This window comes from Bradyrhizobium sp. C-145 (genome assembly GCF_023375135.1).
Classification (GTDB): Bacteria; Pseudomonadota; Alphaproteobacteria; order Rhizobiales; family Xanthobacteraceae; genus Bradyrhizobium; species Bradyrhizobium zhanjiangense.
In genome coordinates this window covers 2,886,602-2,941,148 of the sequence record NZ_CP088150.1, presented here as the reverse complement: position 1 = coordinate 2,941,148, position 54,547 = coordinate 2,886,602, and the positions used below count along the sequence as shown (strand labels likewise).

Sequence of the window (54,547 nt, the reverse complement as noted above, 5' to 3'; positions counted from 1 at the left end):
CTTCGCCTCGCTTGCGTCCATCAAGCGATCTTCTTTCATGATCGCCGAGATTTTCTTTTCGTCCTGACCCGATCGCTTGGCATAGGTCGCGGTAATCGAGGTATCGAGGCGCGCAAGGTCATCGGCCATCGCTTGCATGTCGTGCGCGTTGCCCATGGCAAAGCCGCTCGCGCCGTGGATCAGCATGAACGAATTTTCGGGCATGACGATTTTGTCGGCCGCCATGGCGATGATTGAGGCCGCCGACGCGGCGATGCCGTCGATCGTCGCGACGAATTCCGCCGGGTGGTTCCTGATCTGGTTGTGGATCGCGATGCCATCGAAAGCGTCGCCGCCGGGCGAGTTAATCCGCAGATTGACGGTCTCGACATCGCCCATCGATTTCAACTCGTCGTCGAAATTCTTGGCCGACATCGCGTCGTCATTCCAGAACGACTTGCCGATCTCGTCATAGATCAGGATTTCGCCGGTCTTGTCGTCTACCTTCCGCATCGAAAACCAACGGCGCATGATCATCTCCTATGCTGCTTCGGCGTCGTCATTGCCGGACAAGTCTTGATTGGCGTCCGCCTGCTCTTGCGGATCGGGCGCGTTCGGATCGATCGGCTGCGTCGCGGATGCGCCATGGATCGGGAAGTCGAGACCCAGCCGCTTTTCGCGCTCATGATCGGCCGCGATCCGCTCGTCGGTCTCCTCGGGGTCGTAGCCCTCGGCCTCGATGACATCGCTGCGCGATTTGAAACCGCTGTCGACGGCGAGCTTTTCGGCTTGGCGGTCCTTGAGCGGGTCGACCCACTCAAAGCGCGGCGCGATCCATTTCGCGCGCGAGAGTTGGCGCTGCTGATCGGCGAAGCCCGGGAGCGCGATCGTGCCGGCGAGCGCCGCGTCATTCATCCAACGCTGCCAGACCGGCCGGCAAAACTGAAAAACCATGACGTTGTGCTGCAATTGCTCTAGCCGGCGCCGATATTCGACGATGACGCCGCGCAGCGACGAGTAGGACGCGCGCCGGGTATCGCCCGTGCCGAGCATGTAAGGCACGCCCATCGCGGAAAAGACCGCGAGTTGGTTGCGATACTGGAAAGCCTCGTAGGAGCCGCCAACATCGGCCGGCTCGGAGAATTTGATATCCTCGCCCGGCAACAGCGCTTGCATGGTGCCGGGTTCGAGCGGTGCGATCCCGACGGTGCTGCTGGTCGAGTTCTCCGGGTCGGTGACGTCGGGCAGAATATCCTCGGGTGCCGAGGACGTGATGAAACCGGCGAACATCGCCGCCAGCTTTTTGCGGTCAAGCTCGGCGTCATCGTATTGATCGAGGAAATAAAGCTTCACCATCGCTGGCGTCACCAGCGGGACGCCGCGCACCTGACCCGGGCGCGTCGCGCGGAAAATGTGGAGCACCTGATTTGCCGGCACCCGGACTTGTTCGGTCGTAAACCCCTCGGGCTCGATCGGGCTATCGCCAGGATGCTGGATATAGAACCAATATGCGGCGCGGCGCCCGACAAGATCGAATTCCACGCCGTTCATGATGTAGTTGCCGTTCGGCGCGAACCGATTGTCCCAATAGGGCAACATCTCGCTTTCGAGCACCTGCAATTGCAGCGGCGTCGAAAGTCCGTCCTCGGGCCGGCGCGGCCGAAAACGGACAAAACACTCGCCGGCCTCGAATAGCGCGCGGGCGATCAGCGATTGCATGCCGTAAAAATCGACAAGGCCGTCTGCGTCGCACTCGTCGGTCCAATCGAGCCACGCCTGCATCACCTCCTCGCGCGTCTCGATTTGCTCGATCAGCGAGGACGGTTTGATGCCGGCGCCGACCAGATTGCCGGCGAAGTTTTCCACAGCGGCGGTCGCGTGCGGATTGTTACGCAGCACGTCGCGGGCGCGGGCGCGCAATAGCTCGCCCTGCCATGACATGATGACGTTGCTGGTGACGAGCGCCGGCCGCCATGGCGCCAGCCGCCGGACATAGCGCGCCGCATCAAAGCCGGTTTGCCGCACAGCCGGCGCCACGGTCGCCGGGTCGGCCGTCGTCTGGTTGCGGATCGACTGCGCCCGGACCCGGACGCGCGGCTTGATCGCGGCGGCGGTGGTCGCCAACGGCTACAGCCCTTTGTCCGGCGGCGTGACCATGCGGAACGTGCGCCGTTGCGTGGTCCCGGTCAGGCTCGCGCTCGCGCTCGAAAAAATCTCGCGCAACTCGGACAGCGAGCGGAATTCGACCGACTTGTCGCCATAGGAGACGCGCTGCGCGCCGGATGCGAGCGCGTTCACGATGTCCTGTAGCTGCTGCGTCGTATAGACCGGATCGGCCATGGCTTTCTCCTACAGATAACCGGAGCGCACGACGCGGCGCGTGATGCGCGGATATCGCGTCATCATCGCGGGCGGCGGTGCCGGCGGCTCCTTTGGGGTGACTTCCGCGCGCCCCTCTTCCGGCTTCGCCCTGGCCGGCAGCGGCACGCGCTGCATGTTCATCAAATAGCTCGACGCCGCGGCCATGGCCTCACAATCGAGGAAATGGTTCGCCTTCGTGCGCCGTATCCATTCCGGGCGGCCGGTTGGCGACTTGATCCGGGCCTCGGACACGATCTGGTGGCAATAATCGTCATCGACGCCGCGCGGCAGATGCCATGCGCCGGCCTGCTCGTCTGGCCACCGCAACCGCTCGTGCACCCACGATTTCCAATGGTCGGTATCGAGCCGCGCGAGATCGAGACCATATTTCGCCGCCTTGCCGGCGCGGTTGATCTCGATTTTTGATATGACCAGCGGCACCCGCAGCGGCGCGCTCGACCCCTTTGTCGGCCGCACGCGCTTGGGAAATCGCCGGCAGAATTCGTAAACGCGATTGAGCGGCAATGTGTCCGTTTTGCCGGGTCGGAAACCGCTATCGACGAACGTCAAGCTGATCGGCATGCCATCGATCGGCGTCGAGATCAATTCCGCGAGTTGGTCCCAGATCTCGGGCTCGCTGGTATCGCCGCGCAGATATCCCCAATCGATCAGCCAGGACGTGGCGCGCGGGCCCCATCCCCGGACCACATAGGGAATAGAATGCTTTTGCACATCCGCCGCGATCGAGATGCGCAGCACGCCGTCCGGGAGCTCGCCGCGCTGATAATCCGAGCACCGGCTTTTCTCCTTGATCTCGGACCATTCCGGCACCTCGCCGCCGCCGGGCGAGTACAATTCGCCAAAGCCGCCGTTGATCGCGGCTTGGATTTCGCCGTCGTCACCGATCGCGACCGCTTCAAGATAGGTCCGGATGCGCTCGCCGAACGTAACGAAGGGCGACGCGAGACCGGAGACCCACCAGCTCATCGCCATGGTATCGGCGGGCTCGCCTTTGATGGTCCCCGTCCGGTCGATGGTTTGACCTGGCGCCACGTAGCGCCCGCACTCGTTCATTTCGGCCTTGTGCCGATCCTCGATCACGCCGCCGCAATGCGGGCATTCGAGATAGACCGCACGCGCCGCCGCCATCGGCGTGCTATTCGGCGGCCAGCGCATCAAATTGAAGCGCGGGATGAAATAATCCCCGCAATGCGGACACGGCCAGCACCAGTGATGCCGGGTGCCTTGCTGCCAGAGTTGCCAAATCGGGCTTTCGATATCTTCCGACACGGCAACGTCCCAAAAGACCAGCTTGCTTTTTTGGTCCTCGACCGCTGCGACCTGTCCCTTTTTCGGCGTTGACGTGACCACGCAAACGAAGTCGGCATAGGTATCGCCGCGCCGCTCGACCAGACCGAGCGGGCCGCCTTGCTGGTTCACGTTCGTGACCATCTCGTCATATTCATCGATCAGCGCGAGCACCGCCGGATCTGACTTGAGCGCGGTCGATGATCCCGAATGCGCGAGGCGGAACGGCACGCCGCCGACCATCTTGCGCGTTTTCGTCATCCGCTTGCCGCGCGCCAGCTTCGCGGTCAGCGTCGGCGATTGATCGAGCAACGCCAGGACGCGTGGCTCGAACTGCTCGGTCAGGAATTGCTTGTTCGGACCGACGTACAGGATCGGCCCCGGCCGCTGGTCGAGCCGCTGGCCGGCGCAATCGAGCATCAATTCCGACTTGCCGGTCTGCGCGCCGAAAACGAGCACCGCGCGGCGATACTTGCCGCTGGCGATCATCCGCTCGGGCTCGACGACGTAAGGCGTAAGCGTTGGATCACGCGGCCCGGGGACCGCGGCCGTCTGCGGATATATCCTGTTCTCCGCTGCCCATAGATCGGGCGGCGTTGGACGCGACGGCCTCGCTAGCAGCGCGAGCTTCTGCCACAGCGCGTCCCCTTTCGGCGGCAATATCTGCCACCCTTTCGAGGATGTCATTTACAGCGGTCTCGATTGTTTTCCGGAATTGCAAATCGCGCGTGACGCGCGCCGGCAGGCCGGCGGTCTCTGCGCGGAACAACCCGATCATCTCCTCGACGATCGCCATGGCCTCGTCGATCTCGATCACGCGACCTTCGCGGACTGCGTTGCGCAATTCGATCTCGCGCGCTCGCGCATCGCGGACCCGGCTATCGGCTGCGCTCTTTTGCGCGCGCCGGTCGCTGTCATTGCGAAAGCGGATATAGCCTTGCACGACATCGACCAGAAAAAACTGGTCGCGCCCTTGCTTCTCTATCCAGCCTTCCTTTGACAGCTGCCGGATGCGCTCCGGGCTGACCATGAGGAGCCGCGCGGCAAGGGCCGACGCGATCAGTTGGCCGCGCCCGGCGGCGCCCGTATCGGGCGCCGGGGGCGCATTTTGGCCGCTCGCCCGGTCCGATCCCCCGGCCGGATTCTCGCCCACCAGTGGCGCCCCTAGCGCCGTGGGCGCGCCTTTAACCATTTGATCTTCCGACATTATTTCCCTCGGGGACCCGGCCAAAAGGATCTTCCAACCACCGACCAGTGGCCTAGTTCTGAGCCTTGCCCCGGGGCTTTGGCCCAATCCGGGCCGGCGCCGCCCGGGGCAAACAAAGAAAGGCGTTTGGGCAAATGACGAAGCTAACCCGGGCCGATTTGGCTCACTTCACCGGCACCGGCGAATGGTATCGCCACGGGCTCAACCGGCGCATGCTCTACACCGACGGCGTGCAGTATCTCGCCCAAAAGGGCGGCGCGTATTGGCTCCTCGATAAGATCGCCTGCCTGCAACTCGAACCGAAAATTCGGACCGAGGAATTTCAGGTCTGGCGGTTGCACGTGATGGCTGACCGCACCGCGCGCCTCGTCTGCGATGACGGCAACGACAATGGCGCGGTCCTCTATTCCGAGGCCATCGAGTTCACCGATTTCCCTCTCGATCAAATCACCATTTGGGTCGAGGGCAATGTCATCCTGCTGCCAACGGAGCACTGACGCTTTCGCTGGAGATTCGGTCGATGACATTCGACGCGATCGAGACCCGCGCGATCGAGGCGATCCGCCACGCGGACCACTTCACCGCATCGCTGTTCCTCGGGCGCGGTCAATACCGCGTCGAGCGGCGGCCCACCGTTCTTGCGGCGATGCAAGCCGCCCGCGAGATCGAGCAAGACCCGGCGGCGCATACCCGCCGCGCGCTTATTTACGCCATCGCGGTCGACGGTCACGCCACGCTGCTGACCGCTGCGCTAATTGCAAAACTACTTTCTCTCAAATCCTAGGATAAACCGATTGGCCGCTCAGGCGCGCGTTTTCCAACACCGGGCAAACCATACCCGCGGATTGGCACGATGGACGAAGGGCTACTGTCCTAATTGGGACACTCAAAAACTTCGATTAGGACGGAACGATTCATCTTCAGGGTCCTTGGTCCTCAGCAATCGGCGACACGATCCCCGAAGTGATACGATCCCCGAAAGCTAAAGCCCCGACCGGTCAACATTTTGCCCAATGCCCGGCGAAAGGTTTGAAGCGGCCTCAGATGCTCTCGCACTGAGGCCGTTTCGTTGGGCGCTCGCGAAGAGGAATGACGGAACGCAACGCCGCCACGCGTTGAAACGTTCGCTGGCGGCGCTGGGCCTATACCCCGAGAGGGACTAACAAAATCCCGGATATAGGTTGGTCTGGATACGCCACGTAAAGTTCACTAGCGGAGGGGAACTGGAAGGGGCGCAGGCAGCCATTTTTATGTTGGAGCGCGCAGTCCTGGCGAAGTCAGCCAGTTATTGACCTCAACGGCAGCATCTATTTGGCGTGCCTTCCGCAAAAGCTCGTCGCGACGGATGCTAAGGGGCATATCTTCGGCTTGTTTGCGCAAGTTAATTGCCTCTTGCGCTAAACGGTATTCAAATGTCGATGATTGTTCGGCGCGTCGTCGAACCAGCATAGTGGTGCTCCCTGTGGTTTAGGCGGGAGCGCAACTGGCGTTCTCATCACCGATAGAAGCCATGGGCCGGGCGGTGGTGATCTTTATATAGGGACTTGGTGGCGCTCAAACTAGGCCACTGTCAAACAAGGGACGCTCCCCAATTCAACTTAGGACACTGGGCGGAACGGTCGTGGGTCACGAGGTAAGGCTCGAAACGTGCATATGATTGCTGCTTCTCCTCCAAAACCCGACCGCGCTGATCATTCGGCTGCACTACAGCCACAAGACGGTCAGCAACGCTTTCCTTGCGCTCGGCGGCCGGCTTGAAGGTGCGGCAAGATAGCGATGGCTATTGCGGCGGAGGGGGCGCATGCTGCTCTCCGGGCAGCGCCGGCGCCGGCGCTTTTGCGAAAGGCAGGCGCGCATGTCCTTGCGTTCCCGACGTGAAGTCCTCACCTTCAAACATCCGTTCCGGATCAAGGGAATCAATCGCTTGTTGCCAGCCGGCGCCTATGAGGTCGTCACCGATGAGGAGGCGATCGAGGGGCTTTCGTTCGCGGCGTTCCGCCGCGTCGCAACCATGATCAAGGTGCCGGCGGAGGGCTCGCGCGGGTTGACGATGGAGGTGGTATCGATTCGCCCGGTCGATTTGTCGGACGCGCAGCGCATCGACGCGAGCACATCGGATGGCTGACGAACCACTCGACCTCGACAGCCACCGCGCGGCATCGCGGCGCAGAGAGCGACCGACATCCGCCGCGCGCTGGCGGAAGTCGAGACCCATGCGCGGGAGCTGCGCGAACGGCCGACCGAGATCGAAGATCACCTGCTGGCATTTCCCGCCGGATCGTGGCCGGAGGCGGCCGCCAGGCGTGCTACGTCCTGAAGCTGTATGCCGCAGTCTTGAGGCTCACCTCGGAGGCAAGCGCCTTGATGTCGGACAGGTCTGCCGCGAACACGCCGTCGACCAGCACCAGCTTGTGGGCGCCTTCGATCCAGGACTGGCGGCGGAAGACACAAGGCCTCGCTCGGGGCTGCAATCGCGGCGCCGCGTCTAAGGAGTAGGTCACATGACGCTCACGCACGGACGCTTTATCAGTTACGAATACGACAGGATGGTGGTCCTGTTCTCGATGCTCGACGGCAATAAGGAGATCCCATGCGCAATCTCCACTTCCGCCATGGATGAGCTGGATGGTGTAGTGCACGCCAGAGCTGGCCAGCGTGAGGAGCAATTCATGCGGTTACTCGAGCGCATCGAGGCGTGCGCCGCCGGCAAATATCAGGCCACCGAGTTCGAAGGCGCGCCGCCCGGAATTGTCCTGCGCAGCATCGATTTCCGAAAGCTACGATAAGACCGCGCGGCTCGCCGCGCGGCACATGGGGAAATGCTGCTGTCGGGGTTAGTGACCGTTCTATGCATCTACTTCGCATCCCAGCGGACGCGAAAGTTTCTGAGCTTCGGACTAGCTATAAGGTGGTTCAAGGCCTATCTTATTACTATCACCGATCGTGAAAAGGCTTCGGTGACTGAGAGACCGTACCGTGCTCCCGCCGCCCAACAGGAGGGAGCCCATGAGTTCGTTCATCTATCCATTGCATTTTCAACGAAGGTTCGAGCGCCGCTGGGCTTCTAGAATGGTGAGCGAGCCACGTCGCTCTCCATCACGAGGGACCGATACCTGCAGCTGCGGACAACTTGTCACTGCCCCGGTCAGTTCAACCTATTTGCCCACAGGGGTTGTCAACGAATGGCGGTGTTCCGCTTGCGGCAAGAATTGGAAAACGATTGCTGATCCCGGCGTTGGCTCAGCGAAGGCAGTTCAATGAGCCATTGGCCAGCTTTGTGCTCGGTAGTTGCAGCGCGGCGGTGACCGGAGCCGTCCCATAAAGGGGCTCCGACACAACGGCGAAAGAAGGCAGCGATTCGTACTTGTCGACCTGAAGTAAGGAGACTCTTGTGATAAGCAACATATTCAACAGCAAGGGTATTCACGTCGGCATTATAGTGGGTCGAGAAATTTTCGACCGTAGTGGTACGAAGCTGTATGACCTCAAAGGGATCAACATCTACCGGCGGTCCGGAGAGTTGATTGGTCATCTAAATGACGCGAGCGGTTCGGACAAGCGGCTCGATAAAGCGACGGACCGCTTGTTTACGTAGTCTCCCCCAGACGCTGTGGATGCACGAGCGCATCACGCCGAATGTCGGTAAGGCTCAGAACGAGCACATGATTTCTGCTTCTCCTCCGATATGTCGGCGCTCAAACAGGAGCGTGGTGGTCGCCGCTGCCGCGCCGCTGTGCCGAGGGGGCCTCGGCCATCGCCTGCTTACCACGCGCAAGACCGCGATACATGCCTGCGCCGCGCCGCTCGATCTCCGCATATGGGATTTCTTTGCAGGCGAGCCGCGACCGCGCGGCCGGATTAAGAAAATAGATATAGCGCATCTGGTAGCCGTCGAGCGGCTCGCCCTGGCCCGACCATGAACCACCGGTCTTGGCGAAATGCGCCGCGCGGTTCTTGCCGGTCACTTGCGTCATCTTGTGCGTGACGGAGCCGTCGGGCAGTCGCAGCAAGCTTTTGTTCAGCTTGATCCCTGTGAGCACAAATCCGGCCGCGCGATAGATCGTCCCATCGCCGCACTGACATCCATCGGCGAACGAGATCACCCACTCGATGTGCGGATAATGCTTCCGGATCATCCGCAGCGCGATCGAGAGCGCGCGGCTTTCGGAATTGCGCGGCAGTGCCTCAGAGAACGCCAGCCTGTTCAATTCGAGAAAGCCGTTCCATGCGGTATCTCGCACAAGCCCGAGAATATTGCTCTTGTCCATCGACGGGCCGAACGTCATCGCGCCTTCAAGCCGGCCGTTCAAAAAGACGCCGAGCGCGAGGAAAGCATTGTTGACGGTCTTGTGGCTGTAGTGCAGCCGAATGATCAGTGCGTCGGCGTCCTTCTTCGCGATCGGCGCGACGCGGATTTCTTTAGCCTGTCCCATCGGTAGTCACTGAGTTCATAGCGAGGCTCCCACGGCAATACCATCCAACCGGCAATGGCCCCTCGCGGAGGTGCCAATGCTCTGAATTCGCTTCAGCTTTTGGGGCATGGCGGATATTGCCGGACTTGCGGCTGGCTCGACCCGGTCGAGAATGCCCCGGAAAGGACATCTGCTGTCAGGCTTGCCTGGCAGTAACAGCGAACATTGATTCAAAATTGGTAGTATTGCCTTCATCGTCGGAGGTAATTCTATGGACATCTGGTGGCTTTTGTTCGCCGTGGGGTTCGTGGCACAGCTGGTCGACGGCGCGCTTGGTATGGCCTACGGCGTACTGACGAACACCGCGCTGTTGGCTATAGGCTTGCCGCCGGCACATGCCAGCGCGCTGGTTCATACCGCTGAAGTCGTCACCACGAGCGCATCGGCGGCTTCGCACATCTATCATCGCAATGTGGATTGGCGGATGGTGGCGCGCTTGGGCGTGGCAGGAGTGTTGGGCGCGATTTTAGGCGCCTGGGTTCTATCGAACATCGAAGTCACAGCCGCGCGCCGCTTTGTCTACGCCTATTTGCTTATCATGGGACTCTATATTCTCTGGAAATCGCGCCGGATCGAGCCGATACCACGAACCCCTGCCGGCTGGACTCCAGTGCTCGGATTTGGCGCAGGGTTTCTCGATGCGACTGGCGGCGGCGGGTGGGGACCGATTACAACAACAACGCTCGTGGGGTCAGGGCACGCGCCGCGCTACTCCGTAGGCTCGGTCAATACAGCTGAGTTCTTCGTTACCGTTTCGGCGGCAACCACTTTTTTCACGGAAATTGGTGCCGTGCCTCTGGAACACCTCATTCCACTCGTGCTTGGCGGCGTGCTCGCGGCTCCGTTCGGAGGCTGGTTTGTGAAGCATATACCAGCTCGGGGTCTGATGATGGCCGTAGGCGTGCTGATCGTGATGCTCTCTCTAGTGCAGCTTTTCCGCGCGCTCCGGTCCACTTAGTGCGCTTTTCGTCTGGGGGAGTAGCGACATTGTTCGGACAGGCAGCTAAGCCATCGCGTCATTTCGCTGCCCTGCGGTATTTTGTCTGTATCGGGGCATAACGGACATCAAGTAAAGCATCGGTCAAGCTCGACTATGCGACGCGCTCTAGATATTCGGCGCAGATCGCCGCGAGCGCATTGCCTTGCGGCGATCGGTTGGGGTTGTTCGGCTCGCGCGGCTTGGTCGCCTTGGCTATCGCGCGCTCGACGATCCCGAATTGCTCCCCGTACAGAATGAACGTCATGTCGCGATAGGGCGACCGATCGCCGTCCGGCAATTCGGGCATCTGCTCCAACTCGCCGACCCCTACGGACAGCCGCGATAGCTCGTCCTCGGTTATGCCGGTCAGCGCGATCTCGAAACCGCCCTCCACGAGGTCGGCCAATTCGAGCCGCAGCATCTCATCATCCCAATCGCTGGCGTCGGTCAGCCGATTATCCGCGATGACATAGGCGCGCTTTTGCTGATCGGTCCATCCGCGCGCCACGATGACCGGGACTTGCGTAAATCCGAGCAACTTGCCGGCGGCTAGGCGCCCATGACCGGCGAGAACCATGCCGTCATCGGCCGCGAGGATCGGCATGGTCCAGCCCCATTGCCGGATCGACGCGGCGATTTGCTCGATCTGCTCGGCCGAATGCCGGCGCGAATTGCGCTCATAGGGCCGTAAACGCTCAATCGGCCATGTTTCCACGGCCGGCTTGCTCGCCGGTGCATCCATGATTTGCCGCCTGTAGGACCTTTTACGGCCCGGACTAGGTGTGACTCATCCCTGCGCGGCCACATTGCTGTGACTCATTACCGCGTTACAAGGACGTTGCGGCGCCCGTCAACCGGGTCCAGTCTCTACTTAACTGGCGATCCGAGGTTGACGTGAACACCTTTGCGAATTTGCCGATCTCGCGCAAGCTCATGACCGCGTTTGCTGCCGTAGTCGCGGTCATCATGGTCAGCAGTGGAATCGTGTACGATCGGCTTCGCGCGATCGAATGGGCCAAAGATCGCCGTATTCACACGACCGACGTACTGGATACCCTGCAGGACTTAAAGGAGGCAATGCTGGATCAGGAAACCGGTGTGCGCGGCTATTTGATCAGCGGCGACCAGAACTTTTTGGAGCCCTATCACAAGGGCGGCGACAACTTCAGCGCGGCGATCCGGAAAATAAAAGATCTCACCTCGAATAATGGCGCCGAGCAGAATCGGTTCGATGAATTAAACGAGTTGGCGAAGAAGTGGCGCTTAGAGGTCGCCGAGCGGGAGATTGCGTTGATGGCGAAGCCCGAGACGCGCGAGGAAGCGCGCGGGTTGGAGGGCTCGGGGGCCGGCAAAACTGCCATGAACGGCCTCCGCGCCAAGGTGGACGAAATCGACAGGGTTGAGCGAGATTTGTTGGCAAGGCGCGACGCCGCACAGAGGCAGGCGTACGCGACGGCCTACACGATGACCCTTGTCGGCGCCGCCGCCTCGCTCTTCATCGCAGTGTTGATGGGGGTTCTACTCACGCGCGGCATCACAACGCCGATCACCCGCATGACCGGCGCCATGGCAGCGCTCGCCAAAGGCGACATCAGCATCGAAGTCCCTGAGGTTGATCGGAACGACGAAATCGGCGCGATGGCGGCGGCGGTTCAGGTTTTCAAGGAGAGTATCATCGAACGCCAGAAGACCCAGGCCGAGCTGGCCCACGCTAATCGGGTCGCCACGATGGGGCAGCTGACGGCCTCGATCGCCCATGAGGTCAATCAGCCGATCTCCGCGGTGGTCACTAACGCCGACGCCGCCTTGAACTGGTTGGGCGTCCACCCGCCCAAACTAGACAAGGTCCGCGAGTCTCTCGACCACATCGTCGCGGACGGCCAACGAGCTGGCGACATCGTCCACGGGATCCGTGCTCTGGCCAAGAAAGCGCCGCCCCACAGGAGTCGGTTCGACCTCAACGAAGCGGTCCTCGATGTCATCGCCCTGGTCCGCGCCGAAGCCCTGAGGCATGGCATCACACTACGTACGCAACTTGCAGAGGATTTGCCGCAGATTGACGGCGAGCGCATTCAGCTACAACAGGTGCTTATGAACCTGATCCTGAACGCCGTCGAGGCCATGTCCGTCCTCGATCGTGGGGCGCGGGATGTACAGATCTGTACCAAGGCGGATCCCGCCGGAAGTGTGCTGGTTCTGGTGCGTGATTCGGGGCCGGGCGTCGACGCGGCGAGTATCGAGCGCGTGTTTCAGCCGTTTTACACGACCAAGCCCGACGGCATGGGAATGGGCCTCGCCATCTGTCGGTCCATTATTGAGGCGCACGGAGGACGGCTGTGCGTCACCCCGAACGAGCCACATGGTGCTACATTTGAATTTACGATTCCTCGCAGCTGACACAATCCTTTAGCGGCCTTCTGGGAGCGGCCCCGACGGCCCCTCTGCTCGGATGCTGGGGCCAGTTCGTTGTACGCGTCGAGGCCACCAATTGAGGCGATCTTATGCTTTGCAGCGGCTCGTGAACGGGGCATTCAGATGCATTCAGGGGCGGCTTTAGCGCGCGGGAGCAAAGCGGAAAATCACCACGGTATAATACGCGCAAACGGCGCCGTCCCGCGTACCCGCCCGGCCGCCCCTTCCCAAAGTACCTTTGAAAGCTAAGACGCTGCCGGCCAACCATCGCAAGAGCGCCAGCGCTAAATCTGGCCCATGGCCGCTTGCGTTAGTGACCGCTACACAACCGTTTTGGGCAAAGTGCGATGCGGTCGCTCAGCAGTTGGCAGCCGCTTCCATCACGGAACGTAACTGACCGACCAGCGAACATTGACCCCGTAGTGGAAATCGCCGTTACTCGTCGGGCAGTCCATCAGGAACGTAGTCTGTGCAACATTTTCGTTCCGGCCCACAGGCAATGGGAGTCGCGTACCCCAATTGCTTGCGGCTTCGTCCTCCTCCAAGAATCCGTCATGTTCGACACCCCACGACGCGACAGATACGCTCATCTCGTTCTCATCCGCCACCGCCAGAGGCGTTCCGAAATGTGCGAAGCTCATCGCATAGGGCCGATCAGTCTCACCCCAGTCGTCGATGTCTTGCGTCCCCCGATCGAAATCCTTGATCACGGTAGGGTGGTTATCGGGGCCGGTAAACACGCGGAACGTAAACGAACCTTCGCCATGATCGAACGGATCTCCGTCATTGAAGATGTGAAGGGTCGGAAACTCAACGTTGAGCACGCGGCGCAGGGTCGTGAACTGGTCCTGGCGTACCTCCCAATTTCCTCGGGAATCCACGACCACGGCTGAGAAGAAGTAGCGGTTACCGGGAAGGAGCGGCAGGAGGTCTGCCTTGTGGTCCATCATTCCTTGTGTGAAGGGCGCGGAAAGAGCGCCTTCAGGAGAGACCGGATGCGGAATGCCGTCAGGGTCGATAACGGGAGCTGTTCTGCTCACTGCGAACGAAACGACACTTGTAGGTACGCGCGTATGGATCTGGTGAAAGTACCACGTCCCACCGAATCCCCGGTTCTCATCAGTGATCAATCCAAGCGCTCTCGGTCTCTTAACGAGGCAAAACACTACGAGCGTCGCGCGACGGATTGGGTCGATCGCCAGGGGCCCATGTCTGCGCTCAAATATGCCAAGCTCATAACTCTGGCCAGGCGTTAGTGTGACGGGCCACGATCCCTCTTTATCGGCGACGTCACCAAGGCCAGTACGGACGTGTGGGTTTACTCGGCTCCAAGAGCCGCCTGGCACGAGTTCCCAAAGATCGTCTTCGGGCTCTTTCTTGTAGGAGATAGTTGTTTCTCCGCTCGTCTGTCCGGCGTCAACGTCAACTACGACAACATCTGGCAACGCCGAAAGCTCGATCATGCGATAGCTCCAACTGTTGATCTCAGGCAGACGGAGGCAGTTTACGCCTGCTCGGAATGCTATTGTGTGAGTTACTTCACAACGAGATCGGATACTTTCTGCGGGATACATTTCTGATGATCGGGTAACCGGCCATGTCTGCGCATAGCTCATCGCGATAGTTCGCTGACCACGCAGGGTCGCTTTGGGAGCGCAGCGGACATCCACTTCGGCGGACAGCACAACCTATGGACGCTGGGCGCGCGCGGCGTCCGCTTGCTGCTGCGCAAGGGCAAGTCGGCGCTCGACATCTTCCAATCTCCTTTGCAGATTGGTCAGCGCATCGCGCGGCGAGTACAGGTCCGAATAAGCTTTCTTGATCTCGTCAAGCTGGCGCTGCGTATCGGTAAACTGCCGATCATTGCTGCGCCATTTCTCTTCGTGCTCACCGCGCGGCACAATCATCTTCGTGACGTCATCGATCCGCGCCTCGTTCCGGCGCATGCGATCCTCAGCCGATCGCTGCCAATCATCCCGACGTTGGCCGCTCGTTCCTAAGCGATACTCAACCTCTTTCGACGTGATCAGCTCGTCCTGCATCTTCTCCATCACCCGGCCATGTCGATCTAGGTCGGTCTTGACAGGATACCAAACAAGTCCGCCGATGACGGTAAGAAAGGAGAGCATGACGCCAAGCGCCGGCCACGGGATCTTCGCCCGCTCGTCCAGCTTGGTCGAGAGGTTCGCGATTTGCTGCGAGAGCGAATTGAACTGCGCAGCCGTTTGCGCTTGGTGATCTTTGACCCCTTGTTCGAGGTTTTGAACGCGCTGCTCGATCGCGGCGGGCTCTAACCGAAATGGCAACGGATTATTCCTATTAGGCACGGCATCGAAGCTTTCGGTAGTAGTCGCGCCATTGCGCGGATTAGCCGGGATCAGGGCAATCGACGGCCGAGTCCCGCGCCGGCATTGTTAGCCGGCTTGAGGGCCCGTGCTGGATTGGTCGGTCCCGCTTTGCTCGCCCGTGCTCGTGCCTGTACCCGGACTGGGGGCCGGTTGGGTGCCGGCCGTGACCGCAGACGCCACGATCTGCGCATTCGACGTATCGAGATTTTTGATCGAGAGTAGCGTGTCCGAAAGCTGCTGCAAATCGGCTTGGCTGGCACCACCGGCCGCTACGAAATCGTCAACCTGCTTTTTCAGCGCGTCGATCGTCTCGTTCTGATCATCGACCACTTTCTTGACCGCGTTGGCGACATCGGTATCGGCCTGCACCTGTTGCAAGGTGGCGGCGGCTTGGTCTTGAAGGTCTCGAATGCTGATCATGATCGATTTCTCCGATCTTACTAGATTGCGAGAGAGTGCGGCGAGGCGGTCGTTGATATCGGCAAGATGCGCCACGATCAGCCTGCCGAACGGATCATCCAGGATGAGGTGGTGATAGACGTGCATTTCCATTGCGCGCTCCTATCGAGACCGCCGCGTGGACATCGCGATTGCAACATTGCGCGGCAGGCTTTCGAGCACCGCTTGCCGCATTGTGTTAGTGAAATCCCGATAGAACGGCACATCGCGCTTGATCTGTACCGCCGGATCGAGCGTGTAGACCATCTTGCCTTTTGCAAACAGGAAGCGACCACGGCGCGCCGCCTTGTCGGCTAGAGCCCGCGGCGTTTGACCGCGCGAGACGGCGCCGCTGGCGGTGCGCTTGACGTTCGCAGATGACGGGATCGCGAGATTGGCGCCCTTGGCGCGCCGCGTTCCGCCTTTCGCATGCAGCATCAGATTGCCGCGACCGAGCTTGTCGTAAATCTCGACGCGTAAGTCCTGCTTCGTCGCCCTGGCGCCCCGCGCTGTCAGCGCGGCGCCGATGAACGAGCGGTTCTTTGCACTGATCGCGGTCGGCCACGTCCTTTCGATCAGATATGACCGCGTTTTCTCGGCCGCATCATTGAGCGAGCGCGCGAGGATGTACGGCAGTTGATCCGCGACCGCACCAAGCTCCATCGCTCGGCCGGTGAAATCCGCCGTGTCAAAATTGACTTCGATCATGGGACGCAAAAAGACCGACCTCGCGGCCGAGATCGGTTCAAAGTTTCCTTCGCGTAGTGAAGCGTCCTCGATGGGCGCATAGCTCCGCCATCGGGCGTGCGCGCGTAGAAAACCCACCAAATTCCAGCCCGTCAACGTAAATTTTTACGAGCCGCTTTGCGTAAATCCGGGAAGATCGCCGGCAGTAAATCGGTGCCGGGATCGAGAATGTCGAGTGTAATGAGTCGCTTAGTGACTTCCTTGCGCAATCGCGCGAGCGCTTCTGCATAGCTCATGGCCCGGCCGACTTTTTTCGCCTCGATCCGCCAACCCCGGTATGCGGCATTGAACCACGCGAGTTCCCCGCTCGCATTTGCTTCGCTGATCTTTTCCTCGACCCGACGCACCGCAGCCTGCACGCGCGCCAACGCCGCGTCGTGGTTGGTCAGCGATATTTTCCAGTCGCACGCGACCCGCTCGATTTGCAGGCGCGCGGTCTCCGCTCGGACAGCGAGCCGGCCGTCGAGATCATGCGGCAGCACGCCATTGACCTCGTTCGCTATCGCCTCGGCGGTGTCGCGATCCTTCACCCAGAACGCGCACGAGATTTCCGACCACGGCCAGCGCTCATGCGTTGCCTCATAGGTCTTATCGAGATCGCGCGATACGCCGACGATGCACGGCTCGCCGCGCGGGATCGTGCCGACATAGATGGCGGCCACGCCGAAAACGATCAGATATTCCCGATCGGCGCCTCGGGGAATTTCAAGGTCCATCATCAGAAAACCGGGACTAGCTCGGCCCTCAATCCACCCGCGATGACATCGCACCCGCGATCATGGTTTGCGCGCCATGTATCGGCATAGCCGCCGCGCTTGACCGCCACCCATCCCGCGTCGCGCTCCAGCGAATGCGCCAAGGCCACGGCATTCACCGCGAGCAAGAGATGATCGACCCCGCGCAAATATCGCGCCGGCCAAACGATCGCGGCCTCCATCCGCGTTACGTCGCTATAGGACGGGAGTACCCGCGTGCGGTTTTGCATGCGCTGGGTTTTTTCCAACTCGCCCTGCTCGTGCTGCGCCAGCAAGTCCTCGAATTCGTAACTATAGGCCGGCCATGCGGCGCCGTAGCCGGCCACGGCTGGCATCGGGATCATTCGCAGCGTGCGCATCGCCTCGGCCAATCGCTTGCCGACATGCGGGCCGTCCCAAACGCTTGGCGGGATGTCATCCATCACCGCATCTTCCAGCGGGTTGAATTTCAGCGGATCGCGCCGCAGCACAAGCACGTCACCCATAGGCAAACTCCGATTGCATTCGTTCATCCAGTTGCACAAAGCGCTGCGTTGCCTTGTCCAGTTTCAGTTTGATGGTGCCTTTCTCGCCAGTCCCCTCGAACCGCACCTTGTTGATCATGATCGCAGTCTGATCGGTCTCCGGATCCCGCCAGATGACCAGGCCGTGGTCGCATTTGTTGAACCAGTGCGCGGCGCCATCGATGTCGTACAGAGAAGGCGGGCGAAGCTTGCCGCGTTCCCAAACGTCCTTTGTTGGATGCGCTAGGACGAAAACCGCCACGCCGTATTGCCGACCGAAGCGCTTGAGCATGCGGATCGCGCGGCCAATATACTCGGCCGTGGTTTCATCGCGCCGCCGCGCGTGCTCGACCTCATTCCATGGATCGATCACCAGCGCGCGGATGCCATAGCGCAGCACAGCATCGCGGCCCTTCTCGATGATCCATTCCAGCGTGATATCCTCGTCGTCGGCGTCGTTTGGATCGTTGTCGATGAAAAGGAAATTGTCCTCGATCAGCCGGTCCGCATCATCGCCGCCGATAATCCGGCGCATCTTGTCGCGCAGGTACGGGACTGTCGGCAGTTCCGGGGAAAAGATCGCAGCGCGCCAACCGTGGTCGCGCGCCACGTTCCAGAGCACGTTTGCGAGAAAGGTCGATTTGCCGTGGCTCGGCACGCCGGTCACAACGATAAACTCGCCGGCAAAAATCTTCATCCAGCCATTGCCAGGAACGATCCCGTCGAACAGCGGCCATCCGAGCGAGATGGGTTGGAACGCCGGCAACGATGGATATTCGGAGAGCCGATAGAGGCCGCGCACCGGGTATTGCTTCGCGTCGCGCAGCACCTCATGGACCGCATCGCGTCCGTATTTCCGCAGCACGTCGTTCAAGTCTTTGCAGCCGCCCGGATACGTGACGAACATGCATCGGGCAGCCCCGAGCCGGCGCACGATCTCGGCCGCGAGCCGTTGCCCTGGCCCGTCATCATCGACCGCTAGAATGAACCGCTTGATGCGGCGCAGACGGTCGCGATTGAGCCACAAGAATTCAAATTTGCCGTGCTGCTCGGACTCCGGATCGAGCGGCGCCATGCGGCCATCCTTCGGCACCGGCGGTGCGCCATCCGGCACCGAGACGGTCAGCGGCCACCCGCAATCGATCGCGACCATCGCATCCTCGAATCCTTCCGCGATGACCAGCGCTTGCGTGCCCGCCTCTAGCTGCGGATCATCGAGCACGTCGGCATTCCAGAACGTCCGCTTGCCTCCCTTGCGGTGCCAGAAGAATTTTTCGCCGTCGCGCTCGGCGCGGTATTTCTCATTGACGATAACGCCGTGATCGAAAAACGGATACGCGATCACATTGCCGCGCGCTCGGCTCGACATGCCGCTCGCCCGGCTTACCGACGACTGCACCCGTATAGACCTCGAACCGAGTAGCTAGCTCGGGCGATATCCCCCTTTGTTCGAAAAACTCGACGTGATGCGGCGCCAACGTGTTCATATCGATAGCTCCCGTGGAAGTCGTCGCAGTGAAAACAGCGGAAAAAGAACCCGTCGCTCTCGGACCGGATCGACAGGCATTTGTTGAATTTCTTCCGGCGCTGGTGCGAGCACGCCGGGCAGCGGAATGTTTTCGTTCCGCTGAATGATCGCGGGTCGGCGCCGACGCTTGCCAGCATCCGGAGAACTTCGTCGAGCGAATAGCGCTGCGTCATACCTGCACCCTCGGCGTTCGATCGTTGCTCGCGCCAGCGGTGCCTTTGATGATTGCGCCGATGAATTCTCGCGGTTTCTGTTTGGTCGATGCTTGCTCGATTGCCGCGCGAGCGAGCGCGACGTTGTGGTCTTTCGCCTTGAGCAATTGCGAAATCATCCCGCCGGCACTTTCGCCGAGGACTTGCCGGCCTCGCCGGAACAATTCGGTCTCGGCATCGACGGCAGATGGCCGTGCGCGGGATGGCTCGCCGAATTGAAACTGACCGTTGGGCCCTTCCCCTTTAGGGGAAGGGATATTCTTCTCTCCTCTACTCTCCTCTCCTCTACTCTTATGGTGTTGTCGTTCGGACAGTGGGCTTGATACCGGCTCGTGCGATTTCAAAGGCTTATCCGGCGAACCATCGCCAGACCTCGGCTCAACCTCGCCCTGACCTCGGCCCGACCCTTTGCGGACCCCGCGCGAACCCCGCCCCCCTTTGGCCGAGGTTGAGCGGAGGTCGGCGACACGTTGAAGCTCGGTTTCGGCGCGGTCATTCGTCAGGCGGCCGTCGATGATCCGTAGTTTACCTGCATCGAGCAGCCCCTTGAGGTTCCGGCGGAACGCGAGAATGTGTTGATTGCACCGGCCGGCGAGCCCTTGCTCGTGCAGCGCGATCGGGCCCTCGTGCAAATAGATCAGTTGGCAGACGACGTGATAAACGCGATACGGCCCATCATCGAGACCCTCGGTGCCATCCATCCAGCGAGGTATATCGTGCTTGAACCACTCGACCATCACGCCCTCCGGGGGAAAAGCGCTGATGTCTGGACCGCGAGCGAGGGCTCGAGCATCGCGGCCTGATAGTGCCAGAGCGCGAGCGCGTCGGCCGCGTTATCATCGCTCGGAGTCCAACCCAAGCGATAGCAGGCGTCCATCGTGAGCGACTTCGCCTCCTTCCGCTTGTGCCGGTTCGATCCGATGAAATGCGTGCGGACATCGGATACGCGCGCCTCGCGCACGTCGTAGCCGCGCGCATAAGTGAATTCTTCCACGACAGCACAAAGCCCGATCAACACGCGGATGATCTCCGCGTTAGTTCGGCCGGCCATGTGCTGCGGCACCATCGGCGCCTCGAACACCACCAACTTGATATCGTTCTCGGTCGCGAGGAACTCGTTGAGCCATTGCCGGCATCCGGCAAAGACCGCGCCCATGCTCGCGCCCTCGCGGGCAAAGCGCACCGAGCCGGAGTGCGGCTTATCCTCGTTGGGATAGCCGACGGCCCAGCCGGTCCTTGATGCGAGATCGAGCGCGAGGATGCGCGGATTGTACGGCATGGACGCACCGCATCAGTGGTGCGCGGTGCTGCCCATCGCCGCGCTCGCGGCCTGCATCGCGGCCGCCCTCCACAGCGGCAAGTCCTTGACGCCCTCGGCCGTCGCGAGCATCGAGAGAACCTGCTGCTGGTCGATTTCGAGATCGTCGTAAAGCTGCTTGTTCTTGGTCTCGTTCTTCCGGATTTTGACCAGCGTGCGCAATTCCTTCGACGGAATGCCGCGCGCCTTGGCCTCCTTGTAGACGTTGCGAATGTCTTCGCGGATGTTGCGGCAATCGCTCATGTAAGAACTGTGCCGCTTCACGAGAGCGTCCTCGAACCCGTCGATCTTGCCGAGTACTTCCTGCACTACCTCGGGGTCGAACTCGTTCGTTTGCTGGGCTGCTTGTTTCGCCATCGACTTCCCTTTCTTTGACGGGGCCTCGGCGAATTGGGATGGATCGCCGGGCCTCGCGTGGGCGGCCCATCACGCCCTCCCGACGTAAGCGGTGATGACGAACTTGCGCTTATGCTTGGCGCACCATGGCGATCCGGCCACCTTGCGCGCGCCACAAAACATCGCCAGGCCGTTCGGATCGCGCTGATCGAGCACGGCGCGGCAATGATGCCGCTTCGCGGCCAAGATCGACACGGGCTGCGTTGCCGGCTCGGTGATGAATTTCGGCAATGGTGCCGGTGTCGGCTTTTTGTGGGGCTTAGACGTGTACCGCGTCATGATCGGCCCGCTCTCGCGATGGAGCTTCAGCCGCTTGATCTTGCCGCAGACGGCGCTGCGCGTCTTCTCGACCGCATCGGCGATCAGCGCGGCCGATGCGCCGGCATTGAACATATGCCGCAGGGTGGTTTCGGCCTTGTCAGACCATTCGTTTGATTGAGCCATCGCACGCCGCCTTTGCTCGCGAAGCAGACAGCCACATCGAATAGGCAATGATTTGCATTCGCGTCATCTGAAAAACGCGCTCTCTGCCCGGCAATTTCGTAAATCGGATTTACGCGAGCGCCGCGCCATGCATCCGACATGACCCAGAGCCGTTTCGTCGCTACCAAACGGCGAAAGTTTCACTCTGCCCGGATTTTTTACGACGGATGTTGACATCGGACGCGAAGCGGAATGAAATTTTACGTGCGTAAGACGGGCGATTAAGCAAACAAAAACTCGCCCCGCGCGAGGCGTCACCGGGCCGCCATCGTAGCGGCCGGCACCACCAAAGAACATCGACGTTCCGAGCATCACCTTTGCGAAACGGCGGTTCGCAGAGCACGGAGGATTTTGTTTCGGCTAGGCGGGGGCTTTGGGGGAATGAAAAGCGCGGTGCGGTGCAATGCAATCAATCCTATGGGACGGCAAGCCGATCACTCGGCCGGGACTTTATCGCAACATTCCGCTCGCCGATTACCACCGGCACGATTTGTGCGATTCAATCAGCGTTTCGTCGTCGATGTTTCGCAATATCATCCGCAAGTCGCCCGCGCACGCGTTCGCAAATTCTTCGCTCAACCCACACCGCGATCGTGAGACGCAGACCGAGAGCATGGCGCTCGGCCGTTTCGTGCACAAGGCCGTGGCCGGCGAGCCGTTCGACGACGATTGCATGCTCTGCCCGCCGCTGGTGAAGGGCGAGCCGTTCAACATGCGGAAGAAGGTTTGGCAGGATTGGAAGGCCGACCAGGAAGCCGCCGGCAAGTACGTCATCACGCCATCGCTGGCCACGCGCGCCAAGGGCATGATCATCGCCCTCGGGCAATTCCCGCTCGTGCAGCAGGGCATGCTCGGCGGATCGCCCGAGCGCTCGCTAGTCTGGAAGGACCCGCGCGGCTTCTGGAAGAAAGCCCGACCGGATGAGATGCCGAACGACAGCGGCGATTTCGTCGACCTCAAGACCACCGCGTCCGTCCTCTATCGCGACACGCAATACTCGATCGCCGAGTACGGCTATATGCAGCAGGCCGCGATGGTGATGGAGGGCGCCCGCGCGCTCGGCATGGTCGCGAATTCCTTCACGCTACTTTGGGTCGAGAGCGAGAAACCGCATTGCGTACGCGCTCAGACGCTCAAGGACGAGGATTTGGCGCGGGGGCACCACCTCAACGAGTTGGCCGGCAAGACTTTTTGGCAATGCTACCAGAGCGGCGAATGGCCCGGTCCTGGCGATGACCGGCCGGATGCCGAATATGTCGACATGCCGGATTGGTGGCGCAAGTCGGTCGATGACCGGGTGAAATACGAATTGCGGGAGGCCGCGTGATGTCCGATCAAACCGTCACCACCGAACGCCCGCAAGATGCGCCGCCGCCCCAACCGCAGGCCGCCTCGGAGCGCGTGACCCGCCGCGATCTAGTCGAGGGTAACGCGGAGAAGGTCGTCACCGAGCGCACAGAGGCCGTGACGCTGTTCAAGGGCGGCGGGGTCGACTACTCCAATCTACGCGATATGGTCGACGCGGCCAAGCTGCTCGCATCCGCCGGGCCGATGCTCAAACCATGGCTACAAGGCAATGTCGGCGGGTGCTTCGCGATTTGCCTCCGCGCGCAGGAACTCGGCGTCTCGCCGCTCGCGCTCGCAGGCTGGACGTACATTGTCGAGCAATACGTCAACGGCCAGAAGGTCGAGCAAGTCGCCTATGAGAGCCAGATGTTCCACGCGATCATCGAGGCGCGGGCGCCGATCACCACGCGCTTGCAAGTCGGCTATGAAGGCGAAGGCGACAAGCGGCGCTGTCGCGTTTGGGCGACCTTCAAGGGCGAGACCGAGCCGCGCTACTTCCCGCCCCTCGATGCCGACCCCGATCAATTCACGCTGGGCAAACTTCACCCCGGCCACAATGACAAGGGGAAGGTGAAGGGCTCGCCGCTTTGGGACAAAAAGCCGGACCTTCAACTGTTCTACAACATGTCGCGCGATTGGGCGCGCATGTATTGCCCCGATGTCATCGCCGGCATGTATGGCCGCGATGAAATGGAGGATGCCGGTTTCACCGTGGCATCCGATCAAGCGAAGGACGTTTCCCCCGGACTGAACGCACGGCTGCGCGGATCATCGGCCGCCCTCGGTCAAGCTGCGATCGACGCAATCGATGCGCAGGCATCCGCATCATCAAAAGGCAAATCCAAGCCAGAACCCAAAGAACCTTCCGCGGAGCCCTCCGGGTCCGACTTCCCGGGCGAACGGCCAATGGACAGCGGCAAATGACGGGAATACCTGCAATGGGAATGCCTTGGACTGCCGATCGGTTTTTCGAGTTCGGAATGCAGCGTGGCGCGGAACTCGCGCAACGATACAGTTACGACGAGGCGCGACGATATCGCGAGATGGCTCGCGAGTTCCAGCGCATACGCGCCGCGCGGCCTTACGTCAATCAATGCGTCGTCGCCCGCGACCTCGGCGCCCGGGCCTTCGGGATCAGCGTCGACCATCTGCTCGCCGGGACGCGCGAGGCGGACGTAACCGCGATCCGGCAAAAACTCATGGCGTTCACCCACGTCATGACGGGTCTGTCCTTTCGGCAAATCGCGACCGTGTTCGATCGCGATCATTCGGCGGTCGGCTATGCCTGCAACAAATATGAGCGCGCCATCCGCGCGGCCGTGGCCGATCGCGGGTGAGGCTATGCGCAAGCTAGTGCGGGACATCGTTGGCGACATCCGCGATGCCGGCGGGTCGGACGTGCGGATCAGCGAGGGCGGGAATCACACGCGCGTGCATTTCGTCACGCCTTCCGGCACGCGCTCGATGCTGCTCATTCATCGCGGCACTGATGTCAGCAAACGATATGCCCGCATGCTCCGGTCGCAGCTCCGTCGAAAGGTCGCACAATGAGCGTTCAAGCCTACCCGCTGCACTGGCCGGGGCTTTCCTCGCACCAAGGCGCGCGACTACGACCGCGGGCGGCGCGGGATACCTCACGCCGCCCGTATCTAAGATTATTGGGAGAGCACAAAATGAAAATTCCGAAGGGCACCGATATCCGCGTCGACACCAGCAACGAACTGGTGGAATTGCACATCACGGCGGCGATCACCACCAAGGCGCAGGCGAACGAACTGGCGGCGGCAATCAAGTCGTTCTCCAGCGTGCTCGAAGGCGAGAAGCGCCAGCGCAAGCCGAGGGGGCAGCCATCGCAGGCGCAGGCCGCCTGATGTTGAAGTTTCGACTTGCCGCCTTCTATGGCGTCGACGAACCGGAGAACGGAAAGCGGCGCGGCGATTGCGCGATCCGCTCGACGCACGACGGCGAATGCAGCATGGGACCTTTGATCGAGACATTCCGCGCGCGGCCGGATATCGGCTGGATCGAGATCACCGATCTCGAAACGAACGAGACCAGGCGGGAGTATCTGCGATGACTGATCGCCGCGTCCTTCCGCAACGCCGCGCCGCTGAGACATTCGAGATCGCATGGGGCGGGCTCGACCGGACCTATGCTGTCACGCTGGGTTTCTATGACGACGGCGCGCTCGTCGAGGTTTTCATCACCGGGGGCAAGTCGGGCGAGCAAGTCGAGGCGGTGGCGCGCGATGGGGCCGTGCTGCTCTCGCTAGCGCTGCAATATGGTGCGCCGATCGCGAGCATGGCGGGCGCGATCACGCGCGATAGTGCCGGCGCGCCGTCCTCGATCATCGGCGCGGTCCTCGATCGGATACAACCGGACGCCGAGGTCGGTCGCGCCGACAAGGAGCGCACGCAATGACCGTCACCACCGTGACGCCGCATCGATCGCGGTGGCCGAAACGAAAGTGGCGTTCATGAGTGATGAGAGTACCCGAAGCCAACCCGCCCTGGCGGGCATCCCCACACTGATTTGCAAGGCGTGCAACGAGGAGAAGCCCGAGACCGAATTCTACATGCAAGTGCGCGACGGCTATAAGCCGCGTCGCATGCGGGTTTGCAAGGCTTGCCACAAGGCGCGCGTGGTTCGGAATACCCAGCGGTATCGGCGGGAAGGAAGGAGGTCGGATTAATGCACGAGTTTGGTAGCAAGGAGGCCGTGCCGATCGCGGACAAGCTTTCGCTTTCGACGGAGGAAGCCAGCGCGCTGACCGGAATCGGCCTCACCTCGATCCGGCAAGCGGTCAATAGGGAAGCGCTCGTCGCGCGAAAGCATGGCACGCGCACCATCATATTGCGAGAGGAGTTGGAGGCCTGGCTCAAAACACTGCCGAAAGCCGGTAAGAAATCGGTAAGCGCCACCAGAGACTAGATGTATAACTAATTGATATTAATAATGATTATCGAATACCATCGCGGATCATGTATCCGGCGCCGCGGATGGTGTGCAGCAGCGGGCGCTCGAAACCCTTATCGATCTTGGAGCGGAGCCGCGAAATGTGCACGTCGATCACGTTGGTCTGCGGATCGAAATGATAATCCCAGACGTTCTCGAGCAGCATGGTGCGCGTCACCACCTGGCCGGCGTGCTTCATGAGGTATTCGAGCAGGCGGAATTCGCGCGGTTGGAGCGTCAGCTCGTCCTTGCCGCGGGCAACGCGATGGGACAGCCTATCGAGCTCGAGATCGCCGACGCGGTAGAGCGTGTCCTCGGCCGGGCCGCCGCGGCGGCGCGACAGCACCTCGACGCGGGCCAGCAGTTCGGCGAAGGAATAGGGCTTTGGCAGATAATCGTCGCCGCCGGCGCGCAGGCCCTTGATGCGGTCGTCGACCTGCCCCAGCGCGGAGAGAATCAGCACCGGCGTGGTGGTGCCCTTCTCGCGCAGTCCGCCGATCAGCGACAGGCCGTCGCGCTTGGGCAGCATGCGGTCGACCACCAGCACATCGTAATCGCCGTTCTCGGCCATGGCGAGGCCTTCCTCGCCGTCGGCGGCGTGATCGGCAATGTGTCCGACTTCGCGAAACGCCTTCACGAGATAATCGGCGGATTCGCGGTCGTCTTCGATGATGAGGAGGCGCATCGTGCGTTCGGCGGCGGTCAAGGGTGTGAACCTTCTCTAAACATGGCGCGAGCGGCAATCGCATGCAAGCCGAAGCGGAACGATCTCGGATCGGGAAAAGGCGGGCGGTGAAGCTGGGGGGACTTCACCGCCCTAGGCCTTCCGACGGAGGGGGGCGTAATTCCACCGGAAGGTAGATGAGGGAAGCAAACGTTGCGCTGCTCCCCCGAAGGGCGCCGGCGGCGGGGGCGACTGATGCCGGCGACACCCTTCATCTCATAGGCCTCCTGAGGCTTCAGCCCTTGTTAGCCCTTGGCGATGGGCACGGCGACGAAGCGCGACTGGCCGCCGCTCTTGACGCGCATCAGGACGCTGTTCTTGTTGTCGGTCCGCGCCGTGTTGATGGCGTCGCGGACTTCGCCGGCGGTGCTCACGCTCTTGCCGCCGACTTCGAGAATCACGTCGCCTTCCTTGAAGCCGCGTTCAGCCGCGGCGCTCTTGGGATCGACTTCGGTGACCACGACGCCTTCCTTGCCGGCACCGGCCACGGAATTGGCGGGCGCAACCGTCATGCCGAGCTTGGGAACGTCGGTGCCACGGCTCGCACCCTTGCCCTTGTCGTTGTCGGTGTCGGCCTTGGCCTCGATCGTGTTCGGCAGCTGGCCGAGGGTGAGGTTTACGACCTTGTCCTGGCCCTTGTGCAGCACGTTGAGCTTCACGGTCGCGCCGGGTGCCATGCCGCCTATGGTGCGGGCGAGCTCGCGGGCGTCCTTGACGGATTCGCCGTTGACCGAGGTGATCACGTCGCCGGACTCGATGCCGGCCTTCGCCGCCGGACCGTTCGCCTGCGGCTCCGCCACCAGCGCGCCTTCGGCCTTCTTCATGCCGAGGCTGTCGGCGATGTCAGACGTCACCGGCTGGATCTGCACGCCGATCCAACCGCGGCTGACCGAGCCCTTGTCCTTGAGCTGGGCCACCACGCTCTTGACGGTGTTGGCGGGAATCGAGAACGCGATGCCGACGCTGCCGCCCGAGGGCGAGTAGATCGCGGTGTTGACGCCCATCACCTCACCGTTGGTGTCGAAAGCCGGACCGCCCGAATTGCCCTTGTTCACGGGCGCATCGATCTGGATGAAATCATCATAGGGACCGTTGCCGATGTCACGGCCGCTGGCCGAGACGATGCCCGCGGTCACGGTGCCGCCGAGACCGAAGGGATTGCCGACTGCGAGCACCCAGTCGCCGATCCGCGGCTTGCTATCCGCAAGCTTGGCGAATGGGAAGTTCGAGCTGCCCTCGACCTTGATCAGGGCGAGGTCGGTGCGCTGGTCGGTGCCGATCACCTTGGCGGTATAAGTCTTGCCGTCGTCGGTGGTGACCTCGACCTTGTCGGCGCCGTCGACCACGTGGTTGTTGGTCACGGCATAGCCGTCGGGCGAGATGAAGAAGCCGGAGCCCTGGCCCTGCACGACGCGGCCACGGCCGCCCTTCAGGCCCGGGAAACCGTCCGGACCGCCGAAGCGGCGGAAGAAGCGCTCCATCGGCGAGCCCGGCTGGAACGGCGAGGAGGAATCATCGCCGTCATCGTTGCTCGCGGTCTTCTCCTTGATGTTGACCTTCACCGAGATCACCGACGGCTTCACGCGCTCGACGATGTCGGCGAAGCCGATCGGACGCTCGACCTTCCGAACCTCTTGGTTGACCTGCGCATGCGCCGGGCTGGAGAACAGGTCCGCCGGCGAGGTCGACGGGCTGAAGCCATAGACGGCCGCGCCGAGACCGGCGACGACCGAGGCCATCAGCGCGATCTTGCGCGCGGAGAACACCGACCGGCGCGGCTGCCGGTAGGACGGAAGATTCGAGAGGTCGGGACGGTCGGTCATGCAGAGATCTCCAGGGCCTTGAAATTCATTTGGCGCCGGATAGCGGCACGTTACGGTCCTGAACATGGGGGCTCCCGCCTTACCGTGCGCTGGCGGCGGGGTTAAACTTTCGTAATGAAGCGGCGGCGTGGATGCGGCAGTTTAGCGCAGCCCGAAAATCGTGTTTCTACAGGAACTTAATCGAGTTCCCGCGATGAGCGTGGAACCCTGCTCGGACGATTTTAGCTTGCCTTGACACTGACGATGAACTCGTCGACCTCGCGTTTCAAGGTCTCGGCCTGCCGCGACAGGTCGACCGCGGAATCGCGCGCCTCGGCGGCCATGCGCCCGGTCTCGGCCGAGGTCGAGGTGATCTGGACGATGTGATTGGAAACGTCGAGCGTGCCGTGCGCGGCATCCTGGGCGCTGCGCGTGATTTCCTGCGTGGCATTGCGCTGCTGGGCGGTGTCGACCTCGATACCGGACATGATCGACGAAATCTCCGACAGCGTCTTGGAGATGCCGTCGATCGCGCCGCGCGTCTGTGCGGTGATGCCCTGGATGCTGGCGACATGCGAGGTGATCTCCTCCGTCGCCTTGCTGGTCTGGTGCGCCAAACTCTTCACCTCGGACGCGACCACCGCAAATCCCTTGCCGGCCTCTCCCGCCCGCGCCGCCTCGATGGTGGCATTGAGCGCCAGCAGATTGGTCTGCGAGGCGATCGCCTGCACGAGCTGCACGACCTCGCCGATCTTGTCGGCCGCATCGGACAGGGTGTGGATGGTGTCGCGGCTCTTCTCGGCCTGGGACGCTGCGCCCTCGGCACGCTGGGTCGCGTCGGTGACGCGGCGACTGATCGTGCCGATCGAATTGGTCATCTCCTCGGCCGAGCCCGCAACGGTCTGGACGCTGGCGCTGGCCTGGCTCGCGGCGCTTGCCACCGCATTGGCCTTGGTGCTGGTGTCGTTGGCGGTCCGCGACAACGTCTCGGCGTTGCTCTTCAGGTGCACAGCCGAGGACGCCACGCTGTCGACGACGCTGGCGACGAGATCGTTGAAGCGCTTGATCCGTGCGTCCAAAAATGTCGACCGCTCGGCCTGGTGCTGCGCCTCATGCAACTGCCGCTCGGTGAGGCGGCGCCGCTCGAGGCCATTGGTCTTGAAAACCTCCAGCGCACCGGCGAGCAGGCCGATCTCGTTGGTGCCGCCGAGCCCCGGAACCGGCGTCTCGAATTTCTGATCGGCGACCTCGCGCATGGCATGCACGATCGCTGCCAAGGGATTGAGGATGCCGTTGCGCACGGCAAACCAGGTGGTGAGGCAGATCGCGACGGCGACGATCGCGATCACGCCGCAGGCGATCAGGAAATAGGAGAAGGCGGTCTGCGCCTGCTGGTAGATCTGCATCGCATGGTCGCGCGCCGGACCGCTCAGCGCGGCGAAGTCCGACGACAGGCTGGTGATCTCGTTGTCGAGGTAGAGCACCGCGACGAATCCGGTGCCGCCGCCGATGCCCAGCAGGAACAATAATGCAGCGACGACAGCGCCGACCAGGAAGCGGATCGTCAGATTGCTATTCGTGAACATCGGGGACTCAGAATCTGGAATCAAATCTCGCGACAAGTTTCCAGACAAAGGTCAACATAGCATGAAACACGAGGGCCGGCACCGGCGGCCTCCGCATCATGACGCAGCCAGGACGCTAGGACGATTTGGCATCATCCGACATCAACGCGGCGAGCCGCGCCTTCTCGTCGGGCGAAAGCGGCGGCGCCGGTAGGTCTTCACCGCTTCGCGCGCGGCGCCGGATTTGCAGCCATAGCGCCAGGCCGCCGCCAACCAACAGAAGCGGCGCGAGCAGCCATAGCAGCATGGTTTGGCGCTCGAAGCGCGGCTTCAGCAGCACGAACTCGCCATAGCGCGCGACCAGGAAGTCGAGCACCTGCGAATTGCTGTCACCGGCGGCGATGCGCTCGCGCACCAGCAGGCGCAAATCGCGCGCGAGCGGCGCGTCGGAATCATCGATCGACTGGTTCTGGCAGACCATGCAACGCAGCTCGCGCGACAAGTCGCGGGCGCGCGCCTCCTTGGCGGGATCCGACATGATCTCGTCAGGCTGCACCGCGTGCGCCGCAGGCCAGGCCAGCAGCATCAGCGCGACGATCACGAACCACATCCGGCGCATCGGATCACTCCGCCGGCTGGAGGCGCTGCTTGGCCCGCGCCGGCTTCGGCGCACCGACCCGCAAACGGCGGTCGGACAGCGACAGCACGCCGCCGAATGCCATCAGCACCGGCCCCCACCAGATCAGCAGCACCAGCGGCTTGTGATAGATGCGCGCCGCGATGGCGCCCTCGGCGGTGGCATCGCCAAGCGAGATGTAGAGCTGGCTCGCGCCGCGCGTCAGCAGCGCCGCCTCGGTGGTCGAGGAGCCGCGGGTGGTGAAGCTGCGCTTGGACGGCGTCATGACGCTGAGTGTCTCGCCGTTGCGGCTGATGTTGAACTCGGCGATCATCTCGCGGTAGTTCGGGCCCTGGCGCTGAAACAGCCCGTCGAGCTTCACGTCGTAGCCGGCGACGTGGGCGACGTCGCTCTGCTTCATCGTCGCGATATATTCGCTGTTCCAGGTGGTCTCGCAGACGATCCCAATCAGCGCGACACCGAGGCCGGCATGCGCGAGCGCGGTGCCCCAGGCCGAGCGCGGCAGGCCGCGCGCCCGGTGCAGCACTGTTGCGAACGGCAGGCGAACCAGGCCCGTCCGCTCGACGATGTCGGTGACGGCGCCGGCGACGACGAAGACACCGAGCCCGATCGCGAGCGGCGCCAGCGCGCTGCCGCCCCGCGCCCAGGCCCAGGTGATGGCGACGACGACAAGGCTGGCAACGCCCGCCGCGAGCAGGCGCTGTGTCACGCCGAGCAGATCGCCGCGCTTCCACGCCAGCATCGGGCCGAACGGCACGGCGAGCAGCAACAGGGCAAACAGCGGAGCGAAGGTGAGATTGTAGAAGGGCGCGCCGACCGACATCTTGAAGTCGGCCAGCATCTCCATCGCCAGCGGATAGAGCGTGCCGAACAGCACGACTGCGCAGGCGACCGTGAGCAGCAGGTTGTTCAGCACCAAGGCGCCCTCGCGCGAGATCGGCGCGAACAGACCGCCCTGCTTCAACGAAGTGGCGCGGCCCGCGAACAACGACAGGCTGCCGCCGATGAACAGGCAGAGGATCAGCAGGATGAATACGCCGCGGGTCGGATCGGTGGCGAAGGCGTGCACCGAGGTGATGACGCCCGAGCGCACCAGGAAGGTGCCGAGCAGCGACAGCGAGAAGGTCAGGATCGACAACAGGATGGTCCAGACCTTCAGCGCGTTGCGCTTCTCCATCACCAGCGCCGAATGCAGCAGCGCGGTGCCGGCAAGCCACGGCATCAGCGAGGCGTTCTCGACGGGATCCCAGAACCACCAGCCGCCCCAGCCGAGCTCGTAATAGGCCCAGTACGAGCCCATGGCGATGCCGAGCGTCAGGAAGATCCAGGCGACCAACGTCCACGGCCGCACCCAACGCGCCCAGGCCGCGTCGATCCGCCCCTCCATCAGCGCCGCGACGGCGAAGGAGAACGAGATCGAGAAGCCGACATAGCCGAGATAGAGCATCGGCGGATGCACGGCGAGACCGATGTCCTGGAGCACCGGATTGAGATCGCGCCCCTCGATCGGCGGATTGGCGATGCGCAGAAACGGGTTCGAGGTCACCAGGATGAAGAGATAGAAGGCGCTGGCGATCCAGGCCTGCACGGCCAGCACGTGCGCGCGCAGCGACAGCGGCAGATTGTTGCCGAAAGCCGCGACCAGCCCACCGAACAGCGCGAGAATCGACACCCACAGCAGCATCGAGCCTTCATGGTTTCCCCACACGCCGGTGATCTTGTAGAGCAGCGGCTTCATCGAGTGGGAATTCTCGTAGACGTTGGCGACAGAGAAATCCGAGTTCACGTGCAGCATCACCAGCGCCGTGAACGAGGCGCCGACGAACAGCAGCTGCGCCAGCGCGGTGGAGCGCGCCACGTTCATCAATGCAACGTCGCGGAGGCGCGCGCCGATCAACGGCACGATGGACTGGATCAGTGCGAGCCCGAGCGCCAGCACCAGCGCGTAGTGTCCGGATTCTGCGATCACCGCACCGCTCCCTGCGGATTACCCTGCGCGGTCGTGGCCGCAGGTTTGCTGCCGCCCGAAGCTATGCCGCCGTAATCGTCCTTCCAGTGCCCCTGCTTCTTCAGGGCATCGGCGACGTCCTTGGGCATGTAGGTTTCGTCGTGCTTGGCAAGCACGGTGTCGGCCTTGAACACGCCGTTTGCGTCGAGCGCGCCTTCGGCGACGACGCCCTGCCCTTCACGGAACAGGTCGGGCAGGATGCCCTTATAGGCGACCGGCAGCTTGGCGTTGCCGTCGGCGACCTCGAAGTTCACCGCGAGATTGTCGCCGCGCTGGAGCGAGCCGGGCTGCACCAGCCCGCCGAGGCGAAACCGCTTGCCGGGCCCGACGTGCTTCTCGGCGACCATGGTCGGGGTCGAGAAGAACACGATGGAATCGCGCAACGCGTTGAGCACCAGCGCGGCCGCGAGCGCGAGCACGGCGAGCGAGCCGCCGATGATGGTCATACGTCGCTGCTTGCGCGTCATGGCGTATCCGTCCTCCGCTCGTCTCGTCCCGACATCGTCATCCGCCGAGCCCGAGGGTCCTGAGCCCTTCGTTGAGCTGGCGCAGTCGCTCGGCATCGCTCGCGACCGCCTGCCGGGCATCGGCCGATGCCCCCACCGCCTTGCCACGGTCGCCCATCACGAGATAGGCGCGCACCAGGCGCAGCCACCCCTCGACGTCATCGCCGTTCTGCTTGAGCCGCGTGGCGAGGCGTTCGACCATGCCGCGCACCATCGCGTTGCGATCGCCCTCGGCCATGTCCTTGGACGCTGCGATCGTCTCATCCGACAGCGCCGGCATCGTGCCGCCGCCGACCCGCGCCAGCGAAGATTGCACCAAAGGACGCCACGGCGCATCCGCCGGCGCCTTCGCCAGCAGCGTGCGCCAGATATTGGCGGCATCGTCCTTGCGGCCGTCCTGCTCGGCGGCGAGCCCCAGGAAGTAGTTCGCCTTGGGGTCGTCGGCATTGAGCGCGTGCGCACGCTCGAATTCCACCTTGGCCTCGGCGGTCACGACGCCGCCGGCAGCGGCCGAGAGCGCCTCGCCGAGATCGGAGCGGCGCTCGGGGCTCTCGCCATTGTAGGTGAGCGAGTTGCGATAGGCGCGCACCGCATCGTCGAAGCGGCCGAGCCGCTCCAGCACCGGCGCGAGCACGTTCCAGCCGCGACCGTCGGTCGGATTCTTTTCCAGATGTTGCTCGACCTGCACGACGAGGTTCTCGAGCGATTGCGCCATGCCGGACCCGGATCCGCGCTCGCGCTGCGCCAAGGGAAAGTCCTGAAGCCGGGGCGAGCCGAGCGGCACGTAGACGCCGATCGCAACCAGCGGCAGACCGGCAAGCGCCAGCACGGCCGCGGCGCGGCGCCATTTCAGGCTCGATTTCGGCGCCGTTGCGGGTTCGCTGGCGGCCGCGGCGAGCAGCCGGCGGCTGATCTCGACGCGCGCAGCCTCGGCTTCAGGAGCTGCGATCAGTCCCGTGCCGAGATCACGCTCGATCTCGGCCAGTTGGTCCTTGTAGACCGCGACCTCGCTGCCTTGATTTTGCGCGCGTCCGCTGCGGCCGAGCGGCAGAAGCACGGCGAAAATCGCCGCGACCGTCATCAGCGCGAACACGAACCATAGCGTCATCTGGCAAGCTTCCGGCGGCGCACGAGCCGCGCCCACAGGTGGCTTTACACCACGGCCGGACGAGGCGGCAATTGACAATTGTCAATTCGGCGCGACCGCGCGCGGTCCCGAAACGGTGAAACTCCAACGGCTTAGCCGATCTCGAAGTCCGCACTTTGTGCGGCATCCTCGCCGTGCCCGTTGAAGGCCTTCAGGAAGTATGTTCCGGGCCGGATTGCAGCGGGCATTCTGATGCGCAACGCCCCCACCGGAACCGGCGAGGCGACCCTGGTGACTGTCTCCGGCACTTGCCGACCGCTTGCCTTCTCGACCAGCACCACCTTCGCGCCGACCATCAGTCGTTGATATTTGGCAGTGATGACGCGGTTCTCGATTTCGATGGAGCTGATAATGGGTTTCATGCGCCCACAAATAGAAATTCCCCGGACTTGCACGGGACCGTAGGGCTCGCTATCGGCAGCGTCAACCTCAAATTGTGATCACGAAAATATGCGCTTATATCAGCTTGCGCGCGACGATTTGCGCTCGCCCGTGAGCGCGTTTTCTGCCGCACGACTCATCAGCGAGGCGTAATCGTCGCCGAACAGCACCTGGCAGAAGCGGATCGCGGCCTGCACCTGCTGCTGTCGATAGGTGCGGACCTTGTGATCGGCGGCGCGCAGCGACTGCACCAGCTGTTCGGTCGAGCGTTCGACATATTGCTGGAGGTCGGAATAGGTGCGCAGCGTCACCTCGTTGATCGCAAGCTCGCTCGCATAGTTGCGGCAGGTCGCGACGAAATCGATCAGCGCCACGGTTTCCTCGACCTCGGTGCTGTCGATTCGCGCCCCCGGCGGAATGTCCTTCTCGGCGCGCTGCCGCAGGATGCGGCGAACGCGGCCGGGAACGCTGTCGATCTCGGATTGCAGCGCATTGGAGATGTCGGCCCGGATCGAGACCAACTGCTTGCCCCAGGCGGAATCGTTGCGCAGGTCCAGCTCGGTGCGCAGGCCGCGCACGCCGTCATGCAGCGCCTTGAGGTTGCCGGCGACATTGTCGAAATGGCCGCGCTTGATGTCCATGCGCAGGATCGCGGCAACGCAGGACAAATCGTGCAGGGCGATCGTGACGGCGACACCGTAGGGCGTTGCGGCGACGCGGATCTCGTCGTCCGATGCGGCAATCTTGATGGCAAGGCGGATGATCTGCCACGGCGCGGTCATCCGCTGCACCACCATCGACAGCGCGAAGGGCAGCATCTGCGGGGTCTGGAGAACGGGAATGTTGAGCGCTGACGTCACCGAGGCGATCTGGGAATCGCCGAAGGCGCGCAGGAAGCGCGGCAGCTTCTCGTTCAGGGCCGCGATGGCTTCCCGGACCTGGAGCACTGCACCGATCGAATAGAGATCATCGATCACGTTGGGCGGGCCGACACGGGCCAGCGCGCGCGACTTGTCGCCGCCGCCGGGCCCCGTCAGCGCGAAGATCGCGTCCGCAGCCACCGCCTGGAGCTTTGAGGCCAGCGCCTCGACCTGGCCGGCACTGTCTGCCGGCATGCGGGCCAGCGCCGCCTCGAATTCATTCACCTTGTCCGGGGCGCCGTCACGGCCGAGCCATTGCCAGATCGGGTGCAGCGAGGAGCGGCGGATTTGTCCGACCCGGATCGGAGCGCCCGCTTCGACCAGGAATGGTTCCAACACTTGGAACAGCAGGCGCGACGGGTCATCCGTACGCGGCGGCGGGGCCTCGTCGGCTTCGCTCTTGCGGACGATCTTGCGCAACTGCTCAAGCACGAGGGTCGCGACAGCCGTGTCCTGGCCACGCTCCAGCGCGCGCTCGAACTCCCGCATCAGCAGCGCCTGCGACTGCGGCGGGAGCTGCGCGAGATATTCCCTCAGCCGCTCGATCGATGTCTGGCTCATGCGCCCGGGTCATGCACGGTAAAATGGCGGACATGGGATGCGTCCGGGTGCGATCTTAAGAGGTCCCCACTTAAGAAGCCGTTTAGGAAGTCGCCTCGAATGCCTCCGGTTTTCTCCTGCGGGGGCATCGGCCGCAACGAAAAATCCAGTGAGAACAATGGACTATAGCCCGGGAAGGACCAGTTCGGCCCGCAGGCCCCCGATCGGCGCGCCGCCGAGCGAGAGGCTGCCGCCATAAAGCGCGGCGAGATCGGTCACGATCGACAGCCCCAGCCCCGAGCCGGGCTTGGATTCGTCGAGCCGCTGGCCGCGCCGGGAGACCTTGGCGCGCTCGGTCTCCGACAGGCCGCGGCCGTCGTCATCGACGATGATCCGCAGACGCGGGCCGGCGCCGGTCTGGTGCGGCGTCTCGACCAGAACCTCGATGAAGACGCGCGAGGCCGCCCATTTGCAGGCATTGTCGACGAGATTGCCGACCATCTCCTCCAGATCCTGCCGCTCGCCCCGGAACTTCACAGACGGATCGGCCTTGGCCTCGACCACGATGCCACGGTCGCGATGGATCTTCTCCATGGTCCGCCGCAGCGCCTCGATGGCGGGCGCCACCTCCGTCACGGTCGCGACCACCGAGACTCGCGCCGCAATGCGGGCGCGCTCCAGATGATGGGCGACCTGGTCGCGCATCACGTCCGCCTGCTCCATCACCTTGGACGCGAACGGATCGGCCGCGTGGGCGCCGGCCTCGTTGACGATGACCGACAGCGGCGTCTTGATGGCATGGGCGAGATTGCCGACATGGGTGCGCGCCCGTTCGACGATCTCGCGATTGGCGTCGATCAACGCATTGGTCTCGCGCGCCAAAGGCGCGATCTCGACGGGAAATTCGCCCTCGAGCCGCTCCGCCCGCCCGGAGCGGATGTCGGCGATGGATTCCGAGATGCGCTTGAGCGGCGCCAGGCCAAAACGGACCTGGAACACGGTGGTTAGCAGCAGCACGATGCCGAGCGCCGTAAACGTGCCGCCGAGATAGTAGTCGAAGCTCCGCGTCTCGTCGAAAATCTCGGTGTCGTCGCCGGCGACGCTGACGAGAAACTTGCCGTCGGCACCGAGATCGACCGGCCGCTCCACCATGCGCAGGTTCTGCCCTTCCGGACCATCGACATAGGCGAGTCGGATGCCGGCGGCGGTGAGCTCGGCCCCCTGCTCTTCCAGCTTCGGCAGTTTCTTGTCCCAGAGCGAGCGCGACGAGCGCACCTCCGGCTTCTCGGTGTCGGTTCGCGTGATCTGCCAGTACCAGCCCGACAGCGGCAGTTCGAACAAGGGCTCGCCGAGCGACTGGAACTGGCGGTCGGGCGGCTCGTCGGGGGTCGCGACCTCGGCGATCAGCGTGCGGAGATAGAGATTGAGACGACGGTCGAAGGCGCGCTCGGTGGCGTTCTTGTAGACCGACGACAACACCACGCCGGTGATGGCCAGGATCACCACGAGCCAGGCAGTCGCCGACAGGAACAGGCGGTTCGCAAGCGAGCTAGCGGGCATCGGGACGATCCCGGGAGGCGCAGGATGGCGGGGCGTCGATCATGACCGGACCAAGGCCCCTGTCGAGCCGCCCGTCAAGACGCTTCAAGCGCCGGGAGCCGGCGGGGTCAGGAGATAGCCGAGGCCACGGACGGTCTGGATGATGTCGACGTCGAGCTTCTTGCGGATGCGGCCGACGAAGACCTCGATGGTGTTGGAGTCGCGGTCAAAATCCTGGTCGTAGAGATGCTCGACCAGCTCGGTGCGGGAGACCACGCGCCCGGAATGGTGCATCAGGTAGGCCAGAAGCCGATATTCGTGCGAGGTCATCTTCACGGGATTGCCTGACACGCTGACCCGGCCGGTCCTGGTATCGAGCGTGACCGGGCCGCAGCTGAGTTCGCTCTGGGCATGACCGGTCGAGCGGCGCAACAGCGCGCGGATGCGCGCCAGCACCTCCTCCAGGTGGAACGGCTTTGCGACATAGTCGTCGGCGCCGGCGTCGAACCCCTGCACCTTGTCGCTCCAGCGGTCGCGCGCGGTGAGGATCAGGACCGGCATGGTGCGGCCGTTGCGGCGCCAGGCCTCCAGCACCGAGATGCCGTCCTTCTTCGGCAGGCCAATGTCGAGCACCACGGCGTCATACGGCTCGTTGTCGCCGAGATAGTGCCCCTCCTCCCCGTCGAAAGCGCGGTCGACGACATAACCAGCGTCGGTCAGCGCCTTGGTGAGCTGGCGATTGAGATCGGGGTCGTCCTCAACAACGAGCAGGCGCACGCTTCTCTCCAAAGATTGGCTGCAAGAACAGGCTGCATGACCACGGCCAGAGATGAGCAATTCCGGCGTGAACTGAATATGAACGCGGGGAACCGGCACGTTACTTTTTGGTCATATACGACCTCCCACGCGCCGACGCGACTACGCCCGCCAGGCAACCGGACGAGCCGACGGCATGGCGGGCGCAATGTGCCGCGTCACGCGGCGAATAGGAAGGGTCCGAGGCGTTCGGACCCGGCCGATCAGGTCCGGAAGAACACGAACCAGATGACGGCGAGGATCAGGATCGCAAGGCCGGTCGAGATGGCAAGCAGCGCCGCCACCGACGGCCCGGGCTCGCCCTGACGGGCCTCGGTCGGAGTTTCCACGATCTGATGCCGCTCTCGCGTGGTTGCCATGATGCCCTCAATCTTTGGATGTCGCTTCAGATAGCCACGACCTCCTCGCAGCCGATATCCGGAGCCAACGCGTGATTGGATATGATGTTCCGGCCTTTGCCCGCGGATCGGCAGCAACCTCAGGCCCAGTGGCCGGTTAACGCAGTTGCAAGATTGAGCAACCCGTCTTGCTATGATTCGTTGTTCCCCGATGGTAATCCTTGTCATCTGTCCCCGTTGCGTTTGGAGTAGCCCATGGCCCCCCGCGCCAATTGGAAGGGTTTTCTGCGTCTGTCGCTCGTGACCTGTCCGGTCGCGCTCTATCCGGCCACTTCGGATACCGAGAAGGTCTCCTTCAACCAGATCAACCGCAAGACCGGCCACAGGATCAAGTACCTCAAGGTTGACGCCGAGACCGGTGACGAGGTCACGTCCGAGGACATCGTCAAGGGCTACAAGGTCGACACCGACACCTATATCGAGGTCACCAAGGACGAGCTCGACGACATCGCGCTGGACTCCACGCACACGATCGAGATCGACGAGTTCGTGCCGAAGGCCGATATCGACAACCGCTATCTGATCCGTCCCTATTACCTCGTGCCCGACGGCAAGGTCGGCCACGACGCCTATGCGGTGATCCGCGAAACCATCCGCAGCATGGACAAGGTCGCAATCGGCCGCGTGGTGCTGACCAACCGCGAGCACATCATCGCGCTGGAGCCGCTCGAGAGCGGGTTGATGGGCACACTGCTGCGCTATCCCTACGAAGTGCGGAGTGAAACCGAGTATTTCGACGACATCCAGGACGTGAAGCTGACCAAGGACATGCTCGACCTCGCAAAACACATCGTCGAGAAGAAGTCCGGCGCGTTCGAGCCCGGGCTGTTCGAGGATCATTACGAGACCGCGCTGATCGATCTCATCAACAAGAAGCGCAGCGGCATGCCGATCACCGCCAAGGCGGCGCCGAAGACCGGCGGCAATGTCATCAACCTGATGGACGCGCTGAAGAAGAGTCTCGCGAGCGAGAAGGAGGCGGCGCCCGCGGCAAAGGTCGTCAAGGAGCCCGTCAAGGGCAAGAAGCCGAAGAAGCGTGTCGAAGGCCAGCGCGAAATGCTGCTGCCGATCGCCGGCAAGGGTGGCAAGGACGCCGCGGCGAAGACTGCGCCCAAGGAGGCTTCGAAGAAGGCCGACAAGCCGGTGCGCGCGCCGGCGCGGGCGAAGAAGGCCAGCTAGACGCATCGCACCTCACAATCGCGCCGTGATGTCCCCCCTCGCCGGTCGGCCGGACTGACATGCCCTGGTCGACGGCGTTCGACGATCCGGTTCGCGTGAGCAACAAACGCAAGCTGCTCACGCTTCAAGAGGCGGCGGACTACATCATGCAGCTGCCTGAGGATGCCCAGCACGAGGCGCACTGGCAGACTGCGGTCGAGACCTTGATCAATGCGGCCGAGACCGGCGGAGGCTGGGTGATGTTCGCCCGCATCGCCATGTTGCGGGCGTTGAATGCGGACGGACGGCGCGAATGAGAGCGATGGTCGGTCCCTTCGATCAGCATGCTTGCCGAGCCGTTGACGAACAGGCTCAATAATCCGTTAAGCGCGACCGTCGTTTGCCGATATGGCGGAGCTCTGCGCATGAACCAGGGTATTCCTACGGGAGACAAAATTAAGCACCGGTTGTCCTTGCGCACAGCATGGTGCCAGCCCCGATCGAGCCAAGGTACGCGTACCGTGCAGCAGCAGGACGTCAGAAAGAGCTACATCAGCATTGTGAACGACGCACGCGATAGCGAGCGGACCGCCGGCACGGGGGCGCGCTCGCAGCGGGGCGCGGTAAAAGACTTCGTTGGCCGCCTCACGGCCATGTTGAAACGCCGCCTCCCCGGCGCCGCGATCACGTCCTAGCGGACGCTGCGGCTGTCGCAGAGCGTGCGCCGATTTGCATCCGTTTGGATGGGATGAGGGAACCTTAATTTAATGAATGTCACCGTATGAAACAGAGGCGCGCTCGCCCGGATTTGATTCTTTTGGCGCGCAGAAAATCTATTCGATCGATTTACGGGTTCGAAAACGACGCGGCCATACATTGGTTCGGATGAAGAGGAGTTGGCAATGAGTTTGCTGAGGTCTTTCCTTGCCGATGAGACCGGCGCCACCGCCATCGAATACGGCCTGATCGCCGCCGGCATTGCACTGGCCATCGTAACCGTCGTGAACAACACGGGCAGCCAGCTCCTCAACAACAAGTTCAACTCGATCAGTTCGTCGCTGAAGTAACGGCCGCCCTGGCCTGAGGCGACGTCCCTATGCGTTGACTTCAGCATTGCTCGCGGCGGCCTTGCCGGAGCATGCCACCTCCCCAATTCCGTCATTGTGGGCCACCGGGTCCGCGCAAAGCGCGGTCCGATGACAGGCTCCGCGAAGCAATCCAGAATCCCTCGGCGGGAAAGACTCTGGATTGCTTCGCTGCGCTCGCAATGACAGAGTGTGGAGCGACGCCGCGGTTCCATTGACTCGAATGTCTGCTTACGGGATTCTCGCTCTGCAACCGCGGCGTGGCTCGACGAGCCGTGCTGTCTATCGATGAACCAGAGCTGCTTGAAGGATGCGGATGAGAAGCGTGACGCTGTTGGCGCTCAGCCTCATGTTTGTCGGCGTCTGGTCGGGCGACGGCGCGAGAGGACAGACCTCGGCCGCGCCGCCGGTTTCGCTTGCCCCGCCCAATGCATCGCCGCCACGCGGGAGCGCCACAAATTCAAGAATTCCGCCGGCGACATCCGGCAGAGAGGCTTCGCCACCTGTATCCGGCGGGCTTCCGCAGGGGCCGAATCCGGCCGCCGACTACGATGGCTTCAGCGTCGGCACTGACGACAATGACACCCCAAGTCAGGTGACGCCGCCCGTGAGGTCACGCGCAGCAAAGGGCTCCAGGTCCAATCCGGATACGAACGGCCTCGCCGGACAATCGTCGATCGATCAGGAAGACGAGGCGTTGCAACGAAAGCTGACGATTTGCAAGAACTGCAAATAGCAGGTTTCTCAGCCGCTGGTGAAACCGACCTGCGGCATGCGGCTGGCAAGCTCGTGGCCCGAATGGAGCGCAGCGAAATCCGGGGCTACGGGACTGAGGCAAGCCAGCGATGACGCAACGGGTATTTCGATAGCTCCAGCAACACCAGGGACACAAGCGCTGCCACCACCGTAACGGCGAGATCGTCGGAATGCAGCGGGCCAAAGCGGAATAGGTCGGCGGCGGCCGGCCACGCAAGGCTTAGGGAGAGCACGGTGGTCACGAACACGACAATGATGACCAGTGTCCGGTTCGGCCGGGTAAAGGCTTCGATAAGCGACGTCGAGAACGAGCGGTTGACGAAGATCAGGCTCACGATCACCAACACCAGCGAGAAGAACGTCAGGGCACGCACCTCGTTCGCCGGCATGCCGTAGGCATTCGCCGTCACCATCACGCCCCCGGTCAGGGCCAGCGCGAGCGCACCCTGCAGCGCCGACCAGACCAGCAAGGACCTTGGCAGCAGCGGCTCGTCCGGCGAGCGCGGCGGCCTCCGCATCACGTCGCGCTCTTCGGTCTCTGCCTCGAACACCAGGGAGCAGACGGGATCGATGATCATTTCGAGGAATGCGATGTGGACTGGCCCGAACAGGAGCGGCAGCCCGGTCACCAACGGCAGCAGCGCAAGCCCGGCAATCGGAACGTGGACCGCAAGGATGAAGCTCATCGCCTTGCGAAGATTGTCATAGATCCGGCGGCCGAGGCGGATCGCCTTCACGATGGAGCCGAAATCGTCGTCAAGCAGAACGATCGAGGACGCCTCGCGCGCCACGTCGGTGCCGCGCCCGCCCATGGCGACGCCAATATGGGCAGCCTTCAGCGACGGCGCGTCGTTGACGCCGTCGCCGGTCATGGCAACGATTTCGCCGGCGCCCTTGAGCGCATTGACGATGCGCAGTTTCTGGGCCGGCGCAATTCGCGCGAAGACGGCTTGTCCCCGCGCCGCCTGGGCAAGTTCGGCATCGGCCATGCCTTCGGCGTCCGCCCCCGTCAGGATGCGTTCGGGATCGAGGCCCGCTCGCGTCGCGATCGCAGATGCAGTCGCGGGATAGTCGCCAGTGATCATGACCACACGGATGCCAGCGGACCGGCATTCGGCGACGGCGCCCTTCACTTCAGGCCGCAGCGGATCGGCAAAGCCGGTCAGGCCGCAGAAGCCAAGGGAAAAGCCGCGTTGCGTCTCGGGAAGATCGGTCTCCGCGCAAGTCGCCCGCGCCACGCCGAGCACGCGAAGCCCTTCCCGCGCGAGGGCGTCCACACGTGCCCGCAATTCAGCCAGCTCTTCCGCGCTCATCCCGCAAAGCATGCCGATCGTCTCGGGCGCGCCCTTTGCCGCGACGACGCATTCACCGTCGCCTCCGCGCCACACGTTCGACATGGCGAGCAGGTCGGGACGCAAGCCGTAGCTTTGCACAAGTCGTCGGCCGGTGCCGGTCCCCGGCCCGAGCGAATGCAGCGCCTTCTCCATGGGATCGAACGGCTGCGGGACGCAGGCCAGGACGCCAGTCTCAATCAATGAATCGAACGTATGCTCCGCGCGCGCCGCGATGTCAGGCGTGTATTGTGAACCATCGGGCAGCACCAGACGCGCAACAGTCATGCGGTTTTCGGTCAGCGTGCCCGTCTTGTCCGTGCAGAGCACGGTTGCCGCTCCGAGCGATTCGATGGCCGAGGCCCGCCGCGTCAGCACGCGAGCCTGCGAGATGCGCCAAGCGCCCATGGCGAGAAACACCGTCAGAACGACCGGAAACTCCTCGGGAAGCATCGACATGCCGAGCGCAATGCCGGCAAGCACGCCCTCGAGCCAGCCGCCGCGATAGAGTCCGTACAGGAGCACGGTCAACGCGATCACGAAGGCGCTGGCGATCGCAAACATTGCCACCAGGCGCGTCGTTTGCTGTTTCAGGCGGGGCGCCTCCGTCGACAGTGAATGCAGCGATTGTCCGATCTTGCCGATCTCGCTTCGGGCTCCGGTCGACGTGACTTCAGCCACGCCGCTTCCGCGCACCACCAGCGTCCCGGAGAACACGAATGGATGGTCATCGCCACCAGCATGCGGCGCCACCGGCTGATCGAGCGCGCAATGCGCCAGCTTGCGGACCGGGACGGATTCCCCCGTCAGCAGCGATTCATCCAGCAGGAGATCGTCGCATCGAACGATCGTAGCATCCGCCGCCACGCGGTCTCCCTCGGAGAGCATGATCAGGTCACCGCGAACGACCTCGCGGCCTGGAATGCGGATGTGTTCGCCGCCGCGGATCACGAGTGCGCGGGGGCTGGTCAGATCGCGCAACGAGTCGAGCACGCGCTCGGTGCGCGCCTCCTGCACGATGGTGATGACAATCGAGATCGATGCAAACACGAGGAGCAACAGCGCTTCGCCGAGATCGCCCAGGGCGAAGTAGATCAGCCCGCCCGCCAGCAGCAACAGCAGCATGGGCTCGCGCAGCACCTCAAGGATGAGTTGCACGATCGTTCGCCGCTCCGTGCGAGGCAGCTCATTGAAGCCTTCGGCCTTCAGCCGTGCCTGCGCTTCGGGCGCGGTCAGCCCCTGCATCGCCGGCCATCGGTGTGAAGGGCACGGCGGCTTATCATTGTGTTTCTCGTTGGCAACGGTGCTGTCAGGATAGCTCGCGAGGCTCAAGTCCATGGGTCCCTAGAAGCAATTGAACGATGATGGCCGTCATCTCGCCCCTCAACGCCATCATGGCATGCCGCAACCGGCTGCCGGCTTGACCTGGGTCAAGCGTCTGCGCTCCCACGGGGCCTTGCTGGGGCTGGCGAACGCGTCAGTTCGGACAGGGTTGTCCGGCGGCGCCCCACACGGCCATGTCCTTGACGTGATCTTCGAAAGTGCCCGGCGGCGTCGCGCGGCCGGCTCCGGGGGCCCAGCCCCGCGGAATGAAGCCGCTCAGCGACGCATCGTGCCGCAAGTGCTCGACGAGACCGGCAGCGTCACGACCGCCATTGCGCTTGGGATCCTTCATCTGCGCGCAAATCTCGGCGCCGCTCTTGCCGAACCAGATGAAATCGACCGGAGCGAGCTGCCAGTCGATGCCGGCGCGCGGCGGCGATGGTGCCGGCTCGTTCGCCTGGGTGGAAGTCATGTGAGGTCGAGCACGGGATCGCTTCCGCGCCGACAGGATCGGACCGCCATTCCGTCGATCTGGACGGTGCAGGCGCCACATTGCGCGACCCCGCAGCCATATTTGGGACTGGTGATGCCGAGCTCGTCGCGCAGCACCCAGAGCAGAGGCATCTCGGGAACGACGTCGACCCTGTGCTTGATCCCATTGACGGCGAGCTCGATCATGTCGACGTGTCCCTTCGCAACGTTGGAATTAGCGTTCGTACGAAGCTTCAACACTGTCAAACCGAATCCCCACCGCATCTGCGCTCACTTTCAAATTCGCACGATAACCGCGGCGGGTTTGAATTCGGCGGCAAGCTGCATGCGGTGAGCTGCCCAATTCGACAGCAGCGCATCGCGTGAGTGCGCCTTCTCGTCGCGCGGCAGCTTGATCGATTTGGCGACGACACTGCGAACCGCAGAGTTGCGATGACGGTCCGTACACCTCCTGCATGGCTGACCTACCTGCAGGCGCGATCAACTGCGCTTTACGCCTCTCCAATTTCCTGATCCTCTCTCCTCCAATCAGCCGGACCAACCGGCCTGCCCAGGGAGAGACGCCATGAAGCTCGGCACCGCCATTGCGGAAATCATGCGGCGTGAGGGGATCGAGATCCTCTGCGGCTATCCAGTCAACCATCTGATCGAGCATGCGGCGAAAGCCGAGATCCGACCCGTGATGGTGCGGCAGGAACGTGTCGGCATCCACATGGCGGATGCGATCTCGCGGGTGACGTCGGGCCGCAGCATCGGCGCGTTCTGCATGCAGCATGGGCCGGGCGCGGAGAACGCGATGGGCGGCGTTGCGCAGTGCTTTGGCGAATCCGTTCCCGTGCTAGTGCTGCCGATGGGCTATCAGCGCCGGCTTGCGCATATCGAGCCGAACTTCAATTCCAGCGCGGCGATGAAGCCGTTCGCGAAATCTTCTGAGCCAATCATTCTCGCCACCGAAGTCGCCAACATCTTTCGCCGCGCCTTCACCAAGCTGAAGAACGGCCGCGGCGGGCCTGTCATCGTCGAGATCCCCGCCGACATGTGGAACGAGGAGGTGCCGGAGCCGCTGAACTACACGCCGGTGCTGCGCACGCGCTACGGCGCCGACCCTGTTCACGTGAAGAAAGCAGCCAGCCTGCTCGTGAACGCAAAACGGCCGGTGATCTATGCCGGCCAGGGCGTGCATTACGCGCAGGCGTGGCCGCAACTGAAACGGCTCGCCGAGCGGCTGGCGATCCCCGTCACCACCAGCCTCGGCGGCAAGTCATCGTTCCCGGAAACGCATCCGCTCTCGCTCGGCTCGGGCGGGCTCGCAGTGCCGCGCGCAGTGCCGAAGTTTCTGGCCGAAGCCGATGTCATCTTCGGCATCGGCTGCTCCTTCACCGAGACCAATTTCGGCATCGCGATGCCGAAGGGCAAGACCATCGTCCACTCCACGCTCGACCCGAACCATCTCAACAAGGACGTGGAAGCCAAGATCGGCCTCGTCGGCGATGCCGGCCTCGTGCTCGATGCACTGCTCGAGGAAATCGGCAAGTCGGTGACATCCGATCGTGATGCCTCGGCGGTCGCGGCCGAGATTGCGGCCTCGCACAAGGAGTGGCTGGCGAAATGGATGCCGAAGCTCACCAGCAATGACGCGCCGCTCAACCCCTATCGCGTGCTGTGGGATCTTCAGCACACCGTCGACATCCACAACACCATCATCACGCATGATGCCGGCAGCCCGCGCGACCAGCTCTCGCCGTTCTGGAAATCGGTCGAGCCCCTCAGCTATCTCGGCTGGGGCAAGACCACGCAGCTCGGCTATGGCCTTGGGCTCACGATGGGCGCCAAGCTCGCAAAGCCCGACAAGCTCTGCATCAATGTCTGGGGCGATGCGGCCATTGGTTTTACCGGCATGGATTTCGAGACCGCGGTGCGCGAGCGCATCCCGATCATGTCGATCCTGCTCAACAATTTCTCGATGGCGATCGAATTGAAGGTGATGCCGGTCTCGACCGAGAAATATCGCTCGACCGACATCTCCGGCGACTACGCCGCGATGGCGCGCGCCTTCGGCGGCTATGGCGAGCGGGTGACGAGGCCGGAGGACATCGTGCCCGCGATCAAGCGCGGCATCCAGAAAACGCAGGAAGGCGTGCCGGTGCTGCTGGAGTTCATCACCAGCAAGGAGACCGAGGTGTCCCGGCCCGGCACGTGAACGGGGCCGCAGGCGCTGGCTCCGGCCGCACAAGATGTGATAATCCGGCCCGGTGCCGCGCAAGCCGCGGCATCAAGCCGGATTAGGAATGACCACCCCTTCCAACGAAATCGAGGAACTCGAGCGCCGATTGCAGTCGGCTGCAGCCGAGAATGCGCAGCTGCGCGGCGAGCTTGCGGTTGCACGTGATCGCCAGAGCGCCAGCGCCGAGATCTTGCGCACCATCGCGGCCTCGCCCTCCGATGCTCGGCCGGTCTTCGCGGCGATCGCGTCCAGCTCGAAGCGCCTGCTCGGCGGCTTCTCCGCCACCGTGCTTCAGTTCATCGGCGATGAGCTGCACCTTGTGGCGTTCACACCGACCAGCCCGGAGGCCGACGAAGGACTCAAGGCGTCGTTCCCGCGCAAGCTCGCGGACTTCCCGACTTTTGCGCTCGTGCGCGACGGCGAGACGATCCAGTTTCCCGACAGCGAGGCCGCCGACGTCCCGGAGCTGAATCGAGAGCTGGCGCGGCTGCGCGGCTTCCGCAGCGTGCTGTTCATGCCGCTGATGAACCGGGGCGCGCCGGTCGGCATGATCAGCGTCACGCGCGCCGAGCCCGGCGCGTTCGCGCCCGATCTCGTGCAGCTGCTCCAGACCTTTGCCGACCAGGCCGTGATCGCGATCGAGAATGCGAACCTGTTCAACGAGACGCGCGAGGCGCTGGAGCGGCAGACCGCAACCGCCGACATCCTCAAGGTGATGGCCGCCTCGCCCTCCGACGTGCGGCCGGTGTTCGCGGCCATCGCCGCCAACGCCAATCGCCTGATCGGCGGCTTCTCCACCGCGGTGCTGCGCTATGTCGACGGCGCCGCGCATCTTGCGGCATTCACGCCGACTGATCCCGCGGGCGATCGCGTGCTCCAGGCCTCGTTTCCAGTGCCGTTTGCACAATTCCCGCCTTACCAGCTCGTGGCCAATGGTGCCGCGGCGCAATTGCCCGACACCGAGCTCGAGCCGGCCGCGCGCGACATCGCGCGCGCCCGGGGCTATCGCAGCATGCTGTTCACGCCGCTGATGAGCGAGGGCGAAGCCATCGGCATCATCATCGCCACACGCCGCGCGACCGGCCGGTTCGCCGAGCATCACGTGCGGCTGCTGCAGACCTTCGCCGACCAAGCAGTGATCGCGATCAAGAATGTCAGCCTGTTCAACGCCACCAGGGAAGCGCTGGAACGCCAGACCGCGACCGCCGACATTCTCAAGGTGATCGCGGCTTCGCCTGCTGACGTCACGCCGGTGTTCCAGGCCATCTCCGACAGCGCCAAGGCGCTGATCGGCGGGCACTCCTCCACCGTCACCCGCGTCATCGACGGCATGCTGCATCTGGCGGCCTTCACCACCGACAACGAGGCCGGCAATGCGGACCTGCTCAGCTCGTTCCCGACGCCGCTGTCGGCGTCAGGCATTCACAGCCGGGTGGCAAGGAGCGGCCAATATGCGTTCCGCAGCGACATGCAGAGCGAACCTGATCTCACCGAGGCCATGAAGGAGCTGGCGCGGACGCGAGGCTATCGCAGCATCCTCGTGGTGCCGATGCTGCGCGACGGCGTTGCGATCGGCACCATCGCCGTCACGCGGCCGGAGCCCGGTCATTTCCCCGACAAGGCGATCAACCTGCTCAAGACCTTTGCCGACCAGGCCGTGATCGCGGTCGAGAACACGCGCCTGTTCAACGAGGTGCAGGACCGCACGCAGGACCTCGCCAAATCGCTCGATGATCTGCGCGCCGCGCAGGACCGGCTGATCCAGACCGAGAAGCTTGCCTCGCTCGGCCAGCTCACCGCCGGCATCGCGCATGAGATCAAGAACCCGCTCAACTTCGTCAACAATTTTGCCTCGCTCTCCGACGAGCTGACCGACGAGCTGAACGAGGTGCTTGCGCCGGTTAAGCTCGCAGACGAGATCCGCGCAGAGGTCGACGAGCTGACGGGGCTTCTGAAGGACAATCTGCAGAAGGTCGTGCAGCACGGACGCCGCGCCGATTCCATTGTCAAGAACATGCTGCTGCATTCGCGCGAAGGCGGCGGCGAGCATGGGCTGAGCGACATCAACGCGCTGGTGGAAGAGAGCCTCAACCTCGCCTATCACGGCGCACGCGCCGAGAAGGCAGGGTTCGACGTAACGCTGAAACGCGAGCTCGATCCCGCGGTCGGGCAAGCCGAAGTGTTTCCGCAGGAGATCACACGAGTGCTATTGAACCTGATCTCGAACGGCTTCCACGCGGTCACCAAGCGCAAGGCGGAGAGCGCCGCCGACTACGAGCCGATGGTGATCGCCGCGACGCGCGACCGCGGCGACAGCATCGAGATCCGCATCCGCGACAACGGCACCGGCATTGCCGACGAGGTCAGGGAGAAGATGTTCAATCCGTTCTTCACCACCAAGCCGGCCGGCGAAGGCACGGGCCTCGGGCTATCGATGAGCCACGATATCGTGGTGAAGCAGCACGGCGGCACGATCGACGTCGCGACGGAGCCCGGCGCGTTCACGGAGTTCACGATCCGGCTGCCGCGCAAGAGCAGTTTTGCGAATGCAGGGGGCTAGGCCCTACTCCGCCATCTCGACGGGTTGCTTCGCCGAGGGACCGGCCAGCGGCCGCTCCTCCATTGCGATCAGACAGAGCGCAGCGCCGGTCATCAGCGCCGTGGCGGCGCCGAAGACGTAGCGGAACGCATGCCGCATGTCGTCGGCGGGAATCGTGCTGACGGCGGCGTGATGCTCGCCGAGCGGGATGTCGGCACCGAGCGCGATCAGCAGGATGGCCGCGAACGCCGCGACCGTGAAGGACGACATCAGCGAGCGGAAGAAGTTCAACGCACCGGTGATGGTGCCGATCTGCGGCCGCGCGACCGAATTCTGCACCGAGACCACGCAGACCGGAAAGGTGGTGCCGAGGCCGAGCGCAAACGCGGCCATCAGCGTCAGCAGGCCCCATAGCGGCAGCGTCGTCAACGTGAGCCCGAGGCCGCACAGCGCGGCCCAGGAGGTGCCGATGATGGCGACGCGCTTGTAGTGCTTGGCCCGCGCCATCGTCCGCCCGGCGATAGCCGCGCCGCAGGTCGAAACCGCCGCGAGCGGAATCAGCGCAAGGCCCGCCTCGCTGGCACTGAGGTGATAGACGGATTCGTAATAAAGCGGGAGCTGGACCGTGAGGCCCGTGATCGCGCCGAGCGCACAGCCGCCGGCCATCAGCCCAAATGGTACGACACTTCCGCCGAGCAGCGGCAGCGGCAGGAACGGCTCGTCCGCCCGCCGCGCGTGCCAGACGAAGCTGACGACGAGTGCGACCGCGCCGCCGACCATCGCGAGCACTGTCGGCGACAGCCAGGGATAGCGCGTGCCGCCCCAGGTCAGCACCAGCATGAAGACGACGGCGGAGGCCATCAGCAACACGCCGCCGAGCCAGTCGACCTTGCGCTTGCGGTGGAACACCGGGATCTTCTTCATCCTCGGCAGCAGCAGCGCGATCGCGGCGGCCGCGAGCGGCAGGTTGATCCAGAAGATCATCGACCAGTGCAGATGCTCGGCGAACACGCCGCCAATGACCGGGCCGAGGATGCCGCCGACCATCCAGACGCTGGAGAAATAGGCCTGGTACTGGCCGCGCTCGCGTGGGCTCACAACGTCCGAGATCACGGTCTGCACCACCGGCATGATGCCGCCGCCGCCGAGGCCCTGAAGGCCGCGCGCCAGAATCAGCATCGGCATGTTCGGCGCGATCGCGCACAGCACCGAGCCCGCGACGAACAGGCTGAGCGAGGTGATGATCATGGCCTTGCGGCCGTAGATGTCGCTGAGCGTGCCGAACACCGGCGCGACCGCGGTCGAGGCGAGCAGATAGGCCGTGATCACCCAGGACAAGCTGGAGACGTCCTGGAATTGGCGTCCGATGGTCGGCAGCGCGGTCGCCACGATGGTCTGGTCGAGCGCTGCCAGGAACATCGTCAGCATCAGGCTGATGACGATGGTGCGGACCTCGTCCTGCGACAGCGGCACCGGCGGAGCGATGGACGGCGCGTCGTCGACGCTGATGACCTCGCTCGGAAGGCGGGATAGCTCTTCGGCAATGTCGTCAGGCAACGGCTGGATGTCGGCAGAACTGCTCTGCCGGTCGAACTTGTTCATCTCGATCGGACGTCGTGGGGCGGCACAACGCCGCGAAGGATTCGTTCTATGCAGTCCAATGTAGACAGCAAAATCCTTCTCGGGCAGACACCGCGGCGCATGGGTGCATCCCACCGCAGGGTCATCCCGAACACGTGATCCGAGGCGCGCGGCGGATCAGTCCTTCGGACGTCGCTTCAGACGGGCCCGTTTCGGCAGCACGGCCGGCCATTGCACGATGTGATCCTCGAGATCCTCGTCGGGGATCTCCTCCTCGCTGCCCTCGACCCGGCCGCGCACGGAGACGCCGGCCTCATGCACGGTATTGGGATCGCCCGACACCAGCGGGTGCCACCAATAAAGATCGCGACCTTCGGCGACGAGCTTGTAGCCGCAGCTCGGCGGCAGCCAGTTCAGGGTGCGGACATTGGCCGGGGTCAGGCGAACGCAGTCCGGAACCTTGTCGGAACGATTCGGGTAGTCCTTGCAGGCGCAACTCGCCCCATCCAGCAGCTTGCAGCCGATATGGGTGAAATAGATTTGCCCGGTGTCCTCGTCCTCGAGCTTGTTCAGGCAGCAGCGGCCGCAGCCGTCGCACAGGCTTTCCCATTCGGCCGCCGACAGCTGTTCCAACGTCTTGGTTTTCCAGAAGAATCCTTCCTGGCCTGAAGGTCGTTTGGGAGCTGCGGTCATACGCCTCAACAATGGTTCGAAAGAGCTACGGCGAAGTCATCTAGAGCGAGCGGCCGTGACGGTGCAAGCAACGCCCTCGGAAGGCCCGTAATGTCCCGGGGTCAATTAGGCCTGTTGTTCAAAATCGCGAGCGTGGCCATTGGTTTATGGGCCCTGCTCGGCTAGAAGGAACAGCAAGTCCCCGAAGGACGCGAACCGGGCGCCTTGGGTTTGCCGCAACATTCCCGCAAGACGTTCCGATGCCGCCCCCGGCCGGGTGCTTGAACGCTTTCGAAGCAAGCCGCAAGGGTTCTAGGTGCGCCAGATCATACCACCGCATTGGAAGCAGAAGGTCCGGAATTTCTTCCTGGATCTCGATGCGCGCATTGATTCCTCGCTGTTCTCCTCGGCCAAGGGCATCCGTGAGCTCTACGAGCGCTACTCGACCTTCATGGACCGGTTCTATGTCGGGCGGTGGAAGCGCTGGGTGTTCATCGAGCCGCTGTCGGAGGCCGCGACCCTCGGCCTCGGCGGCCTGGTCGTGATGCTGACGCTCGCCATCCCCGCCTTCCGCGAGACCGCGGACGAGGACTGGCTGAAGAAGTCCGACCTCGCGGTGACCTTCCTCGACCGCTACGGCAACCCGATCGGCAGCCGCGGCATCAAGCACAACGACTCGATCCCGCTGGAAGATTTTCCTGACGTGCTGATCAAGGCGACGCTCGCGACCGAGGACCGCCGCTTCTACGACCATTTCGGCATCGACATCGCCGGCACGGCGCGTGCCCTCGTCACCAATGCCCAGGCCGGCGGCGTCCGCCAGGGCGGCTCCTCGATCACCCAGCAGCTCGCCAAGAACCTGTTCTTGAGCAACGAGCGCACCATCGAGCGCAAGGTCAACGAAGCCTTCCTCGCGGTCTGGCTGGAATGGCGCTTGACCAAGAACGAGATCCTCAAGCTCTATCTCGACCGCGCCTATATGGGCGGCGGCACCTTCGGCGTCGATGGCGCCGCGCATTTCTACTTCAACAAATCGGCGCGCGACGTGACGCTGGCGGAAGCGGCGATGCTCGCCGGCCTGTTCAAGGCGCCGACGAAATACGCTCCGCACATCAACCTGCCGGCCGCGCGCGCGCGCGCCAACGTCGTGCTCGACAATCTCGTCGATGCCGGCTTCATGACCGAGGGCCAGGTGTTCGGCGCCCGCCGCAACCCGGCCTTCGCGGTCGACCGCCGCGACGAGGCGTCGCCGAACTATTATCTCGACTACGCCTTCGACGAGATGCGCAAGCTGGTCGACACTTTCCCGAAGTCGTACACCGAACGCGTCTTCGTGGTGCGGCTTGCGATCGACACCAATGTGCAGAAGGCCGCCGAAGACGCGATCGAGAACCAGCTGCGCCAGTTCGGCCGCGATTATCACGCGACGCAAGCGGCGACCGTGGTCGCCGATCTCGACGGCGGCATCCGCGCCATGGTCGGCGGCCGCGACTACGGCGCCAGCCAGTTCAACCGCGCCACCGACGCCTATCGCCAGCCCGGCTCCTCATTCAAGCCTTACGTCTACACCACTGCGCTCCTGAACGGCTTCACGCCGAACTCGATCGTGGTCGACGGCCCTGTCTGCATCGGCAATTGGTGTCCGCAGAACTATGGTCACTCCTATTCCGGCTCGGTGACGCTGACGCAGGCGATCACGCGCTCGATCAACGTGGTGCCCGTAAAACTGTCGATCGCGATCGGCCAGAAGGAGCAGCCGAAGGCGCCGAACCCGGCCAAAATCGGCCGGGCCAAGATCGTCGAAGTCGCTCGCCGCTTCGGCCTCAAGGCGCCGCTGCCCGACACGCCGTCGCTGCCGATCGGCTCGGACGAAGTCACTGTGCTGGAGCACGCCGTCGCCTACGCGACCTTCCCGAACCGCGGCAAGGCGGTGACGCCGCATTCGGTGCTGGAGGTGCGCACCGGCGCCGGTGACCTCGTCTGGCGCTGGGATCGCGACGGGCCGAAGCCGAAGCAGGCCATTCCGCCGAACATCGCCGCCGACATGGCGGGCATGATGAGTCACGTCGTCAGCGAAGGCACCGCACGCCGCGCCGCGCTGGACGGCATTCCGACCGCAGGCAAGACCGGCACCACCAATGCGTATCGCGACGCCTGGTTCGTCGGTTACACCGGCAATTTCACCTGCGCGGTGTGGTACGGCAACGACGATTACTCGCCGACCAACCGCATGACCGGCGGCTCGCTGCCGGCGCAGACCTGGCACGACATCATGGTCGCGGCGCATCAGGGCGTCGAGGTCCGGGAGATCCCCGGCATCGGCATGGGCCAGAAGCTGCCGCCGCAGCAGATCGCCAACGCGCAGGCCAATGCGGCGCCGAAGGTGCTGGAGACCAAGCCCGGTCCGCCGCCGGTGCTGACCAAGCGCGGCGCCGACATTCTGGTGCGCGTCGAGAAGCTGCTTGATGATGCGGCCAAGACTGCGAACAAATCGGCGGCCGCCGATACCAAGCCGGCCTCATCGACAAATGCGCTCGCCTTCCCGCAGAATTATGCGGAAGAGAACGCCAACACCTCCGCCCCGCGCAAGAACTGATCGAAACCCGTGCGGCTGATCCTGATCACATTGACGGCCCTTCTGCTCGCCACCGTCGT

Annotated in this window: 59 protein-coding genes and 2 pseudogenes (2 of these 61 cut by a window edge); 24 read left to right on the top strand and 37 right to left on the bottom strand. The window is 63.3% G+C overall.

Going from position 1 to position 54,547, the window contains the following annotated elements; genetic code table 11:
• The 5 genes in view from LRP30_RS13560 to LRP30_RS13540 are tightly spaced (at most 37 nt apart) and all read right to left on the bottom strand, a layout consistent with a single transcriptional unit that may run on beyond the window.
• Window positions 1-510, bottom strand: partial view of a head maturation protease, ClpP-related gene (locus LRP30_RS13560; RefSeq protein WP_249760638.1) — the beginning only. Its footprint begins 519 nt before the window's first position; only the first 510 of its 1,029 coding nucleotides appear in the window; it begins with the start codon at window positions 508-510; the stop codon falls past the left edge of the window.
• A 9-nt stretch (window positions 511-519) separates the two neighbouring features.
• Window positions 520-2,103, bottom strand: a complete 1,584-nt coding sequence (locus LRP30_RS13555) for a phage portal protein (protein ID WP_249760637.1) — start codon at window positions 2,101-2,103, stop codon at window positions 520-522.
• 3 nt (window positions 2,104-2,106) lie between these two features.
• Window positions 2,107-2,319 carry a hypothetical protein gene (locus LRP30_RS13550; RefSeq protein ID WP_249760636.1) on the bottom strand — a complete coding sequence of 71 codons (213 nt, stop codon included), beginning with the start codon at window positions 2,317-2,319 and terminating at the stop codon, window positions 2,107-2,109.
• Between the two features lie 9 nt (window positions 2,320-2,328).
• The gene (locus LRP30_RS13545; RefSeq protein WP_346016214.1) at window positions 2,329-4,137 is read right to left on the bottom strand and encodes a terminase gpA endonuclease subunit; all 1,809 of its coding nucleotides are present in this window, start codon (window positions 4,135-4,137) and stop codon (window positions 2,329-2,331) included.
• 37 nt (window positions 4,138-4,174) lie between these two features.
• A complete protein-coding gene (locus LRP30_RS13540) occupies window positions 4,175-4,855 on the bottom strand; it encodes a hypothetical protein (protein WP_249760635.1) in 681 nt (226 codons plus the stop codon).
• A 134-nt stretch (window positions 4,856-4,989) separates the two neighbouring features.
• Here LRP30_RS13540 and LRP30_RS13535 point away from each other — a divergent pair, with 134 nt between their 5' ends.
• The 4 genes and pseudogenes from LRP30_RS13535 to LRP30_RS13520 form a co-directional block, all read left to right on the top strand.
• Entirely contained in the window at window positions 4,990-5,352 is a 363-nt protein-coding gene (locus LRP30_RS13535) for a DUF6876 family protein (protein ID WP_249760634.1), read from the top strand.
• Window positions 5,353-5,375: 23 nt separating this feature from the next.
• Complete coding sequence (locus LRP30_RS13530; protein WP_249760633.1) at window positions 5,376-5,639, top strand: hypothetical protein; 264 nt, start codon at window positions 5,376-5,378, stop codon at window positions 5,637-5,639.
• Between the two features lie 1,071 nt (window positions 5,640-6,710).
• Complete coding sequence (locus tag LRP30_RS13525) at window positions 6,711-6,980, top strand: hypothetical protein (RefSeq protein ID WP_249761749.1); 270 nt, start codon at window positions 6,711-6,713, stop codon at window positions 6,978-6,980.
• Window positions 6,973-7,192 (top strand): annotated as a pseudogene (locus LRP30_RS13520) (hypothetical protein); the annotation flags it as partial. The gene LRP30_RS13525 and the pseudogene LRP30_RS13520, both read left to right, overlap by 8 nt.
• On the opposite strand, the gene LRP30_RS13515 reads toward LRP30_RS13520, so the two are convergent.
• Window positions 7,162-7,356 (bottom strand): hypothetical protein, encoded by a 195-nt coding sequence (locus LRP30_RS13515; RefSeq protein ID WP_249761997.1) that lies wholly within the window; start codon window positions 7,354-7,356, stop codon window positions 7,162-7,164. The pseudogene LRP30_RS13520 and the gene LRP30_RS13515 overlap by 31 nt on opposite strands.
• Between LRP30_RS13515 and LRP30_RS13510 the strand changes: the two genes are divergently transcribed.
• Entirely contained in the window at window positions 7,357-7,641 is a 285-nt protein-coding gene (locus LRP30_RS13510; RefSeq protein ID WP_249760632.1) for a DUF1488 family protein, read from the top strand.
• 389 nt (window positions 7,642-8,030) lie between these two features.
• Here the strand turns inward: LRP30_RS13510 and LRP30_RS13505 are convergent, their stop codons facing one another.
• Window positions 8,031-8,387, bottom strand: a complete 357-nt coding sequence (locus LRP30_RS13505) for a hypothetical protein (RefSeq protein WP_249760631.1) — start codon at window positions 8,385-8,387, stop codon at window positions 8,031-8,033.
• A gap of 163 nt (window positions 8,388-8,550) precedes the next feature.
• Window positions 8,551-9,288 (bottom strand): hypothetical protein, encoded by a 738-nt coding sequence (locus tag LRP30_RS13500; RefSeq protein ID WP_249760630.1) that lies wholly within the window; start codon window positions 9,286-9,288, stop codon window positions 8,551-8,553.
• 250 nt (window positions 9,289-9,538) lie between these two features.
• On the opposite strand from LRP30_RS13500, the gene LRP30_RS13495 reads away from it, so the two are divergent.
• Window positions 9,539-10,285 (top strand): sulfite exporter TauE/SafE family protein, encoded by a 747-nt coding sequence (locus tag LRP30_RS13495; protein WP_249760629.1) that lies wholly within the window; start codon window positions 9,539-9,541, stop codon window positions 10,283-10,285.
• 133 nt (window positions 10,286-10,418) lie between these two features.
• On the opposite strand, the gene LRP30_RS13490 is transcribed toward LRP30_RS13495, so the two are convergent.
• On the bottom strand, window positions 10,419-11,048 hold the full coding sequence (locus LRP30_RS13490; protein ID WP_249760628.1) for a ParB/Srx family N-terminal domain-containing protein: 630 nt from the start codon (window positions 11,046-11,048) through the stop codon (window positions 10,419-10,421).
• Window positions 11,049-11,200: 152 nt separating this feature from the next.
• On the opposite strand from LRP30_RS13490, the gene LRP30_RS13485 reads away from it, so the two are divergent.
• Window positions 11,201-12,703: a CHASE3 domain-containing protein gene (locus tag LRP30_RS13485; protein WP_249760627.1), complete on the top strand. Its 1,503-nt coding sequence runs from the start codon at window positions 11,201-11,203 to the stop codon at window positions 12,701-12,703.
• A gap of 395 nt (window positions 12,704-13,098) precedes the next feature.
• Here the strand turns inward: LRP30_RS13485 and LRP30_RS13480 are convergent, their stop codons facing one another.
• The 11 genes from LRP30_RS13480 to LRP30_RS13430 all read right to left on the bottom strand — a co-directional run bounded on the left by LRP30_RS13480 (window position 13,099) and on the right by LRP30_RS13430 (window position 21,407).
• The gene (locus LRP30_RS13480; protein WP_249760626.1) at window positions 13,099-14,181 is read right to left on the bottom strand and encodes a hypothetical protein; all 1,083 of its coding nucleotides are present in this window, start codon (window positions 14,179-14,181) and stop codon (window positions 13,099-13,101) included.
• Window positions 14,182-14,406: 225 nt separating this feature from the next.
• Window positions 14,407-15,024, bottom strand: coding sequence for a hypothetical protein (locus LRP30_RS13475; RefSeq protein ID WP_249760625.1), 618 nt, complete (start codon window positions 15,022-15,024; stop codon window positions 14,407-14,409).
• A 108-nt stretch (window positions 15,025-15,132) separates the two neighbouring features.
• A complete protein-coding gene (locus LRP30_RS13470; RefSeq protein WP_249760624.1) occupies window positions 15,133-15,618 on the bottom strand; it encodes a hypothetical protein in 486 nt (161 codons plus the stop codon).
• 9 nt (window positions 15,619-15,627) lie between these two features.
• Window positions 15,628-16,212 carry a hypothetical protein gene (locus tag LRP30_RS13465; protein ID WP_249760623.1) on the bottom strand — a complete coding sequence of 195 codons (585 nt, stop codon included), beginning with the start codon at window positions 16,210-16,212 and terminating at the stop codon, window positions 15,628-15,630.
• A 131-nt stretch (window positions 16,213-16,343) separates the two neighbouring features.
• The gene (locus LRP30_RS13460) at window positions 16,344-16,970 is read right to left on the bottom strand and encodes a hypothetical protein (RefSeq protein WP_249760622.1); all 627 of its coding nucleotides are present in this window, start codon (window positions 16,968-16,970) and stop codon (window positions 16,344-16,346) included.
• The gene (locus tag LRP30_RS13455; protein ID WP_249760621.1) at window positions 16,970-17,476 is read right to left on the bottom strand and encodes a hypothetical protein; all 507 of its coding nucleotides are present in this window, start codon (window positions 17,474-17,476) and stop codon (window positions 16,970-16,972) included. The genes LRP30_RS13460 and LRP30_RS13455 overlap by 1 nt, the downstream gene beginning before the upstream one ends.
• A gap of 7 nt (window positions 17,477-17,483) precedes the next feature.
• The gene (locus LRP30_RS13450; RefSeq protein WP_346016213.1) at window positions 17,484-18,584 is read right to left on the bottom strand and encodes an AAA family ATPase; all 1,101 of its coding nucleotides are present in this window, start codon (window positions 18,582-18,584) and stop codon (window positions 17,484-17,486) included.
• Window positions 18,585-19,206: 622 nt separating this feature from the next.
• Window positions 19,207-19,986, bottom strand: coding sequence for a DUF1376 domain-containing protein (locus tag LRP30_RS13445; RefSeq protein WP_249760620.1), 780 nt, complete (start codon window positions 19,984-19,986; stop codon window positions 19,207-19,209).
• A complete protein-coding gene (locus LRP30_RS13440) occupies window positions 19,986-20,528 on the bottom strand; it encodes a hypothetical protein (protein WP_249760619.1) in 543 nt (180 codons plus the stop codon). Before LRP30_RS13440 ends, LRP30_RS13445 begins: the two co-directional genes overlap by 1 nt.
• Window positions 20,529-20,540: 12 nt before the next feature.
• Window positions 20,541-20,924, bottom strand: coding sequence for a GapR family DNA-binding domain-containing protein (locus tag LRP30_RS13435; RefSeq protein ID WP_249760618.1), 384 nt, complete (start codon window positions 20,922-20,924; stop codon window positions 20,541-20,543).
• A 69-nt stretch (window positions 20,925-20,993) separates the two neighbouring features.
• The gene (locus LRP30_RS13430) at window positions 20,994-21,407 is read right to left on the bottom strand and encodes a GcrA family cell cycle regulator (RefSeq protein WP_249760617.1); all 414 of its coding nucleotides are present in this window, start codon (window positions 21,405-21,407) and stop codon (window positions 20,994-20,996) included.
• Window positions 21,408-21,849: 442 nt separating this feature from the next.
• Between LRP30_RS13430 and LRP30_RS13425 the strand changes: the two genes are divergently transcribed.
• From LRP30_RS13425 to LRP30_RS13390, 8 genes are all read left to right on the top strand, one after another.
• Complete coding sequence (locus LRP30_RS13425; RefSeq protein ID WP_249760616.1) at window positions 21,850-22,773, top strand: PD-(D/E)XK nuclease-like domain-containing protein; 924 nt, start codon at window positions 21,850-21,852, stop codon at window positions 22,771-22,773.
• Window positions 22,773-23,717 carry a recombinase RecT gene (locus LRP30_RS13420; protein ID WP_249760615.1) on the top strand — a complete coding sequence of 315 codons (945 nt, stop codon included), beginning with the start codon at window positions 22,773-22,775 and terminating at the stop codon, window positions 23,715-23,717. The genes LRP30_RS13425 and LRP30_RS13420 overlap by 1 nt, the downstream gene beginning before the upstream one ends.
• Before the next feature lie 56 nt (window positions 23,718-23,773).
• Entirely contained in the window at window positions 23,774-24,130 is a 357-nt protein-coding gene (locus LRP30_RS13415) for a helix-turn-helix domain-containing protein (protein WP_249760614.1), read from the top strand.
• 4 nt (window positions 24,131-24,134) lie between these two features.
• On the top strand, window positions 24,135-24,344 hold the full coding sequence (locus LRP30_RS13410; protein WP_249760613.1) for a hypothetical protein: 210 nt from the start codon (window positions 24,135-24,137) through the stop codon (window positions 24,342-24,344).
• A gap of 122 nt (window positions 24,345-24,466) precedes the next feature.
• Window positions 24,467-24,664: a hypothetical protein gene (locus LRP30_RS13405; RefSeq protein WP_249760612.1), complete on the top strand. Its 198-nt coding sequence runs from the start codon at window positions 24,467-24,469 to the stop codon at window positions 24,662-24,664.
• Window positions 24,664-24,870, top strand: a complete 207-nt coding sequence (locus LRP30_RS13400) for a hypothetical protein (protein WP_249760611.1) — start codon at window positions 24,664-24,666, stop codon at window positions 24,868-24,870. Before LRP30_RS13405 ends, LRP30_RS13400 begins: the two co-directional genes overlap by 1 nt.
• Window positions 24,867-25,214, top strand: coding sequence for a hypothetical protein (locus tag LRP30_RS13395; protein ID WP_249760610.1), 348 nt, complete (start codon window positions 24,867-24,869; stop codon window positions 25,212-25,214). Before LRP30_RS13400 ends, LRP30_RS13395 begins: the two co-directional genes overlap by 4 nt.
• Before the next feature lie 270 nt (window positions 25,215-25,484).
• On the top strand, window positions 25,485-25,724 hold the full coding sequence (locus LRP30_RS13390; protein WP_249760609.1) for a helix-turn-helix domain-containing protein: 240 nt from the start codon (window positions 25,485-25,487) through the stop codon (window positions 25,722-25,724).
• Window positions 25,725-25,752: 28 nt separating this feature from the next.
• Here the strand turns inward: LRP30_RS13390 and LRP30_RS13385 are convergent, their stop codons facing one another.
• The 12 genes from LRP30_RS13385 to LRP30_RS13330 form a co-directional block, all read right to left on the bottom strand.
• Complete coding sequence (locus LRP30_RS13385) at window positions 25,753-26,433, bottom strand: response regulator transcription factor (protein WP_091891039.1); 681 nt, start codon at window positions 26,431-26,433, stop codon at window positions 25,753-25,755.
• 284 nt (window positions 26,434-26,717) lie between these two features.
• Window positions 26,718-28,295, bottom strand: a complete 1,578-nt coding sequence (locus LRP30_RS13380) for a Do family serine endopeptidase (RefSeq protein WP_128939080.1) — start codon at window positions 28,293-28,295, stop codon at window positions 26,718-26,720.
• 221 nt (window positions 28,296-28,516) lie between these two features.
• On the bottom strand, window positions 28,517-29,860 hold the full coding sequence (locus tag LRP30_RS13375; protein WP_249760608.1) for a HAMP domain-containing methyl-accepting chemotaxis protein: 1,344 nt from the start codon (window positions 29,858-29,860) through the stop codon (window positions 28,517-28,519).
• 115 nt (window positions 29,861-29,975) lie between these two features.
• Window positions 29,976-30,458 carry a cytochrome c-type biogenesis protein gene (locus LRP30_RS13370; protein ID WP_249760607.1) on the bottom strand — a complete coding sequence of 161 codons (483 nt, stop codon included), beginning with the start codon at window positions 30,456-30,458 and terminating at the stop codon, window positions 29,976-29,978.
• A gap of 4 nt (window positions 30,459-30,462) precedes the next feature.
• Window positions 30,463-32,445, bottom strand: a complete 1,983-nt coding sequence (locus LRP30_RS13365; RefSeq protein WP_249760606.1) for a heme lyase CcmF/NrfE family subunit — start codon at window positions 32,443-32,445, stop codon at window positions 30,463-30,465.
• Complete coding sequence (ccmE, locus tag LRP30_RS13360; RefSeq protein ID WP_249760605.1) at window positions 32,442-32,951, bottom strand: cytochrome c maturation protein CcmE; 510 nt, start codon at window positions 32,949-32,951, stop codon at window positions 32,442-32,444. The genes LRP30_RS13365 and ccmE overlap by 4 nt, the downstream gene beginning before the upstream one ends.
• 37 nt (window positions 32,952-32,988) lie before the next feature.
• Complete coding sequence (ccmI, locus tag LRP30_RS13355) at window positions 32,989-34,098, bottom strand: c-type cytochrome biogenesis protein CcmI (protein ID WP_249760604.1); 1,110 nt, start codon at window positions 34,096-34,098, stop codon at window positions 32,989-32,991.
• Between the two features lie 131 nt (window positions 34,099-34,229).
• Window positions 34,230-34,499 (bottom strand): hypothetical protein, encoded by a 270-nt coding sequence (locus tag LRP30_RS13350; protein ID WP_249760603.1) that lies wholly within the window; start codon window positions 34,497-34,499, stop codon window positions 34,230-34,232.
• Between the two features lie 99 nt (window positions 34,500-34,598).
• Entirely contained in the window at window positions 34,599-35,999 is a 1,401-nt protein-coding gene (locus tag LRP30_RS13345) for a hypothetical protein (RefSeq protein WP_249760602.1), read from the bottom strand.
• A gap of 162 nt (window positions 36,000-36,161) precedes the next feature.
• Window positions 36,162-37,538 carry a sensor histidine kinase gene (locus LRP30_RS13340; RefSeq protein ID WP_091890958.1) on the bottom strand — a complete coding sequence of 459 codons (1,377 nt, stop codon included), beginning with the start codon at window positions 37,536-37,538 and terminating at the stop codon, window positions 36,162-36,164.
• 84 nt (window positions 37,539-37,622) lie between these two features.
• A complete protein-coding gene (locus tag LRP30_RS13335) occupies window positions 37,623-38,294 on the bottom strand; it encodes a response regulator transcription factor (protein WP_027531116.1) in 672 nt (223 codons plus the stop codon).
• A gap of 242 nt (window positions 38,295-38,536) precedes the next feature.
• On the bottom strand, window positions 38,537-38,692 hold the full coding sequence (locus LRP30_RS13330; protein WP_164934544.1) for a hypothetical protein: 156 nt from the start codon (window positions 38,690-38,692) through the stop codon (window positions 38,537-38,539).
• Between the two features lie 234 nt (window positions 38,693-38,926).
• Here LRP30_RS13330 and LRP30_RS13325 point away from each other — a divergent pair, with 234 nt between their 5' ends.
• The 5 genes from LRP30_RS13325 to LRP30_RS13305 all read left to right on the top strand — a co-directional run bounded on the left by LRP30_RS13325 (window position 38,927) and on the right by LRP30_RS13305 (window position 41,710).
• On the top strand, window positions 38,927-39,910 hold the full coding sequence (locus tag LRP30_RS13325) for a Ku protein (protein WP_249760601.1): 984 nt from the start codon (window positions 38,927-38,929) through the stop codon (window positions 39,908-39,910).
• Between the two features lie 59 nt (window positions 39,911-39,969).
• Window positions 39,970-40,206: a hypothetical protein gene (locus LRP30_RS13320; protein WP_249760600.1), complete on the top strand. Its 237-nt coding sequence runs from the start codon at window positions 39,970-39,972 to the stop codon at window positions 40,204-40,206.
• A 108-nt stretch (window positions 40,207-40,314) separates the two neighbouring features.
• Complete coding sequence (locus LRP30_RS13315; RefSeq protein WP_249760599.1) at window positions 40,315-40,584, top strand: hypothetical protein; 270 nt, start codon at window positions 40,315-40,317, stop codon at window positions 40,582-40,584.
• Between the two features lie 207 nt (window positions 40,585-40,791).
• Window positions 40,792-40,956, top strand: coding sequence for a Flp family type IVb pilin (locus tag LRP30_RS13310; RefSeq protein WP_091890949.1), 165 nt, complete (start codon window positions 40,792-40,794; stop codon window positions 40,954-40,956).
• Window positions 40,957-41,290: 334 nt separating this feature from the next.
• Entirely contained in the window at window positions 41,291-41,710 is a 420-nt protein-coding gene (locus LRP30_RS13305) for a hypothetical protein (protein ID WP_249760598.1), read from the top strand.
• Window positions 41,711-41,795: 85 nt separating this feature from the next.
• On the opposite strand, the gene LRP30_RS13300 is transcribed toward LRP30_RS13305, so the two are convergent.
• From LRP30_RS13300 to LRP30_RS13290, 3 genes and pseudogenes are all read right to left on the bottom strand, one after another.
• Entirely contained in the window at window positions 41,796-44,306 is a 2,511-nt protein-coding gene (locus tag LRP30_RS13300) for a cation-translocating P-type ATPase (RefSeq protein WP_249760597.1), read from the bottom strand.
• Between the two features lie 232 nt (window positions 44,307-44,538).
• Window positions 44,539-44,856 (bottom strand): hypothetical protein, encoded by a 318-nt coding sequence (locus tag LRP30_RS13295; RefSeq protein ID WP_245509204.1) that lies wholly within the window; start codon window positions 44,854-44,856, stop codon window positions 44,539-44,541.
• A 32-nt stretch (window positions 44,857-44,888) separates the two neighbouring features.
• Window positions 44,889-45,062, bottom strand: a pseudogene (locus tag LRP30_RS13290) (2Fe-2S iron-sulfur cluster-binding protein); the annotation flags it as partial.
• 379 nt (window positions 45,063-45,441) lie between these two features.
• Here LRP30_RS13290 and LRP30_RS13285 point away from each other — a divergent pair.
• Both LRP30_RS13285 and LRP30_RS13280 read left to right on the top strand, forming a co-directional pair.
• The gene (locus tag LRP30_RS13285) at window positions 45,442-47,076 is read left to right on the top strand and encodes a thiamine pyrophosphate-requiring protein (protein WP_249760596.1); all 1,635 of its coding nucleotides are present in this window, start codon (window positions 45,442-45,444) and stop codon (window positions 47,074-47,076) included.
• Window positions 47,077-47,164: 88 nt separating this feature from the next.
• Entirely contained in the window at window positions 47,165-49,660 is a 2,496-nt protein-coding gene (locus tag LRP30_RS13280) for a GAF domain-containing protein (RefSeq protein ID WP_249760595.1), read from the top strand.
• 3 nt (window positions 49,661-49,663) lie between these two features.
• On the opposite strand, the gene LRP30_RS13275 is transcribed toward LRP30_RS13280, so the two are convergent.
• Complete coding sequence (locus tag LRP30_RS13275) at window positions 49,664-51,241, bottom strand: MDR family MFS transporter (protein ID WP_249760594.1); 1,578 nt, start codon at window positions 51,239-51,241, stop codon at window positions 49,664-49,666.
• A 156-nt stretch (window positions 51,242-51,397) separates the two neighbouring features.
• On the bottom strand, window positions 51,398-51,913 hold the full coding sequence (locus LRP30_RS13270) for a YcgN family cysteine cluster protein (protein ID WP_128934941.1): 516 nt from the start codon (window positions 51,911-51,913) through the stop codon (window positions 51,398-51,400).
• A 295-nt stretch (window positions 51,914-52,208) separates the two neighbouring features.
• On the opposite strand from LRP30_RS13270, the gene LRP30_RS13265 reads away from it, so the two are divergent.
• Both LRP30_RS13265 and LRP30_RS13260 read left to right on the top strand, forming a co-directional pair.
• Complete coding sequence (locus LRP30_RS13265) at window positions 52,209-54,488, top strand: PBP1A family penicillin-binding protein (protein ID WP_128934942.1); 2,280 nt, start codon at window positions 52,209-52,211, stop codon at window positions 54,486-54,488.
• Window positions 54,489-54,497: 9 nt separating this feature from the next.
• Window positions 54,498-54,547: the start of a DUF1214 domain-containing protein gene (locus LRP30_RS13260; protein ID WP_249760593.1), read on the top strand. The gene runs 529 nt beyond the window's last position; 50 of the gene's 579 nt are visible here — the first part of the coding sequence; it begins with the start codon at window positions 54,498-54,500; the stop codon falls past the right edge of the window.

What these genes read in the sequence shown, in the direction of transcription:
- LRP30_RS13325 (WP_249760601.1), top strand. Translation starts at nt 38,927, where the DNA reads ATGGCCCCCCGCGCCAATTGGAAGGGTTTTCTGCGTCTGTCGCTCGTG.
- LRP30_RS13500 (WP_249760630.1), bottom strand. Translation starts at nt 9,288, where the DNA reads ATGGGACAGGCTAAAGAAATCCGCGTCGCGCCGATCGCGAAGAAGGAC.
- LRP30_RS13435 (WP_249760618.1), bottom strand. Translation starts at nt 20,924, where the DNA reads ATGGCGAAACAAGCAGCCCAGCAAACGAACGAGTTCGACCCCGAGGTA.
- LRP30_RS13320 (WP_249760600.1), top strand. Translation starts at nt 39,970, where the DNA reads ATGCCCTGGTCGACGGCGTTCGACGATCCGGTTCGCGTGAGCAACAAA.
- LRP30_RS13550 (WP_249760636.1), bottom strand. Translation starts at nt 2,319, where the DNA reads ATGGCCGATCCGGTCTATACGACGCAGCAGCTACAGGACATCGTGAAC.
- LRP30_RS13270 (WP_128934941.1), bottom strand. Translation starts at nt 51,913, where the DNA reads ATGACCGCAGCTCCCAAACGACCTTCAGGCCAGGAAGGATTCTTCTGG.
- LRP30_RS13385 (WP_091891039.1), bottom strand. Translation starts at nt 26,433, where the DNA reads ATGCGCCTCCTCATCATCGAAGACGACCGCGAATCCGCCGATTATCTC.
- LRP30_RS13340 (WP_091890958.1), bottom strand. Translation starts at nt 37,538, where the DNA reads ATGCCCGCTAGCTCGCTTGCGAACCGCCTGTTCCTGTCGGCGACTGCC.
- LRP30_RS13330 (WP_164934544.1), bottom strand. Translation starts at nt 38,692, where the DNA reads ATGGCAACCACGCGAGAGCGGCATCAGATCGTGGAAACTCCGACCGAG.
- LRP30_RS13405 (WP_249760612.1), top strand. Translation starts at nt 24,467, where the DNA reads ATGAAAATTCCGAAGGGCACCGATATCCGCGTCGACACCAGCAACGAA.
- LRP30_RS13350 (WP_249760603.1), bottom strand. Translation starts at nt 34,499, where the DNA reads ATGAAACCCATTATCAGCTCCATCGAAATCGAGAACCGCGTCATCACT.
- LRP30_RS13345 (WP_249760602.1), bottom strand. Translation starts at nt 35,999, where the DNA reads ATGAGCCAGACATCGATCGAGCGGCTGAGGGAATATCTCGCGCAGCTC.
- LRP30_RS13480 (WP_249760626.1), bottom strand. Translation starts at nt 14,181, where the DNA reads ATGATCGAGCTTTCGGCGTTGCCAGATGTTGTCGTAGTTGACGTTGAC.
- LRP30_RS13375 (WP_249760608.1), bottom strand. Translation starts at nt 29,860, where the DNA reads ATGTTCACGAATAGCAATCTGACGATCCGCTTCCTGGTCGGCGCTGTC.
- LRP30_RS13415 (WP_249760614.1), top strand. Translation starts at nt 23,774, where the DNA reads ATGCAGCGTGGCGCGGAACTCGCGCAACGATACAGTTACGACGAGGCG.
- LRP30_RS13490 (WP_249760628.1), bottom strand. Translation starts at nt 11,048, where the DNA reads ATGGATGCACCGGCGAGCAAGCCGGCCGTGGAAACATGGCCGATTGAG.
- LRP30_RS13300 (WP_249760597.1), bottom strand. Translation starts at nt 44,306, where the DNA reads ATGCAGGGGCTGACCGCGCCCGAAGCGCAGGCACGGCTGAAGGCCGAA.
- LRP30_RS13430 (WP_249760617.1), bottom strand. Translation starts at nt 21,407, where the DNA reads ATGGCTCAATCAAACGAATGGTCTGACAAGGCCGAAACCACCCTGCGG.
- LRP30_RS13275 (WP_249760594.1), bottom strand. Translation starts at nt 51,241, where the DNA reads ATGAACAAGTTCGACCGGCAGAGCAGTTCTGCCGACATCCAGCCGTTG.
- LRP30_RS13280 (WP_249760595.1), top strand. Translation starts at nt 47,165, where the DNA reads ATGACCACCCCTTCCAACGAAATCGAGGAACTCGAGCGCCGATTGCAG.
- LRP30_RS13380 (WP_128939080.1), bottom strand. Translation starts at nt 28,295, where the DNA reads ATGACCGACCGTCCCGACCTCTCGAATCTTCCGTCCTACCGGCAGCCG.
- LRP30_RS13450 (WP_346016213.1), bottom strand. Translation starts at nt 18,584, where the DNA reads ATGGCGCCGCTCGATCCGGAGTCCGAGCAGCACGGCAAATTTGAATTC.
- LRP30_RS13395 (WP_249760610.1), top strand. Translation starts at nt 24,867, where the DNA reads ATGACTGATCGCCGCGTCCTTCCGCAACGCCGCGCCGCTGAGACATTC.
- LRP30_RS13425 (WP_249760616.1), top strand. Translation starts at nt 21,850, where the DNA reads ATGCAATCAATCCTATGGGACGGCAAGCCGATCACTCGGCCGGGACTT.
- LRP30_RS13420 (WP_249760615.1), top strand. Translation starts at nt 22,773, where the DNA reads ATGTCCGATCAAACCGTCACCACCGAACGCCCGCAAGATGCGCCGCCG.
- LRP30_RS13460 (WP_249760622.1), bottom strand. Translation starts at nt 16,970, where the DNA reads ATGATGGACCTTGAAATTCCCCGAGGCGCCGATCGGGAATATCTGATC.
- LRP30_RS13525 (WP_249761749.1), top strand. Translation starts at nt 6,711, where the DNA reads ATGTCCTTGCGTTCCCGACGTGAAGTCCTCACCTTCAAACATCCGTTC.
- LRP30_RS13315 (WP_249760599.1), top strand. Translation starts at nt 40,315, where the DNA reads ATGAACCAGGGTATTCCTACGGGAGACAAAATTAAGCACCGGTTGTCC.
- LRP30_RS13540 (WP_249760635.1), bottom strand. Translation starts at nt 4,855, where the DNA reads ATGTCGGAAGATCAAATGGTTAAAGGCGCGCCCACGGCGCTAGGGGCG.
- LRP30_RS13400 (WP_249760611.1), top strand. Translation starts at nt 24,664, where the DNA reads ATGTTGAAGTTTCGACTTGCCGCCTTCTATGGCGTCGACGAACCGGAG.
- LRP30_RS13465 (WP_249760623.1), bottom strand. Translation starts at nt 16,212, where the DNA reads ATGATCGAAGTCAATTTTGACACGGCGGATTTCACCGGCCGAGCGATG.
- ccmE (WP_249760605.1), bottom strand. Translation starts at nt 32,951, where the DNA reads ATGACGCGCAAGCAGCGACGTATGACCATCATCGGCGGCTCGCTCGCC.
- LRP30_RS13445 (WP_249760620.1), bottom strand. Translation starts at nt 19,986, where the DNA reads ATGGTCGAGTGGTTCAAGCACGATATACCTCGCTGGATGGATGGCACC.
- LRP30_RS13530 (WP_249760633.1), top strand. Translation starts at nt 5,376, where the DNA reads ATGACATTCGACGCGATCGAGACCCGCGCGATCGAGGCGATCCGCCAC.
- LRP30_RS13440 (WP_249760619.1), bottom strand. Translation starts at nt 20,528, where the DNA reads ATGCCGTACAATCCGCGCATCCTCGCGCTCGATCTCGCATCAAGGACC.
- LRP30_RS13310 (WP_091890949.1), top strand. Translation starts at nt 40,792, where the DNA reads ATGAGTTTGCTGAGGTCTTTCCTTGCCGATGAGACCGGCGCCACCGCC.
- LRP30_RS13305 (WP_249760598.1), top strand. Translation starts at nt 41,291, where the DNA reads ATGAGAAGCGTGACGCTGTTGGCGCTCAGCCTCATGTTTGTCGGCGTC.
- LRP30_RS13495 (WP_249760629.1), top strand. Translation starts at nt 9,539, where the DNA reads ATGGACATCTGGTGGCTTTTGTTCGCCGTGGGGTTCGTGGCACAGCTG.
- LRP30_RS13295 (WP_245509204.1), bottom strand. Translation starts at nt 44,856, where the DNA reads ATGACTTCCACCCAGGCGAACGAGCCGGCACCATCGCCGCCGCGCGCC.
- LRP30_RS13545 (WP_346016214.1), bottom strand. Translation starts at nt 4,137, where the DNA reads ATGATCGCCAGCGGCAAGTATCGCCGCGCGGTGCTCGTTTTCGGCGCG.
- LRP30_RS13470 (WP_249760624.1), bottom strand. Translation starts at nt 15,618, where the DNA reads ATGGAAATGCACGTCTATCACCACCTCATCCTGGATGATCCGTTCGGC.
- LRP30_RS13370 (WP_249760607.1), bottom strand. Translation starts at nt 30,458, where the DNA reads ATGCGCCGGATGTGGTTCGTGATCGTCGCGCTGATGCTGCTGGCCTGG.
- LRP30_RS13285 (WP_249760596.1), top strand. Translation starts at nt 45,442, where the DNA reads ATGAAGCTCGGCACCGCCATTGCGGAAATCATGCGGCGTGAGGGGATC.
- LRP30_RS13510 (WP_249760632.1), top strand. Translation starts at nt 7,357, where the DNA reads ATGACGCTCACGCACGGACGCTTTATCAGTTACGAATACGACAGGATG.
- LRP30_RS13505 (WP_249760631.1), bottom strand. Translation starts at nt 8,387, where the DNA reads ATGACCAATCAACTCTCCGGACCGCCGGTAGATGTTGATCCCTTTGAG.
- LRP30_RS13410 (WP_249760613.1), top strand. Translation starts at nt 24,135, where the DNA reads ATGCGCAAGCTAGTGCGGGACATCGTTGGCGACATCCGCGATGCCGGC.
- LRP30_RS13390 (WP_249760609.1), top strand. Translation starts at nt 25,485, where the DNA reads ATGCACGAGTTTGGTAGCAAGGAGGCCGTGCCGATCGCGGACAAGCTT.
- LRP30_RS13535 (WP_249760634.1), top strand. Translation starts at nt 4,990, where the DNA reads ATGACGAAGCTAACCCGGGCCGATTTGGCTCACTTCACCGGCACCGGC.
- ccmI (WP_249760604.1), bottom strand. Translation starts at nt 34,098, where the DNA reads ATGACGCTATGGTTCGTGTTCGCGCTGATGACGGTCGCGGCGATTTTC.